This is a genomic window from Variovorax sp. Soil_C_26, from assembly GCF_057657075.1.
Genome location: NZ_JBDGJC010000001.1, coordinates 666620 through 719356, shown reverse-complemented (window position 1 = coordinate 719356; position 52737 = coordinate 666620). Strand labels below are relative to the sequence as shown.

General features: G+C 66.9%; 63 protein-coding genes (2 of these 63 only partly in view). 35 read left to right on the top strand and 28 right to left on the bottom strand.

Annotated features, from left to right (window positions below):
* The 20 genes from AC3A6G_RS03365 to AC3A6G_RS03270 form a co-directional block, all read left to right on the top strand.
* Positions 1-174, top strand: the 3' portion of a protein-coding gene (locus AC3A6G_RS03365) for a hypothetical protein (RefSeq protein WP_487873055.1). 48 nt of this gene lie to the left of the window's left edge; only the last 174 of its 222 coding nucleotides appear in the window; its start codon lies beyond the left edge, outside the window; the stop codon is at positions 172-174.
* Positions 171-647 carry a head-tail connector protein gene (locus tag AC3A6G_RS03360; protein ID WP_487873054.1) on the top strand — a complete coding sequence of 159 codons (477 nt, stop codon included), beginning with the start codon at positions 171-173 and terminating at the stop codon, positions 645-647. Before AC3A6G_RS03365 ends, AC3A6G_RS03360 begins: the two co-directional genes overlap by 4 nt.
* Positions 647-976, top strand: coding sequence for a phage head closure protein (locus AC3A6G_RS03355; protein WP_487873053.1), 330 nt, complete (start codon positions 647-649; stop codon positions 974-976). Before AC3A6G_RS03360 ends, AC3A6G_RS03355 begins: the two co-directional genes overlap by 1 nt.
* A gap of 8 nt (positions 977-984) precedes the next feature.
* Positions 985-1206, top strand: coding sequence for a hypothetical protein (locus AC3A6G_RS03350; protein WP_487873052.1), 222 nt, complete (start codon positions 985-987; stop codon positions 1204-1206).
* Positions 1199-1684 (top strand): HK97-gp10 family putative phage morphogenesis protein, encoded by a 486-nt coding sequence (locus tag AC3A6G_RS03345; RefSeq protein ID WP_487873051.1) that lies wholly within the window; start codon positions 1199-1201, stop codon positions 1682-1684. The genes AC3A6G_RS03350 and AC3A6G_RS03345 overlap by 8 nt, the downstream gene beginning before the upstream one ends.
* Entirely contained in the window at positions 1684-2046 is a 363-nt protein-coding gene (locus tag AC3A6G_RS03340; protein ID WP_487873050.1) for a DUF3168 domain-containing protein, read from the top strand. The genes AC3A6G_RS03345 and AC3A6G_RS03340 overlap by 1 nt, the downstream gene beginning before the upstream one ends.
* Before the next feature lie 69 nt (positions 2047-2115).
* Positions 2116-2586 carry a phage tail tube protein gene (locus AC3A6G_RS03335; protein ID WP_487873049.1) on the top strand — a complete coding sequence of 157 codons (471 nt, stop codon included), beginning with the start codon at positions 2116-2118 and terminating at the stop codon, positions 2584-2586.
* Positions 2583-2939 (top strand): hypothetical protein, encoded by a 357-nt coding sequence (locus AC3A6G_RS03330; RefSeq protein WP_487873048.1) that lies wholly within the window; start codon positions 2583-2585, stop codon positions 2937-2939. The genes AC3A6G_RS03335 and AC3A6G_RS03330 overlap by 4 nt, the downstream gene beginning before the upstream one ends.
* A gap of 23 nt (positions 2940-2962) precedes the next feature.
* Complete coding sequence (locus AC3A6G_RS03325) at positions 2963-3220, top strand: hypothetical protein (RefSeq protein WP_487873047.1); 258 nt, start codon at positions 2963-2965, stop codon at positions 3218-3220.
* Positions 3217-5613 carry a phage tail tape measure protein gene (locus AC3A6G_RS03320; protein WP_487873046.1) on the top strand — a complete coding sequence of 799 codons (2397 nt, stop codon included), beginning with the start codon at positions 3217-3219 and terminating at the stop codon, positions 5611-5613. The genes AC3A6G_RS03325 and AC3A6G_RS03320 overlap by 4 nt, the downstream gene beginning before the upstream one ends.
* 113 nt (positions 5614-5726) lie before the next feature.
* Positions 5727-6200, top strand: a complete 474-nt coding sequence (locus AC3A6G_RS03315; RefSeq protein WP_487873045.1) for a hypothetical protein — start codon at positions 5727-5729, stop codon at positions 6198-6200.
* Positions 6197-6781: a hypothetical protein gene (locus tag AC3A6G_RS03310; RefSeq protein WP_487873044.1), complete on the top strand. Its 585-nt coding sequence runs from the start codon at positions 6197-6199 to the stop codon at positions 6779-6781. Before AC3A6G_RS03315 ends, AC3A6G_RS03310 begins: the two co-directional genes overlap by 4 nt.
* On the top strand, positions 6778-7173 hold the full coding sequence (locus tag AC3A6G_RS03305) for a DUF6950 family protein (RefSeq protein WP_487873043.1): 396 nt from the start codon (positions 6778-6780) through the stop codon (positions 7171-7173). The genes AC3A6G_RS03310 and AC3A6G_RS03305 overlap by 4 nt, the downstream gene beginning before the upstream one ends.
* A 62-nt stretch (positions 7174-7235) precedes the next feature.
* The gene (locus tag AC3A6G_RS03300; RefSeq protein ID WP_487873042.1) at positions 7236-11012 is read left to right on the top strand and encodes a phage head spike fiber domain-containing protein; all 3777 of its coding nucleotides are present in this window, start codon (positions 7236-7238) and stop codon (positions 11010-11012) included.
* Between the two features lies 1 nt (position 11013).
* Positions 11014-11865 carry a hypothetical protein gene (locus AC3A6G_RS03295; protein ID WP_487873041.1) on the top strand — a complete coding sequence of 284 codons (852 nt, stop codon included), beginning with the start codon at positions 11014-11016 and terminating at the stop codon, positions 11863-11865.
* A 3-nt stretch (positions 11866-11868) separates the two neighbouring features.
* Positions 11869-12285: a hypothetical protein gene (locus AC3A6G_RS03290; RefSeq protein ID WP_487873040.1), complete on the top strand. Its 417-nt coding sequence runs from the start codon at positions 11869-11871 to the stop codon at positions 12283-12285.
* 59 nt (positions 12286-12344) lie between these two features.
* Positions 12345-12743 (top strand): hypothetical protein, encoded by a 399-nt coding sequence (locus AC3A6G_RS03285; protein WP_487873039.1) that lies wholly within the window; start codon positions 12345-12347, stop codon positions 12741-12743.
* The gene (locus AC3A6G_RS03280; protein WP_487873038.1) at positions 12740-13045 is read left to right on the top strand and encodes a hypothetical protein; all 306 of its coding nucleotides are present in this window, start codon (positions 12740-12742) and stop codon (positions 13043-13045) included. The genes AC3A6G_RS03285 and AC3A6G_RS03280 overlap by 4 nt, the downstream gene beginning before the upstream one ends.
* Positions 13046-13047: 2 nt before the next feature.
* On the top strand, positions 13048-13578 hold the full coding sequence (locus AC3A6G_RS03275) for a hypothetical protein (protein WP_487873037.1): 531 nt from the start codon (positions 13048-13050) through the stop codon (positions 13576-13578).
* Positions 13575-14057, top strand: a complete 483-nt coding sequence (locus AC3A6G_RS03270) for a DUF2514 family protein (protein WP_487873036.1) — start codon at positions 13575-13577, stop codon at positions 14055-14057. The genes AC3A6G_RS03275 and AC3A6G_RS03270 overlap by 4 nt, the downstream gene beginning before the upstream one ends.
* Position 14058: 1 nt before the next feature.
* Here AC3A6G_RS03270 and AC3A6G_RS03265 read toward each other — a convergent pair whose 3' ends face one another.
* The 7 genes from AC3A6G_RS03265 to AC3A6G_RS03235 all read right to left on the bottom strand — a co-directional run bounded on the left by AC3A6G_RS03265 (position 14059) and on the right by AC3A6G_RS03235 (position 18242).
* Positions 14059-15147 carry a hypothetical protein gene (locus tag AC3A6G_RS03265; RefSeq protein ID WP_487873035.1) on the bottom strand — a complete coding sequence of 363 codons (1089 nt, stop codon included), beginning with the start codon at positions 15145-15147 and terminating at the stop codon, positions 14059-14061.
* A 112-nt stretch (positions 15148-15259) separates the two neighbouring features.
* Positions 15260-15754, bottom strand: coding sequence for a thermonuclease family protein (locus AC3A6G_RS03260; protein ID WP_487873034.1), 495 nt, complete (start codon positions 15752-15754; stop codon positions 15260-15262).
* Positions 15755-15782: 28 nt separating this feature from the next.
* The gene (locus AC3A6G_RS03255; RefSeq protein ID WP_487873033.1) at positions 15783-16010 is read right to left on the bottom strand and encodes a hypothetical protein; all 228 of its coding nucleotides are present in this window, start codon (positions 16008-16010) and stop codon (positions 15783-15785) included.
* Positions 16011-16142: 132 nt separating this feature from the next.
* Positions 16143-16337, bottom strand: coding sequence for a hypothetical protein (locus AC3A6G_RS03250; protein ID WP_487873032.1), 195 nt, complete (start codon positions 16335-16337; stop codon positions 16143-16145).
* Between the two features lie 454 nt (positions 16338-16791).
* The gene (locus AC3A6G_RS03245; protein WP_487873031.1) at positions 16792-17331 is read right to left on the bottom strand and encodes a nucleoside 2-deoxyribosyltransferase; all 540 of its coding nucleotides are present in this window, start codon (positions 17329-17331) and stop codon (positions 16792-16794) included.
* Between the two features lie 400 nt (positions 17332-17731).
* Complete coding sequence (locus tag AC3A6G_RS03240) at positions 17732-17977, bottom strand: hypothetical protein (protein WP_487873030.1); 246 nt, start codon at positions 17975-17977, stop codon at positions 17732-17734.
* Positions 17955-18242, bottom strand: a complete 288-nt coding sequence (locus tag AC3A6G_RS03235) for a hypothetical protein (protein WP_487873029.1) — start codon at positions 18240-18242, stop codon at positions 17955-17957. Before AC3A6G_RS03235 ends, AC3A6G_RS03240 begins: the two co-directional genes overlap by 23 nt.
* A gap of 117 nt (positions 18243-18359) precedes the next feature.
* Here AC3A6G_RS03235 and AC3A6G_RS03230 point away from each other — a divergent pair, with 117 nt between their 5' ends.
* Positions 18360-19106 (top strand): SOS response-associated peptidase, encoded by a 747-nt coding sequence (locus AC3A6G_RS03230; RefSeq protein ID WP_487873028.1) that lies wholly within the window; start codon positions 18360-18362, stop codon positions 19104-19106.
* Positions 19107-19403: 297 nt separating this feature from the next.
* Here AC3A6G_RS03230 and ggt read toward each other — a convergent pair whose 3' ends face one another.
* Entirely contained in the window at positions 19404-21035 is a 1632-nt protein-coding gene (gene ggt / locus AC3A6G_RS03225) for a gamma-glutamyltransferase (RefSeq protein WP_487873027.1), read from the bottom strand.
* Positions 21036-21038: 3 nt separating this feature from the next.
* Complete coding sequence (locus AC3A6G_RS03220; RefSeq protein WP_487873026.1) at positions 21039-22025, bottom strand: Bug family tripartite tricarboxylate transporter substrate binding protein; 987 nt, start codon at positions 22023-22025, stop codon at positions 21039-21041.
* Between the two features lie 102 nt (positions 22026-22127).
* Between AC3A6G_RS03220 and AC3A6G_RS03215 the strand changes: the two genes are divergently transcribed.
* Positions 22128-23096 carry a LysR family transcriptional regulator gene (locus AC3A6G_RS03215; protein ID WP_487858255.1) on the top strand — a complete coding sequence of 323 codons (969 nt, stop codon included), beginning with the start codon at positions 22128-22130 and terminating at the stop codon, positions 23094-23096.
* Between the two features lie 29 nt (positions 23097-23125).
* Here the strand turns inward: AC3A6G_RS03215 and AC3A6G_RS03210 are convergent, their stop codons facing one another.
* The 4 genes from AC3A6G_RS03210 to AC3A6G_RS03195 all read right to left on the bottom strand — a co-directional run bounded on the left by AC3A6G_RS03210 (position 23126) and on the right by AC3A6G_RS03195 (position 26738).
* The gene (locus AC3A6G_RS03210) at positions 23126-23788 is read right to left on the bottom strand and encodes a hypothetical protein (RefSeq protein WP_487873025.1); all 663 of its coding nucleotides are present in this window, start codon (positions 23786-23788) and stop codon (positions 23126-23128) included.
* An 82-nt stretch (positions 23789-23870) separates the two neighbouring features.
* Positions 23871-25055: a phosphatase PAP2 family protein gene (locus AC3A6G_RS03205; protein ID WP_487873024.1), complete on the bottom strand. Its 1185-nt coding sequence runs from the start codon at positions 25053-25055 to the stop codon at positions 23871-23873.
* 155 nt (positions 25056-25210) lie between these two features.
* Positions 25211-25606: a RidA family protein gene (locus AC3A6G_RS03200; RefSeq protein WP_487858252.1), complete on the bottom strand. Its 396-nt coding sequence runs from the start codon at positions 25604-25606 to the stop codon at positions 25211-25213.
* Positions 25596-26738: a DSD1 family PLP-dependent enzyme gene (locus AC3A6G_RS03195; RefSeq protein WP_487873023.1), complete on the bottom strand. Its 1143-nt coding sequence runs from the start codon at positions 26736-26738 to the stop codon at positions 25596-25598. The genes AC3A6G_RS03200 and AC3A6G_RS03195 overlap by 11 nt, the downstream gene beginning before the upstream one ends.
* A 247-nt stretch (positions 26739-26985) precedes the next feature.
* On the opposite strand from AC3A6G_RS03195, the gene AC3A6G_RS03190 reads away from it, so the two are divergent.
* Complete coding sequence (locus AC3A6G_RS03190) at positions 26986-27570, top strand: BPSL1445 family SYLF domain-containing lipoprotein (protein WP_487858250.1); 585 nt, start codon at positions 26986-26988, stop codon at positions 27568-27570.
* A 3-nt stretch (positions 27571-27573) separates the two neighbouring features.
* On the opposite strand, the gene AC3A6G_RS03185 is transcribed toward AC3A6G_RS03190, so the two are convergent.
* On the bottom strand, positions 27574-28413 hold the full coding sequence (locus AC3A6G_RS03185) for a plasmid replication/partition related protein (RefSeq protein WP_487864058.1): 840 nt from the start codon (positions 28411-28413) through the stop codon (positions 27574-27576).
* Between the two features lie 377 nt (positions 28414-28790).
* Between AC3A6G_RS03185 and AC3A6G_RS03180 the strand changes: the two genes are divergently transcribed.
* The gene (locus AC3A6G_RS03180; protein ID WP_487864057.1) at positions 28791-29132 is read left to right on the top strand and encodes a 4'-phosphopantetheinyl transferase family protein; all 342 of its coding nucleotides are present in this window, start codon (positions 28791-28793) and stop codon (positions 29130-29132) included.
* A gap of 139 nt (positions 29133-29271) precedes the next feature.
* Here the strand turns inward: AC3A6G_RS03180 and AC3A6G_RS03175 are convergent, their stop codons facing one another.
* The 5 genes from AC3A6G_RS03175 to AC3A6G_RS03155 all read right to left on the bottom strand — a co-directional run bounded on the left by AC3A6G_RS03175 (position 29272) and on the right by AC3A6G_RS03155 (position 34160).
* A complete protein-coding gene (locus tag AC3A6G_RS03175; RefSeq protein WP_487864056.1) occupies positions 29272-29976 on the bottom strand; it encodes a glutathione S-transferase N-terminal domain-containing protein in 705 nt (234 codons plus the stop codon).
* 78 nt (positions 29977-30054) lie between these two features.
* Positions 30055-30897, bottom strand: a complete 843-nt coding sequence (locus tag AC3A6G_RS03170; protein WP_487873022.1) for a hypothetical protein — start codon at positions 30895-30897, stop codon at positions 30055-30057.
* A gap of 192 nt (positions 30898-31089) precedes the next feature.
* Entirely contained in the window at positions 31090-32043 is a 954-nt protein-coding gene (locus AC3A6G_RS03165; RefSeq protein ID WP_487858244.1) for a DMT family transporter, read from the bottom strand.
* Entirely contained in the window at positions 32040-32558 is a 519-nt protein-coding gene (locus AC3A6G_RS03160; RefSeq protein WP_487858243.1) for a methylated-DNA--[protein]-cysteine S-methyltransferase, read from the bottom strand. The genes AC3A6G_RS03165 and AC3A6G_RS03160 overlap by 4 nt, the downstream gene beginning before the upstream one ends.
* Positions 32559-32564: 6 nt before the next feature.
* Positions 32565-34160 carry a DNA-3-methyladenine glycosylase 2 family protein gene (locus tag AC3A6G_RS03155; protein WP_487873021.1) on the bottom strand — a complete coding sequence of 532 codons (1596 nt, stop codon included), beginning with the start codon at positions 34158-34160 and terminating at the stop codon, positions 32565-32567.
* Between the two features lie 110 nt (positions 34161-34270).
* Between AC3A6G_RS03155 and AC3A6G_RS03150 the strand changes: the two genes are divergently transcribed.
* A complete protein-coding gene (locus tag AC3A6G_RS03150) occupies positions 34271-35653 on the top strand; it encodes a phosphomannomutase/phosphoglucomutase (RefSeq protein ID WP_487873020.1) in 1383 nt (460 codons plus the stop codon).
* A 12-nt stretch (positions 35654-35665) separates the two neighbouring features.
* Positions 35666-37048: a 3-deoxy-D-manno-octulosonic acid transferase gene (locus AC3A6G_RS03145; RefSeq protein ID WP_487864053.1), complete on the top strand. Its 1383-nt coding sequence runs from the start codon at positions 35666-35668 to the stop codon at positions 37046-37048.
* Positions 37049-37066: 18 nt separating this feature from the next.
* Here AC3A6G_RS03145 and AC3A6G_RS03140 read toward each other — a convergent pair whose 3' ends face one another.
* Genes AC3A6G_RS03140 through AC3A6G_RS03125 form a run of 4 tightly spaced genes read right to left on the bottom strand, consistent with a single transcriptional unit; the run spans position 37067 to position 40397 of the window.
* The gene (locus tag AC3A6G_RS03140) at positions 37067-38611 is read right to left on the bottom strand and encodes a TolC family outer membrane protein (RefSeq protein ID WP_487858239.1); all 1545 of its coding nucleotides are present in this window, start codon (positions 38609-38611) and stop codon (positions 37067-37069) included.
* A gap of 25 nt (positions 38612-38636) precedes the next feature.
* Positions 38637-38978 (bottom strand): rhodanese-like domain-containing protein, encoded by a 342-nt coding sequence (locus AC3A6G_RS03135; protein ID WP_487873019.1) that lies wholly within the window; start codon positions 38976-38978, stop codon positions 38637-38639.
* A 16-nt stretch (positions 38979-38994) separates the two neighbouring features.
* Positions 38995-39672: a protein-L-isoaspartate O-methyltransferase family protein gene (locus tag AC3A6G_RS03130; RefSeq protein ID WP_487858237.1), complete on the bottom strand. Its 678-nt coding sequence runs from the start codon at positions 39670-39672 to the stop codon at positions 38995-38997.
* 41 nt (positions 39673-39713) lie between these two features.
* The gene (locus AC3A6G_RS03125) at positions 39714-40397 is read right to left on the bottom strand and encodes a TetR/AcrR family transcriptional regulator (protein WP_487858236.1); all 684 of its coding nucleotides are present in this window, start codon (positions 40395-40397) and stop codon (positions 39714-39716) included.
* Positions 40398-40547: 150 nt separating this feature from the next.
* On the opposite strand from AC3A6G_RS03125, the gene AC3A6G_RS03120 reads away from it, so the two are divergent.
* The 3 genes from AC3A6G_RS03120 (at position 40548) to AC3A6G_RS03110 (ending at position 44080) form a co-directional block, all read left to right on the top strand.
* Positions 40548-40922 (top strand): hypothetical protein, encoded by a 375-nt coding sequence (locus AC3A6G_RS03120; RefSeq protein WP_487858235.1) that lies wholly within the window; start codon positions 40548-40550, stop codon positions 40920-40922.
* Positions 40923-40998: 76 nt separating this feature from the next.
* Positions 40999-43095: a TonB-dependent receptor gene (locus AC3A6G_RS03115; protein ID WP_487873018.1), complete on the top strand. Its 2097-nt coding sequence runs from the start codon at positions 40999-41001 to the stop codon at positions 43093-43095.
* Positions 43096-43120: 25 nt separating this feature from the next.
* Entirely contained in the window at positions 43121-44080 is a 960-nt protein-coding gene (locus AC3A6G_RS03110) for an AEC family transporter (protein ID WP_487873017.1), read from the top strand.
* 115 nt (positions 44081-44195) lie between these two features.
* On the opposite strand, the gene AC3A6G_RS03105 is transcribed toward AC3A6G_RS03110, so the two are convergent.
* Entirely contained in the window at positions 44196-44525 is a 330-nt protein-coding gene (locus tag AC3A6G_RS03105) for a hypothetical protein (protein WP_487873016.1), read from the bottom strand.
* An 18-nt stretch (positions 44526-44543) separates the two neighbouring features.
* On the opposite strand from AC3A6G_RS03105, the gene AC3A6G_RS03100 reads away from it, so the two are divergent.
* Positions 44544-45758: an OmpA family protein gene (locus tag AC3A6G_RS03100; RefSeq protein ID WP_487858231.1), complete on the top strand. Its 1215-nt coding sequence runs from the start codon at positions 44544-44546 to the stop codon at positions 45756-45758.
* A 6-nt stretch (positions 45759-45764) separates the two neighbouring features.
* Here the strand turns inward: AC3A6G_RS03100 and pdxH are convergent, their stop codons facing one another.
* Entirely contained in the window at positions 45765-46418 is a 654-nt protein-coding gene (gene pdxH / locus AC3A6G_RS03095) for a pyridoxamine 5'-phosphate oxidase (RefSeq protein ID WP_487858230.1), read from the bottom strand.
* Between the two features lie 35 nt (positions 46419-46453).
* On the opposite strand from pdxH, the gene AC3A6G_RS03090 reads away from it, so the two are divergent.
* A complete protein-coding gene (locus AC3A6G_RS03090) occupies positions 46454-47017 on the top strand; it encodes a nucleotidyltransferase family protein (protein ID WP_487858229.1) in 564 nt (187 codons plus the stop codon).
* Between the two features lie 27 nt (positions 47018-47044).
* On the opposite strand, the gene AC3A6G_RS03085 is transcribed toward AC3A6G_RS03090, so the two are convergent.
* Both AC3A6G_RS03085 and AC3A6G_RS03080 read right to left on the bottom strand, forming a co-directional pair.
* Positions 47045-47587, bottom strand: coding sequence for a superoxide dismutase family protein (locus AC3A6G_RS03085; RefSeq protein WP_487858228.1), 543 nt, complete (start codon positions 47585-47587; stop codon positions 47045-47047).
* Complete coding sequence (locus AC3A6G_RS03080) at positions 47584-48333, bottom strand: gamma-glutamylcyclotransferase (protein WP_487873015.1); 750 nt, start codon at positions 48331-48333, stop codon at positions 47584-47586. Before AC3A6G_RS03080 ends, AC3A6G_RS03085 begins: the two co-directional genes overlap by 4 nt.
* Before the next feature lie 132 nt (positions 48334-48465).
* Here AC3A6G_RS03080 and AC3A6G_RS03075 point away from each other — a divergent pair, with 132 nt between their 5' ends.
* From AC3A6G_RS03075 to AC3A6G_RS03060, 4 genes are all read left to right on the top strand, one after another.
* Entirely contained in the window at positions 48466-49017 is a 552-nt protein-coding gene (locus AC3A6G_RS03075; protein WP_487873014.1) for an OmpA family protein, read from the top strand.
* 225 nt (positions 49018-49242) lie between these two features.
* Entirely contained in the window at positions 49243-51069 is a 1827-nt protein-coding gene (edd, locus tag AC3A6G_RS03070) for a phosphogluconate dehydratase (RefSeq protein ID WP_487873013.1), read from the top strand.
* On the top strand, positions 51066-51701 hold the full coding sequence (gene eda / locus AC3A6G_RS03065) for a bifunctional 4-hydroxy-2-oxoglutarate aldolase/2-dehydro-3-deoxy-phosphogluconate aldolase (RefSeq protein ID WP_487858626.1): 636 nt from the start codon (positions 51066-51068) through the stop codon (positions 51699-51701). The genes edd and eda overlap by 4 nt, the downstream gene beginning before the upstream one ends.
* A gap of 1 nt (position 51702) precedes the next feature.
* Positions 51703-52434 (top strand): haloacid dehalogenase type II, encoded by a 732-nt coding sequence (locus AC3A6G_RS03060; protein WP_487873012.1) that lies wholly within the window; start codon positions 51703-51705, stop codon positions 52432-52434.
* 27 nt (positions 52435-52461) lie between these two features.
* Here the strand turns inward: AC3A6G_RS03060 and gloA are convergent, their stop codons facing one another.
* On the bottom strand, positions 52462-52737 hold the 3' portion of the coding sequence (gene gloA, locus AC3A6G_RS03055) for a lactoylglutathione lyase (protein WP_487858223.1). The gene runs 138 nt beyond the window's last position; only the last 276 of its 414 coding nucleotides appear in the window; its start codon lies off the right edge, out of view; the stop codon is at positions 52462-52464.

Sequence of the window (52737 nt, the reverse complement as noted above, 5' to 3'; positions counted from 1 at the left end):
CAGATGGACAGCAGCCGCGGCCAGTTCTTCGTCGACAACGGTTCGGCAGTGAAGGTGAAGGACGACGACAGCGACGAGGCCCCGCCCGCGTCCACTCCGGCGCCCACGCCTGCGCCCGTCAGCGATCCGGTGACAGCCCCCGCCGCCAAGACCACGGCCAAGGCCAAGAAGTGACCATCGTTTCCCTGCCCACCGCCAAGGCGCACCTGCGCCTAGAGTCGGACTACCCCGACGAGCAGGTGCAGGGCAAGCTCGACGCGGCCGAGAGTTCGGCCGCCCAATTCCTGAACCGCGGCATCTATGCAGACGCCGCGGCGCTCGAGACCGCTGTCGCCGGTGTGCCCGCTGCGCTCGTCGCTGCCGGCGTGGCGTATCGGGAAGCGCTCACCGCGGCGGGCCTGATCGAAGACGCCGCCGCACGCTGCGCGGCCGAGGGCTACGCCCTGCGCGTCTACCGCGCCGCCCAGACGACGGCGAGCGAGACCTACGCCGGAATCGTCCTGAACCCGCAGATCGAGGCCGCGATCCTGCTGACTCTGGGGCACCTGTTCGAGAACCGCCAGGACGTGCAGCAGGGCGCAGTGCAGCAGCTTCCCATCGGCGCGGAGCAGCTCCTGTTCCCGTTTCGCGTGGGCCTGGGGGTCTGATGCGCATCGGCACGCTGAACCGTGAGGTCAAGCTGCAGCGCCTGGTGGAGACGCAAGACCCGGACACCGGCGCGACCGAGAAGACCTGGCAGGACGTGGCGACGGTCTGGGCGAACGTGCGCTACCTGAATGGCGTGGAGACGCTGAAGGCCGATACGACGATCAGCGCTGCGAAGGCGTCGATCCGTATCCGCTTCCGCGAAGACGTGGTGGCGAAGTGGCGCGTGGTCTACGCGCTGACCAATTTCAACATCCTGGCCGTGCTGCCCGACGCGCAGGGCCGGGAGTACGTCGATCTGGCGTGCGACACGGGAGCGAACGAAGGATGACCAACCGCATGAAGACCATGTCCGGGCAGGGCGCAGACCTCCGCGACCTCCTGATGACCGAGCTCAACATCCCTCGTTCCTCGAAGTGGTTCGAGGTGCGCTTCGGCGTGGGCGAATGCGTCACGGTGCGCTGCGAGTTCTTCGCCGAGGAGCGGCCGGATGCTGGGCCGGCCGACGGCGAGGACGGCCCCGAATTGCACGTCCCTGACCACGGCGGTCTGAATGGCTGACAGCCGCTCCCTGCGCGGCCTCGACGACGTGCTTGCCAAGCTGCGCGCGCTGCCGCCCGAGATCGCCAGCAAGCGCGGCGGCCCAGTGAAGGCTGCGCTGCGCAAGGGCGGCGTCGTGATCCAGAAGGAGGCGCAGGCGAACGTCCGTCGCGTCACGCAGAACACCGAAGAAGCCGGCTACGCGAGCACCAAGACCCTCGAAAAGGCCATCGTAGTTCGGCGTGACCCAAATCCGCAGCGCAGCGGGGCGAACGAGCGCTACCGGGTGCTGATCAGTCGCAAGAAGTACGAAGGCCGCGACACCAAGGCCGTCGCCACTGGCCGGTATCTGGAGATCGGTACCGAGCATCAGAAGGCTGAGCCCTGGATGACGCCGGCCTACATGAGCGCGCGCGAGAAGGCGCTGTCGACCGTCGAGGAAGAATTGATCAAGGGCGTGAACCGCGCCATCGCCAAGGTTTCGAAAGGGGTGCGCTGATGCTTCCCCTGGTTTTCCCTCTGCTGAAGAACGCTGCAGCCGTCACCGCCTTGATCGGCTCGAACCCCGTGCGGGCGTACCGCCATGGCCGAGCGCCGCAGGACGTGGTCGCCCCTTACGTCACATGGAGCGCGCCAGGCGGCACCGCAGAGAACAATTTCCAAGGCGCCGACGCTGACTTCTTCCGAGTGCAGGTCGATTGCTGGTCTGACGGCGACACCCAGATCGAGACGCTGGCGAACGCCGTTCGCGCCGCGCTCGAGCCGGCAGCCCACCTTGTTGCCTACCTTGCCGACGAGCAGGACGAGACCACCAAGCGTTACCGCATCAGCTTTGCCTTCGACTTCATTAAGCCGCGCTGAGCGGACCGTTTTCAACCACCAGGCCGCCGTTGAGCGGCCTTTTTTTTCGACCAAAGAAAGGCCATCACCATGGGCACCGTCATCAAAAGCCAAGGCACCGATCTCTACTGGGCATCCGGCCCGACCGCCGTCACTCGCGCGGTCTGCATCACCGGCATCTCCGGCCTCGGTGGGGCTCGTGACCAGATCGAATCGACCTGCCTCGACAACACCGTCGACAAGACCTTCGTGGCCGGCCTGGGCAATCCGGGGCAGGTGCAAGTGACCTTCAACATCCACAAGGACGAGCTCAGCCACGCTGCGCTCCTGGCGTTGAAGGACACCGGCGCCGAGGTGTCGTGGGGTATCTACAGCTCCGACGCAGCCACGGCCCCGACCGCAGTCGGCTCGGCTGTGCAGCCCGTCGCAGCCCGCGCCTCGGCCATCTTCAAGGGCTACGTGGCCGACATCAACATCGAAATCCAAGGCAACGACATCTGGAAGGGAACCATCACCATTCAGCGCAGCGGCGCCGTCGCCTTCAAGCTCACCACCGTATGAGCAAGTTCGACGCCTTTCTCGTATCTGCCGAGATCCAAGAGCGCGAGGTGGAGCTCTCGGACGGCAGCAAGCACCTGCTGCACTTCCGTGAGCTGCCGGTGGTCGAGTACCGCAAGTTCCAGATCGCCGAGCAGTCGGCCGATCCGGACGTTCGGTCCGGCAGCATGGCGAAGCTCATAGCGGCCAGCGTGTGCGAGCCGGACGGGTCGCCCGCGCTGACCTACGAGCAGGCCCTGCAGCTCAAGCCTGGCCCGTGCAATGCCCTGTTCTCCGCAATCCTGTCCTTGAACGGGGTCGGCGAAAAGGGAAAAGCATCGCCGCCAGGGGCGAAGAGTGGTTCTGGTACGAACTAGCTCTCGCCCTTGGCGGCAGATCGGTGGCCGAGTGGAAGGCCTGCATCACGCCTTCGGAGTTCGACGGCTGGTGCGCGAAGTACCGCAGTGAACCGTTCGACGACTACCACCGCTTTCACAGGCCCGCCGCGCTGATCTCCACGTCGCTGTCGGGCGGCGACCAAGACGCGATGCAAAGAAAGCTGGACTGGCTCCAGCCTCCTCCTGATACCGGGCGCACGAGCGCTGACCTAGACCTGTTCAAGGCCGCGGGCGTCACACCACCGAGAAAATCAGAATGACCATTGGCAGCATCGTTGTCGACTTGCTGGCGCGGACGGGTTCGTTTGAAACGGACATGAACCGATCCGCCAAGCTGGCCGAGAAGCGCGCGAAAGAGATCGACGCCGCTGTCACCGCTGCTGGCGCTGCGGTGGGCGTCGCACTTGCAGCCGTTGGTATCGCAACTGCCGCGCTTGTCAGTCGGACCGTGGAGACGCTGGCGAGCTTCAAGGACCTGTCCGACAAGGTAGGTGATACCGCCGAGCAGATCGCGACTCTTCAGACGGCCCTCACCCTGTCCGGGACTGGCGTCGACACCTTCGCCGCCGCTTCGATCAAGCTGACGGCAGCGCTCGCCAAGACGGACGACGAGTCCAAGGCCGTGGGAACGGCCTTGGCGGACATCGGCCTTGAGTTCGAGGCATTCAAGAAGCTGACCCCCGTGCAGCAGATCGATGCTGTTGCCACGGCGTTGGCTGGGTTCTCGGACGGTGCGGACAAGACGGCGACGGCCGTCGCGCTCTTCGGGAAGTCGGGCGCGGAGTTGATCCCGTTTCTGAATGACCTCGCTGAAGGCGGTGAGCGTCAGGTGCGAGTCACTCAGGAACAGATCGAAGCAGCCGACGAATTCACCAAGGGGTTCGCGCGGCTGCGCGCCGAGTTCGACGCATTCGTCCAGACCCAGACCGCGGGTCTCATCCCCGCGCTCACTCAGGTGCAGCAACTGCTCGCCGACCTGGCGAAGAACCAGGCGACCGTCGACACGATCACCGCCACTCTGAACGGAACGGTACAGGCCGCGACCGTGGTGTTCCAAACCCTTGCCGTCGTCGCCAGCGACGTGGGCTTCGTCTTCCTCGGGGTCGGTCGCGAGATCGGGGCCATCATCGCCCAATTGGATGCGCTGGTCCGAATGGACTTCAGCGGATTCACTGCCATCAGCGAGGCCGTGAAGGAAGACGGCAAGCGCGCCCGCGCTGAACTCGATGCGTTCCAGGCGCGGGTCATGGCGATCGGCCGGCCCGAGTACTCCGACGATGAAACGCAGCGGCTCGCCGCTCGTGCGCGTGCAAACGCCGAGGTGGCAAGGCCGCGGATCAGCGTGACTCCCGCGCCAGGAAAGGGCGCTGGCAAGAAGGACAACAGCGCTGCGCAGGAGGCAAAAGCTCAGCTGGCTCTGGACCTTGAAGACATCAAGAAGGCTACCGCCGCTCTGACGAGCGCCTTCGACAACCGCGAGAAGATCCTGTCCGCACAGCGTTCGGCCAGCCTTGTTGGTGAAGCCGAATACTTCGAGGAGCGCCGGAAACTCCAGGTCGAAGGCGACCAGATCGAGCAAGAGGGCTTGCAACGGAGCATCGACCGCCTGCAGAAAGAGCAGGGGGCGTTGTCTGGAAAGGAGGCGATCGAGAACCAGCGCAAGCTCAACGACGCCATCGCCGACTTGGTTAAGGCTCGCGCTGACGCGGCAACCAATCTGAGAGTGCTGGACATTCAGGCCGCCGACTCCGCGACCAAGATCGCCAGGGCCTTTGCCGACGCTCGAGACGCTGCACAGTCGTTCCTCGACGTTACCAACAAGGCCCGAGAGCTCGAAGTCATGGGCATGGGGCAGGGCGGGAAGTCCCGGGACCTCGCCGCGGCGCTCAACCAGATCGAGCAAACCTACGACCAAAAGCGGCAAGACCTCGAGAGGGACAACCGCAACGGCAAGTTCGCTGGGCGCCAGGCCGATTACGAACGCGAGCTCGCGCTGATACAGGAGTTTCAGAGGAAGTCGATCGACAGCTACAAGGAGTACTACGCACAGATCGAACTGCGCCAGCAGTCATTCACGCTCGGCGCCTCCGAGGCGGCGCGCAACTACTTCGACGAGTCGAAGAACGTCTTCAAGCAGACCGAAGAGGCGGTGTCGAGCGCGTTCGCTGGAATGGAAGAGGCCCTGGTCAACTTCGTGAAGACTGGCAAGCTGGACTTCAAGGGGCTGGTCGACTCGATCATCAGCGACATCGCGCGCATCGTCATCAAGCAGCAGATCACGGGGCCGCTCGCTGGCTTCTTGAGCAGTGCTCTTGGCGGCCTGGGAGGCACCGGTGGCGGCGGCTTCGGCACGGGCGCTGCGTTCGGCAATCAGGACTTCGGTGGCTTCTTCGCCGCCGGTGGATCTCCTCCTGTCGGCAAAGTGTCCATCGTGGGCGAGCGGGGCCCGGAGCTTTTTGTGCCCAACACAGCCGGCCGGATCGTGCCGAATCATGAACTTGCTGGCGGCGCTGGCGGTGGCACAACCAACAACTATTTCACGGTCGGCGACGTGGCGAGCATGGCCGAGGTCAAGAAGGTGGTGGCGGCTTCGCAAGCGCAGACCGCTGGCCGCCTGGGTCGAAGCCGCACGTATGGGGGCGCATTCTCGTGACTGTCATTGCCTTGCCCGCTGGCTTTTGCCCGAACTCATTCAGTCTGAGCCTGCTAACTACACAGCGCGAATTCGCGTCCCCGTTTGGTGGAAGCGAGCAAGTCGTCGACCTCATGCAAGACCGCTGGCTTCTGTCGCTGTCGCTCCCTAACCGTGCCCATGCGGGCGCGGCGGCGATCGAGGCATTCATTGCCGCGCTTCGCGGGAAGACGAACACCGTCAACATCTACCACTGGGTGCGCAAGCAGCCGCGCGGGACGATGAGGGGAACTCCGACCTCGCAGGCTGCGCCGATTGGCGGAGCGGCACTGTTTCTCAACACGACCGCCGGCGCGACCCTTCTCGCCGGGGACATGATCGGCGTGGGGGGCTTGCTCTTGCAGGTTCAGAATGACTGCGTGGCGAGCGGGGCAGGCGTGCTCGGTGTGCCGCTGGTGAATCGTCTTCGGAAGGCTATCGTCGCGGGCTCTTCCGTGACGTGGGACAAGCCCACGGCGACGTTTCGCCTCGCATCGCCATCTGCGGTGCAGTACATCCCCGGCTATGCGCCAGAAGTGGCATTGGACTTCGTGGAGGCGGTGCCATGAAGTCGCTGTTGCCCGCAGCCGTTGCCGCGCTGAGCGACCAAGTCCTGCGGATCGTTCAACTGGTTCACCTGCAGTTCCCCGGCGTGCCGGTGGCGCTGAACTCATCGGCCGGGGATCTCGTCTACGGAGGTGTGACGTACAGGGGGGCTGCTGGCCTCGGAAGCGTCGCTCCGATCGAGGATTCTCCCGGAGAGATCAAGGGGCTGCAGTTCGCAATGTCTGGTGTGCCGTCCGACTACCTGGCTCTGGCGATGGACGATTCATCCATCGTCCAAGGCTCGCCAGTGGTCATTCGGCTGGCAATCGTCGGCGAGTTTGGCGCGGTACTGGATGCTCCGATCGACTGGAGCGGAAAGCTCGACACGATGAGCATTGAAGAAGACGGCGACACCTGCACGATCGCCGTCACTGCGGAAAGCTCGGCGGTCGATCTGCTTCGCGGCACGCCGCTCACCTACAGCAACGTCGACCAGCAGTCTCTCTACCCCGGTGATCGCGCGTTTGAGTACGTCCTGTCGCAAGCGAACAAGCCCATCGTATGGGCCGGCAAGCAGTGGCTTCTGGCGCTGGGGGGACGATGAGGCTCAGAGACTGGCAAGAGCGCTTCGCTGCGTTCGTGAAGGCACGCGCGAGCAAGCCCTTTGTCTGGGGCTCGAACGACTGCTGCACGTTCGCTGCCGGCGCCGTGGAAGCGGTGACCGGGCGCAACCCCATGGCGTCGATCCCGGCATACGACGGCGAGCTCGGCGCGGCTCGATTGATCAAGGAGGGTGGGGGGCTGCACGCACTCGCGACAGATCTCCTTGGGGCCCCAGTGCCGCCGCTGATGGCCGGTGTGGGTGATGTGGTCCTGCTGATCAATGAAGGCCGGGAGATGCTCGGCGTCTGCAATGGCACCAGTGCACTGGCTCCCGGAGCGGATGGCTCCGCTGTGCTCCCGATGAACGCGGCAAGCGCCGCTTGGAAGATCTGATGCCACAAGCAATCCTTGCAGTGATCGGCGGCGTAGGAGGCGCGGCAGCCGTGAGTACCGCCGTGACCATCGCCGTGTATGCGGCAACGTTCGTTGTAACTCTGGCGATCAGTGCATCCCAGAAGCGCAAAGCCGAGCGGCAGGCTCGCGCGCAGTACGAGGCTTCGGTGGTCGACCGCCTCGTCAACGTGCAGAACCCTGTCGCATCACGCGAACTGGTGCTTGGCCGGCTCCGCAAGGGCGGGGCAGTCTTCTTTCAATCGAGCATAGCGCCGCACAATGCCGTGTACATAGCCACCGTGGCGCTCGCTGCCCACGAGATCGATGGCGTCGAACGGATCTTCTTCAACGAAACCGCGATCGATCTGAACGCCCAAGGAAACGTCACCACTGCGCCATGGGGCCGGTGGAACAAGATCTCGGTGCGAGACACCAGCGCGCAGCCCGTCCGGGTTCTTGCGAACACGCCCATCCCGGGCTCGGTGTTCGTTTCGTTGGCCATGGGCCTGCCGATCCGGCGGCCGAGTCAGGATTCGCTGCCGTACACGCTGGTGGGCAACACGCTGACGATCGAGGACTATGACCCGACGCAGTTCTACACCGTCACCTACCAGTGGGACCAGTTCGTCTCGACCGCTCGAGTTTTCACGCACCTCGGATCTCCTGACCAGGCATCCGACCCGCGCATGCAACTGCTGTTGCCCGGTGTCTGGACCGCGGAACATCGCGCTCGTGGCGTGGCCTACCTCGAATGCGAGTTCGTCTACGAGGAGACATCGTTCCCGACTGGCCTGCCGAATATCACCGCGCAGATCCGCGGAGCCAAGTGCTACGACCCACGGACCGGCTCGACCGCGTTCACCGAAAACCCGGCGATCATGTCCCGGCACGTTCTCCTGCACCCTCAGTTTGGCAAGCGCACCTCACTGACCGCAGACGAGGAAGCCAGCATCATTGCAGCGGCCAATGCGAGCGATCTCCCGACGAGCTACACCGGTTCGGACAACGTGCAGAAGTACCGGGCCGCCCTGGTTGTGCCATTCGGCGCTCCCGCACGGGATGTGCTCGACGACCTGACCCAGGCGATGGGTGGAGAGTGGGCGTTCGCGGGCGCCGAGTATGCGGTCCGGGCGGGCATCTATCAGGCCCCAGTGATGCACCTGACGGACGCCGATCTCGCAGTGATCCAACGGTCGAATGACGGATCGTCATCGCAGGTCCCAATTGGCATCAGCCCTCATCGGCCGCGCAATGAGAAGGTCAACACCATCGCCGCCCGCATCTGGGATCAGGCGGCCAACTACATCGAAACGCCACTGGCCCCCTATGGTGCCGAGGCGCTGATTGCTGACGACGGCGCGGTCTTGTCGCAAGAAGTCGTGATGCCCGCGGTCTTCTATGCCGGCCAGGCGAGCCACATTGCCGGGATCATGCTCCGGGATGGCCGCGATCCGCTCACGGTCACATTGCCATTCAAGATGCGCGCGTACCCGCTCGAGCTGTTCGACGGCGTGTACCTCACCTTGTCGCGCTACGGGTGGATCGGCAAAGAATTCCGCATCCTCAACCGGACCTTCCACTCCGAAGGCTTCGTGATGCTGACGCTGAAAGAAACGACAGCGGCCATCTACGCACAAGGCGCGCCGTTTGTCCCCGGCGGGATGACCTCGAACAGTGGACTGCCGAAGCCCTGGGAGATCAACCCGCCGACCATCACGGGGATCTTCAGCGGCGAGGGGGAACTGATCGTTCAGAACGATGGGACGATTGTCAATAGTGTTCGGGTGACCTGGGCGCCAGTGCAGGAGGCGTCGGTCGCATCGAGTGGCAGCATTGAGGTTCAGTTCCAAGTCTTGCCCGATGGCGACTGGCGCACTGTGTCTGTTCCCGGGGATGCGGTCGAAGCAAGGCTGACCGGCGTCGACGATCTCTCACTCGTCTTGATTCGTGCGCGAACCCGCAACTCCCTTGCTGCGAGCGCGTGGAGTCCGCAGCAAGTTCATTCGGTCATCGGCAAGACGGAGCCTCCGCCGAACATCGAGAACCTGTCGATCTCCGGGTCTGTGCTGTCGTGGAGCCTGCCTCGGCGCGTACCTGACCTGGCTGGCTATGTCTTCCGCTTCCACTACGGGAATAACGTCGACTGGAACAGCGCCGCACCGCTTCACACCGGCCTCGTCACCGAAAGCCCGTATGAGCTTGTGACACGCCCCGGCGGCGTGGTCACGATCATGGGGAAGGCGCAGGACACGAGCGGCAATCAGTCGCTGGCGACCGGCAACATCGTGATGAACCTCGGCGACCCGCCGATTGCCAACGTGCTCGAGCAGTGGGACTTTCGGGCCATGGGTTGGCCCACCGGCGAAGATGCCGGGCCGCTCGCGCCAGCTCGGTATCCGCAATACGGTCCAGAGAATATCTACTCGATCGAGCGGCCCACCACTGCAACATACGTCGGTCCCGGAGGCTTGATCGAGACTGCTGGCATCAACGTGCCCAGATTCGAAGCAGGCGAGTTGCTGGTGGAGGGTGCGGCTACGAACTTGCTTCCTGCCAGCAATACGAGCGCATGGTTCAGCAACACGCCGAACACGGCGATGCCCGGCGCCGTTCTGGGCCTCAACGGCACCAGGCTGATCATGGGATCGGTGGCGGGTGACTCGATGAACATGCGGTCCGCTTCGACCGTGCCTGCCAACAGCACTCTGTGCGCGTCCTTCTTCTTTGACGCATCCACGGCGATCGGCTCTGCCACCCCCGGGAACGTTCGAGTCCTACTCATTGACGCGGATGGCGTGCAATCGGTGCGTCAGAACTTTGACACGTTTACGGGCGCGCTGGTGGGGTCTGCGACATCACTGGGCGCAAACGCTACAGCGTTGGCAGGCGGCATCGAGCACGTCTCGGGAAGCATTTACCGTGTCTGGGTGAGCGGCACATTTGCGAAGGCCCCGACCGCGCCGTCGGGCTTGCGGCTGTACGCGAATGCCGGGACCTCCGCTGACTCCTTTGTGGTCGGCGGCGCGCAGCTTGAGCTTGGCGATCGGCCGTCAAGCTATGTCCCGACGACCACCGCTGAGGTCAGCCGCGCTGCGGACACCATCAGTGTTAGCGACGGCCAATCCGGGTATGAGCGAATCGGCGGGGATCTTGCTGCCCTCGCGCTGGATTCGTTCTACGGGACTGACGACCAGAGCTTCTACGCAGGAGACACCGAGCCGTTCTACGAGGCTGGAGCCTATGGGCAGATGGTCTACGTGACGAAGCCGATCTCGATCATTTCGGCGCTTGCGGGCTCGATCATGACCCTGGAGGCCCAGTCGCAAGGGGTGGATCTCACGATCGAGTATCGGCTTGCGGGACCGGGATCGTTCTATGGTCAGGATACCGACTCCTTCTATGACGCCGATACGGTTGGCATCGACCCGGAGACCGGGCTTGTAGTCGCAATGTCCGCGCCTTTCTATGGAGAGCCTGGTGGGTGGGTGCCCTGGCCCGGCCAATTGGTCGCGCAAAACGACTCCTACCAGTTCCGAGTCACCATCGGCGCAGGCACGCAGCGCGGCATCTTGGAATCGCTCGTTCTGACGATCGACGCCCCCGATCTTGAAGAGGTGCTCGCCAACGTCGTGATTGCGGCCGGCGGGACCGCAATCCCCTACACCAAGCCGTTCACGGTCATCAAGGCAATCACTGCGACGCTGCAGGCCAACGTGAGTGGCGCCGTCACCGTTGAAACGACCAAGACGCCGAACCTTGCGCCGGCGATCCGAGCGTTCAACAGCGCACACGTTTCCGTATCCGGCGCTACCGCCGACATCATTCTGAAAGGCTACTGATATGCCCGCGTTTCCCGCCAAGTCCAAGATTTCCGCCCCTTACCCCAACCCCTCCAACGCCGTGGCTCGAGAAGGGTTCGCGGAACTCCACGACGCCCTCACGGGGCTTCTTGGAACCACTGGAGATCCTTCCGAAGCCCGAACCAAACTTGGCATCGGCTCCGCGATCGGCAGTCGAAACCGCCTGATCAATGGAAACTTCATCATCAATCAGCGCGCAAAGTCCGGCACCGTGGTGCTCGCTGCGGGCGTCTATGGACATGACCGTTGGAAGGCGGCTCCGGGCGGATGTACCTATACATTCACCCAGTCCGGCGCAGATGTTTTGATCACGATCACCGCCGGGAAACTGCAGCAGGTGGTGGAGGGGGTAAACATGGAGGGCGGCTCGTACTGCCTGTCCTGGTTCGGTACTTCGCAAGGCCGCATTGGTGCCGGCGCGTCAGGAGCCAGTGGCGTCACGGCGACTGGGGTTGCTGCAAACACAAACTGCACGATCGAATTTGGAACCGGCACCCTGACGCGGGTTCAGTTTGAGCCCGGGACGGCTCCGACGCCTTTCGATCGGCGCCTTTTCTCTGATCAGATGAGTTCCTGCCAACGCTATTTTGAAGTCGGCACGGGGATGATCGGGGGGGCTGGGGCTGCCGGCATCGGCGAATTTCAGTGGATCCCGTTCAAGGTGTCCAAGCGGGCGGCGCCGACCGTCAACTACGGAGTCACCACCTCCACGAACGTTTCGGTCTTTGATGCTCGCGCGGCGAATTTCGAGGGGCTGCAGTGGTACTGCGTTGCTGCTGCCACCAGCGCCTTTGTTTGGATTGGTTTCTGGACCGCTGACAGCGAGCTGTAGGCCATGTACATCACACACGAAACCCACATCCTGCGTGCTGAGGACGATGCTCGTATTCCGGTCGACACCGGCAACGCTGACTACCTCGCCTATCTTGCCTGGCTGGAGGAGGGCAATGCCCAGATCCCGCCGGCCGCTCCGTCGGTTGAGGAACGCGCCGCCGCGTTGCTTCTGGCCGTCGACGTGCATCTCAATGCAGCAGCACGCGCGAAGGGCTACGACAGCATCACCAACGCCGCTCTGCGGGCTGCGCTTCCCGGCAGTCCGTTCCACGCCGAGGGGCTCGCGTTCGGCCACTGGATGGATGAGGTCTACGCGAAGTGCTACGAGGTTCTGGCGCTGGTGCAAGCCGGCGAGATTCCGGAGCCTGACCGCGACCAGTTGATCGACATGCTTCCTGTCCTTGAACTGCCGGCATGAACTTCCGCAACATCAAAGCAACCCGCCCCGGCGGGTTTTTTTGTGCCTGAAAGGACGGCATGCAGACACCCGACCTAACACCAGTCCACCTGGTGACGATCATCGCCGGCATCATCTTCGGCCCTTCCGTCGCAATGGTGGTCGGACCCTATGTCGTCATCGCCATCTGCTCGATGGGAGGAGCTGGCGTGATGATCATGCAGCGGGAGGGCGACAGCCTCACTCGTGCATGCGTCTACTTCGCCGCTGCGGTGATCTTCGCGCTATTCGGCACCGTGCCGCTGTCTATCGGCGTGGCCTCTCTCTGGGGGCCGCTGCAGGAGAACTGGCTTTATGGCCCTTTCGCCGCCGGCCTCGCGTTCTCCGCGGACAAGTGGACGACCCTAATCCTTCCCTGGGCGGCGAAGAAGCTCAATCGGCTTGTCGATGTCCTGATCGCAGCGAGGGGGAAGCAATGACCTACGACGGCTACCTGCCTGCGGGCATCAACGGCCTGATCTCTGCGGCCATCGTCTTCATCTGCATTTGCCGCGCTCGGAAGATTAATCGGGCCGTCCTCTTGCGAGTGCGGATCGGCTACGTCGGGTTGCTCATGGGCGCGGCAGCGAACGGCTTCTCGCCGTGGCTGTGGGAGCTACCCGGATGGCCGTCAGTCGTGTTCGCACTGGCGATCGCCTTGAAGCTCTGCATCGAAAGCCGCGACTGGCGGAACGGCCCGCCCTTCACGTCAACCGGCCCGGCACCGCTGGGGGAGGACTGACCATGACCCTAGAAGAAATCACCCGCACCGCCATCGAGCCGGCACTTGCTTGGCTGCCGCCGAAGATGAACAGCATCGAAGCCCGCGTGATGTTGCTTGCCATCGGCCTGCAGGAGTCGAAGTTCGTCCACCGATGGCAAGTCCTCAACGATCCGACGAAAAAGGGACCGGCGCGGTCCTTCTGGCAGGGCGAGCAGAACGGCGGGATGGTGGTCGGGACCATGACCCATCCTGCGAGCCGCGAACTCGCCCGAGCTGCCTGCATGGAGCACGGCGTGCCTTTCACCAGCCAGGCCATGTGGGAGGCGATCGAGACGAACGACGTGCTCGCTGCAATCTTGGCTCGCCTGCTGCTATGGACCGAGCCGGGAGCGCTGCCGCGCGTGACCGACACGGAGGGCGCATGGCTGCTCTACTTGCGCGCCTGGCGCCCCGGCGCTCACTCGCGGGGCTCGTCGAGCGATCGGGCTGCACTGCGCGCCAAGTGGAACGCCTACCACCGGCAGGCCCGGTCCTTTCTGGGGCTGCCATGACATGGTTGCTCACTAACTGGAAGCTGGTTGCGCTCGGCACCGTCCTAGCCCTCTCGCACGCCTTCACATGGCGGGCTGGCGGCGCCGGGGCCCGCGAGGAACTGGCCGACTACAAGCGCGGGCAGTCGGAGCAGCGCCTGCTCGCCGACCGCGCGCAGCGCACCGAAGAACAACGCCGCACCGCGGCCGTCGCAAAGGAAGTCCAAGATGCTCAACCGATCATTCAAGCCGAAGCTCGCGATGCTGCTGCTTTGCCTGACAGCCGGCTGCAGCAGCCTGCCATCCGCCACATCCAACGAGCCTGCCCGAATCCCCCCGCTGCCGCCTCAGGCCCGCCAGCCGTCGACCCCCTCATGGTGTTTGCCGACGTGTTCGGCCGCCTTGAGCAGAGATCGGAAGATCTGGCGCGGCTTGCTGGAGAGCGGGGCGCCGCCGGCACCACCTGCGAGCGCGTCTACGACTCCCTGACCGCCAAATGAGTCAGCGTCCGCGTCGAATGACAAGCCCTACAGATGTGCAGGCATAGCCTGCAATCCTGAGCTTCAGATGAAGGTCTTGGACATAGGGTGGCACGTCTACGTGGTAGTCGAGAGCGTGGGCCATGGGACCGATCTTGAAGTCTTCGACGTGATGTCCCCTTTCCCTCAGCCGCTGGACGAGAGCCTCCATGTCTCGGCGGCGGTAGACGACGGTGTCGCCCGACTCCACCGTCTTGTCATTGGACGACGCGTTGAATTCTGTTGTGTGAACGGCAACGCCGCCGACTTTCAGCGTTTTCTCCACGGCGTTGACAACAAATTGAAGACCAGCTTCTAGCGAGCCCAAGTGCTCGAAACAGCACGAAGACCAGTTGAAATCGAAGTCTCGAAGACCCGGATCGATGTTGTTCATGTCGCAGTAGCCGTGCGTGACGCGCTGTGCAAGCACCTCATCGGGTGTGATCGCCGGGTAGCTCAAGGTGGACAACTCCGCCCCGTACTGATTTGTGTTCGCCCACATAGAGGTCGAATCCAGCTCTCTAGGTGCGTCCGTGGCTACGATGTTGACGCCCATCGAAGCGAATACCGCGGGCAATGGCTCCCTCCCCACACCGAAGACTAAGCCTCTCGCATCCTTGGCAACCGCCCCCGACTCGATCAGCTTGTGCAACACGAAGGCGAATTCCCATTGCTTGCGATGAAATCGGGGTCGCTCATTGATGAGCCGACACATCTGCGCATATCGGGGGTGATAGAAGTCAGATGCTTGGCAATTCGAGAACTCAAACGCTGGTAGGCTCCCATCAACCGGGTTGTCCGCCGGGTCTGGGCAGAAGAACGAGTAGCGACTTTCTCTTACCTCCCAACGAAGATGGTTGAGCTCCTGCGTGAGGATGTCGTTCTGCTTGCTCCAACTCCGTTCCGTTTCGGCGGACCTCCGAACGGTTTCCTGTACCTCTTTCAAAGCGCGGTCTAGGTCGCGGATGAGCAGCGACTGTTCGGCGGCTCTGGAGTCGACATACTGGATCATGCGACTCTTGATCGGGATCCAAGCGGGGCGCAGCGCGGCCTTCACGACAGATTTCAGCATTGTTCCTGGCTTCCTGAGTGCAGTCGCTAGATGTAAGCGTCGGACTGTGAGGGCGATTGTGGCACCCTATTGTTTAGCGCGGCGTGCGCTTGAGCCTGCCGAGCGCACGTAGTCAAGGCTTGGGGCGACGATCCTTGCGCCATTCCCACGGGGCCAACGGCTCAGCGTCACGCCACAGTCCTCGACGCGCCTGCCGCGCTGCATCCTGGGCTCTGAATAGCGGCGCGTCTGCGACCTTGGCGTATCGCTCGTAGACCCATGCCATGCCATTGGCTACCTGGTGGGTTCCGACATCCTGTCCGCGACATTCAACATCCGCCACGGTGCGGCCGTAGCGATCTCGTTCGCGCTGGAAGACCGCGGCATTCTGGAGGTGGCAGAGCTTGGCAAGAGACTGCCTTGAGCGCTCGCCGAAGGGTTGGGCCTTTTCAGGTGCATCGATTGCGGCAATGCGAATCTTGATCTGCTCGTAGGCACCCCCCGTGCCGCAGCGTGCCGTGACGGTATCGCCATCGCTGATGCCGACGATGAGGCATGGGGTAGGCGGCTCGGCGCTGGCGAGCAGCGGAAGGTGAGCCGCGAGGACGAGGAGGGCGAGACGAAACATCTCTCGATGCTATCTGCCCCGGTGGCCGTCACTCGCCGTACCGTGCCCGGATGTGCTCTCCGGCGTTCCCCTCGTGCGCGTCGGTGTACCGGTCGCCGACCGAGGCGCAAAGCTCGGCCACCCTGAACCCGTACTGCAGCAGCGCCGGGTCCATCGGCTCGCCGGCCTGCACTAAGCCGATCTCTATGGCGATGCGCTCAAACTCGGCTTGTGCATCGCACTTCTCTTCGTCGCAATCGACGGCGTTCTCGCTCATGGGCTGGTCTCCTAGTGGAAGACAACTTGTCCACCAGCGCCGCCACCTCAGAAGTAGGCCGGCGCCTGAACTTTCTCGACCTGATGCGCCTTCAAAGCTAGGTCTTGGCGAGGTGGCTTTGCCTCACTCGCATTAACGGCGTTGTCCACTCAAGGGGTTTGGCCGGGCAAAGGCAGGCAACTCGAACTCATCCGTTCGTAGATCCGAGACGAATACTTGCCTCAGGACTTCGTTTGCTTGGACCTGCCAATAGAGTCCGATTTTCTCCAGCGCCGCCAGAACATCCGGTTCGAGTTTCAGCAGGGCGCGATCGCATTCGTTCTTCATGGGTTCCTTCTCCCGCGGGGGTCTGTCGCCGATTTCACAGAAGCCGAAGTCGCCGCGCTGAACATGGCGCGGGTGGTGAACACGTCGAGGCGGCGCCAGACTTTGAAAGCTCCGCCATCCCCTCCTCGGTTATCCGAAGCACTGTCGCGACGTAGACGGGGCTTGGCAGCCCGGCTTGCCGGATCGGCAAGAACTCGGCTTCCACCAAGCCGGTTGCGTGCAGAAGCGAGACGCATCTGAGCTCGCCAGGATCGGCAACACGGATCGGCAACTGCGCTTGGTGCAGCTTGCGCAAGAACAAGAGCGGCATTTGATCCCTCGTCTGCCGGTCCGCGTCGGTCCCAAAGCACCGGCTGTCTTTGGTGCGCGCAATGTAACCGCAGAGCGGCTTTCAAATCAATGGGTGCGCATGGTTCGGGCAAAAAGCAGCCCAAGGCGATGGCTCATCCGCCGGCTAATGGAGGTGGTGCTTTCCAGCTAGCCTAGCGAACAGCCCTGCTATGGCGGCCAATGCTTTCTCCGCCGTGTCTTCGATTTGGACAGAGCATGCGAGCATTAGGTTAAGCGGAAGGTCAAAGTCCTCGACCACGTAGTTCTTCGGGTCCCGCAGAACGCCACCGGCACGCACGACCCTCATGAGCTGCTGCACACGCGTCGCGTAGGTGCCACTGACCCCATAAGCCACCACGGGCAGCCCCATCGCGACAGCCGCGCCGACTTCAAACACAGTGCCGGAGTCGGGCTCAGTGCCTCGGAAAGGCTCGAGGTTCGCAATGACGCCATCACACAAGCTCAATCTGGCCATGTTCATGTTGAAGATGTACTGGGCTTCTTTGCCGATGGCTGCGATGGGCGGCATCCCGTCTGAAGGCGGCTGCGCCTGGAGTCCCAATTTTTCGCAGGCCAGCACCAGCCTCTGCGTGTGCTCCGCGGCATCGAGCCGGAAGACATCCGGGCCGGCGAGATAGATGCGCGGGCGAGCAGGGTGGGCCATGGAGGTGCAGTATGCGGCGGTGCGGAGGCGAAGCAACTATCAGCATTCACAGGGCGCATCGCTCATCTGGGTTGAGGATCGCGCTCGAGGACCTGCCGCATGAACTCGTGCGAAAGATCCTCCGGCAGGGAATGGGCTTGGCAGTACCAGACCTGATAGAACCACAGGTCGCCTACGTGCTCAGCCCCTGTGAAGCTCGTTGTGTCCATCGCGCAGGCAACGATTTCAGGTCGCCAAAGGATGCCGAGCGGGCGCACGTTGGGATCTGGGACAGCCGGCCAAAGCCCGAGCCGCGGCCGGCCCTCGCGGTCCTCCAAGGTGAGCATTCCACACGCCCAGGGTTGGTCTACGAACTCGCGTTTCGTCAGTTGCAGCCCTGCGCGATAGCGTCGCTGCATCCTCACTCGCATGCTTCGCCGTCCGCACTCTTCGGCAGCAGGCCAGGCATCTCATGCATGACCGCTCGGATGTGGTCGCCGGCATTCCGGTCCCAGTCGCCATAGAGATCGCCGATGCGCGCGCAGCGGCCGGCGACGTGGTCGGCGAAATCCCGCAGCGACGGCCGCATCGGCTCATCGGGGCCGAGCTCGCCGACCCTGCGCGCCATCTCGAGCAGCTCGTCGTCAATCGTTGCGCCAGCGTCCACCTTCGAACCTCCAGCCCGGCGGCACCTCGGCGCCGGGTTTCATCCAGGCAGGCGTGTTCGCGCCGAGGATGAGCGCCTCCCCCTGCTCGTCGCCGACATGCGCACCTCGCCGAGCGACCGCGATTGGGTTCTCGTGGCCGCTGCTTTCGTAGCGCAGCCACGCTTCCTCGAGCGCGTCGTCGAGCGCGAGTCGCGGCTCGAACTTGAGCAGCGCCGCGGCGTACTGCTCTTCCCATTCCTGGCGTGCCGCCTTCACCTTGCTCATGGCTCTCCCCGGTAGATGTCCAAGACCGTGCAGTCCCCTTGATACTGTATGAATGTACAGTATTATGACGTACATCGAACGTGGACAGTATTGGCCCGCCCGGGCAAAAATGAACCGATGTGCTCCCACTACCAGGCTGAAACTCGCCGCCGGAAGCTCGAGAAGTTGGGCATCAAGCTCCCGCCGGCGTGGCAGCCGCCGCCCGGCGGGTCGCACATCTACCCGACGCAGATGGCGCCCTTCATCCGCCGGCCGCCCGAGCGCGATTCAGGCGACGAGGCGGTGCCGGATCTGGAACTGGTCGACGGCCACTTCGGTCTGCTGCCGGGATTCGCCAAGGAAGTGAAGTACGGCCTGCGCACCTACAACGCCCGAGCCGAGACCGTCGACCAGCTAGCCAGCTTCAAGAACGCATGGGCGAAGCCGCGGCACTGCATCATTCCCTGCGAGGCGATCTACGAACCGGACTGGCGCACGGGTAAGGCGATTCCGACGAGGTTCACGGCGGCCAACGATGATGCGATCGGCGTTGCGGGCCTCTGGTCGCCCTGGAAGAACCCAGCAAGCGGGGAGTGGGAGCTCAGCTTCACCATGCTGACGATCAACGCAGACACACATCCGCTGTTCATGCACATGCATCGGCCGGATCTGAAGAGGCCAGTCGACAAACAGGACAAGCGCATGGTCGTCATCCTCCCGCCGGCGCAGTTCGAGCCCTGGCTCGACGCCTCGCCTCAGGAGGCGTTCGGATTCATGCGTGAGTACCCGGCCGAGCTCCTGACGATGACGCCAGAGCCGTTGCCACCAAAGATCCCCAAGGCGAAAGAGTCGCCGCAGCCGCCGGTTCAGCCTGGGCTGCTGTAGCCCCGGCGCCGATCGAGGCGTTTGATGCGGGTCCGGTGGCGGTCCAGATTTTTTGGAATGGACCTCGCGGAACCCGCATGAATGCTGGGGCGCTTGCGTTGATTTTGGAATATCAAACAGGGCTGAACCTGGCGTCGTTGTTGACTTTTGTGCCCGGCCTGTCACGCCGGGGGTCGCGGGTTCGAGTCCCGTCCACTCCGCCAGACACAAGCCCCTGTAGCAGTTCTGCTACAGGGGCTTTTTGTTGTCTCGATTCAACTCCCTCCAGCGGCCCGACAACGGTTCGGACCCAACCGATCAGCGCGCAGGATCCATGCGCAGTCGGTACGCCACGCCATCACGGCCGGGGTCGGCGCCGCCGTGCAGGCCATCGGCCTGTACCTGCACGCCGTGCACCCAGCCGATGGTGTAGTTGTACGGGTTGCGGCCAACGGCGTATCCCTGTGCTTCCAGTGTGCGCGTGATGGAACGCGGAATGCGGTTGCACACGTCGATGGCGTTGCTGGTGGACGAGAAGCGTGGCGCCGACACGGCAGCCTGCATTTCCATGCCGTGGTCGATCACGTTGAGCAGCACCTGCAGCACGCCCATCGCGATCTGCGTGCCACCGGGGGCGCCGAGCACCACGTCGAGTTCGCCGTCCTTGAAGGTCATGGTGGGGCATGACGAGGTGAAGCGGCTCTTGCCAGGCTGGATGCTGCCTGCGCGGCCCGGGCGCGGGTCGAACACGCCCATGCAGCCGTTGTACAGGAAGCCCATGCCCGGGGTGATGATGCCCGAGGGCATGGCCAGTGAGTGGGTCAGGGAGACGGCATTGCCGTCGGCGTCCACCACGCTCAGATGGGTGGTGTCGCGCGGCACGGGAGCGCCGGGGTTCACGCGTTCCACGTCGAAGCGATGACCCGCGCGGATCTGCTCGGCCACATCACGGGCCATGTCCTTGGACAGCAACTGATCGAGCGGCACGTCGAAGAACTTCGGGTCGCCGATGCAGCGGTCCTTGTCGATCGTGGCTTTCTTCATGGCCTCGCACAGCGTCTGCAAGTAGGCGACGCTGTTGTGCTCCAGGTTCGCCAGATCGAAGTGCTCGAGGATGTTGAGCATCTCCAGCAGCATGGCGCCGCCACCCGGGGGCTGGTTGGTCGTGATGGTGCGGTCGCGGTAGCGGCCCACCAGCGGCGCGTTGCGCTGCACCTGGTACCGGGCCAGGTCGTCGCGCGTGATCAGCGAGCCCAGCGACTGCAGGTGCGCCACCATCTTTTGCGCCAGGTCGCCCTGGTAGAACGGGCGCGCGCCTTCCTCGGCAATCTGGCGCAGCACGGCGGCCATGCCTTCGTTGCGCAGCGGCGCACCGATGGGCTTGGGGCGGCCGTCGGGGCGGCAGTACAACTGGCGGCTGTCCTCGCAGTACTGCAGGCGCTCTAGGTTGCCGACGCGGCCCATGCTGGGCTCGTCGATCCAGAAGGCGTGCATGCCGGGACGCACAAAGTAGCCGTCCGCCGCCCATCGGATGGCGGGCTCCACCACCTGCCGCCACGGCAAGCGACCGTGCGCCTGGTGCATGGCCTCCAGGCCCTTGAGCGTTGCCGGCGTTCCGATGGACTGGGGGCCGATGTCGTTGACGCGGCCCTTGAGGATGAAGCCGAAGCCATCCCTGGTCTCGCCCTCCAACAGGTGCTCCCACATGTCTTCCCTGGCCGCCAGCGGCGCGGGCGAGTGGAAGTCGAAATATTCATGCACCTGAGCACCGGGCAGGTACACGGCGGCAGTGCCGAAACCCGCGATGCCGCACATCAGCGGGTCCACCACCGTCTGGGCCAGCGCGGTGGCTACCGCAGCATCCACCGCGTTGCCGCCTGCGCGCAGGATGTCGATGCCGGATTCGGCGGCCTCCGGCTGCGGACAGACCACCATGGCTTCTTTTTTCATGGCTTATTTGGCGCTGAGATTCAGCGCCTCGAGCGTAGGCCCCCAGGCCTTGGTATCACGCGCCGCCGTTTCCATGACCAGCGCGGAAGGGCCGGACATGGGGATCACGCCCATGCTCTTGAGCTTGGCCTGCACGTCGGGACTCTTGTGGAAGGCTGCCGTCGCCTTGTTGAGCTTTTCCACAATGTCGGGCGGCGTGCCGGTGCGTGCCACCACCGCACTCCAACCCATGTTGTCAAAGCCCTTCACGCCCAGCTCGCCAAGGGTGGGCACATCGGGCAGTTCAGGGGTGCGCTGTGGCGACAACACGGCCAGCGGATTGAGCTTGTGGTTCTTGATGTGGGGCAGGGCAGTGCCATACACCGGTGCCATCACTTCGGTCTGCCCACCGATGGTGGACAGGATGCCGTCGGCCTCGCCCTTGTAAGGGATGTGGGTCATCGAAATGCCCAGAGCATTGGCCATCAGTTCGACGGCAAGATGAGTGGAGTTGCCCAGGCCGGCGGATGCGAAGTTCAGCTTGCCGGGCGCCGCCTTGGCTTTTTCCGTCAAATCTTTGAGCGTCTTGATGCCCGCGGCTGGATTGGCCGACAGCACGAACGGCACGGTGGTCAGCATGGTCACGCCAACAAAATCCTGCGCTGGGTTGTAGGGCAGCGGCTTGTAGGTGAATTGGTTGAGCACCATCAGCGACACGCTGCCCAGCAGCAGGGTGTAGCCATCGGCGGGCGCATTCAACGCGCTCTGTGCGGCAATGATGCCGCCCGCACCGGGCTTGTTCTCCACCACGATGGTGGCGCCAATGGCCTTGCCTGCGTGTTCGGCCCACATGCGTGCGATCGTGTCGCTGCTGCCGCCCGGGGCCTGCGATACGACCAGGCGCACGGGACGGCTGGGATAGGAGGTTTGCGCGTACACGGTGGTCGCCGCGGTAGCCGCGACCGCGGCACCCATCAGGATCTTGTGGACGTTCGTGATTGCTTTGGACACTGGGATTCCTCCGGGGCTTGTCATGAAAGATGAGGTAATTTTCATGACAAAGGCAGCCATCTACCTAGTGAAAATGCAAAATGGATATATGAAGGTTTACTCATGATTGAACGTTCAGAAGGCCTTTCCTGGGCGCGGGGCATCAAGGTCCGGCATCTGGAATCCTTTCTGGTTCTGGACGAGGCGGGCACGCTGACCGAGGCGGCGGCGCGGCTGCACATGACGCAATCTGCCATGTCGCACTGGCTGACAGAACTGGAACGCGTGGCGGGTACGCCGCTGATGGTGCGCGGGCGCAAGGTGCAGTTGACGCCTGCGGGGCATCTGCTCAAGCGGCTGGCCATCACCGTGCTGGGAGATATCGTGCGTACCGGCCGCGAGATGCATGCGGTGGCTGCGGGGCGCGTGCCGCGTCTGAACGTGGGCAGCGTCTGGGCAGGCATCGCCGGCGGCCTGCCCGAAGCCGTGACCGCGTTCCAGCAGCGCCATGTCGATGTGGCCGTGTCCATCCACGACGGGCTGTTCGACGACCTGCTCAAGGGCCTGGACACGCGTGCCATGGATGCCGTGATCGGCGTGCTGGATGCAAGGGCGCACAAGCCGCAGCTGGCGCATCACGTGCTTTTCGACGACCAGGTGAGCATCGTCATCGGCCAGGGCAGCAAGCACTGGGACAGCAAGCAGCCGCCGGGCTTTGCCGACGTGCTGCGCGAGCAATGGGTGATGCCGCCCCTTGGTACGCTCACTCGCATCCAGATGGACGCCTATCTCATCGAGCAACAGGCATCGTGGCTGGTGCCCAAGGCAGAAACCGCGTCGCTGGCCATGATGCAGGCACTGCTGCAAAAGGGCGACTATGTCGGCGTGTGTGCGGAATCCATGGCGGACTACATGGCCTCGCTGGGGCTGTTCAGGAAGATCGCCCTTGATTCGAACATCCGCTTCGGCCCGATCACCGTGGTGTGGAACCGCGAACACGTCTCAGCCACACTCATGGATTTCATCGCCTGCCTGAGGGCGCATGCGCGGAGCTTGCCTGCCGCGCCAGTGCTGGCGCCGCTCAGCGCGTAGCCGCCGCACCAGCCTGTGCCGGAGCTCGCCTACGGACGCTTTTGCCTAGGCGACAGCGCCGCCAACGTCCTCTTCGCGCTGTGCAGCAAGCCGCGTCGCGCGGTCGGCAACTGCGCCTTGGTGTCGCCCGGCGCAACGATCTCGAACGCCGAGGGCGCCGCGAGTTTTTCGGCCAGCACGTCGCGCGGCCTCGTCAGTCCTTCGAAGCGGGCGTTCGAGATGACGTGCACCTGCAGGTGGCGATGCAGCGACTTCGACAGCTTCTGGCAGGCCGCCGCCATGGCCGCGCGGTCGGGCATGACCGCGCCATGCACGACCAGAAGCTCGACGGTGCTGTCGTGCGCGTCCTCGCCCAGGATGAAGGCACGCACGACCGCGTCCTTGAACTTGGCGCGCAGCATGGCGCGGATCGGTTCGGCCGCGGCGAATGACTTCAACGCGATGCTGCGCAGCTCGCGGTGGAAGATGAACGAACGGTCGAGCGTGACCGTGGCCGGCGCGTCGGGTTCTCCTTTCTGCCGTGCGAGGATGCCGCTTTCGACGAGGTGTTCGATCGTGCGCTCGACCTCGTCAGGCGCGAGCTTCGTGTGCCGGGCCAGTTCGCTCGCCGCGTGCGGCTGGTCGGGGGCGGCGTAGACGACCTGCAGCAGCTTCTGCACCGCGGCGGACAAGAGAAAATCTGCAGCACTCACGGGGGCGGCTCGTTCATTCGTGGTTCGTTAGGTTTCAGGGGAGCCGCGATTATGAAGTTGACGCCGAGGCGTCCCGCACCCGTCAGGCCGCACTCGCCATTCGCCCGCGCCTGGAGTCCGTGCTGCCCAGCCTCGCCTGCAGTGCGGCCAGCAGTGCGAGCACCGGCAAGCACAGCTCCAGGACCTCCTCGAAGCTCAGCATCAGGTACGCGGACTGCGCAGATGCCGAAGAAGGAATCTGGTCGAGCACCAGCGCGGCACCGACCACCGCGCCGAAGGTGATCAGCGTCATCGCTTCGGGGCGCCAGCGGGACCAGGCGCGCAGTGGCCCGCGCTGCAACCATGCGCGCCGCGCGAGCCATGCGCCGGCGACGGCGACAGGCACGAACACCGCGAGCGTCGCGGGGCCGCGCAGCAGATGCGCCTGCGCATCCAGATGCGCCAGCAACCAATGCGCCTCGCGCGCCGCGAAGCCGAGCAGCACGACGCAGACCGCCGCGCGGTCCCACTGCGACATGGCTTCGACGCGCACCAGCAGAAAGCACAGCGCCGCGAGCAGGTACAGCTGGATCGTTCCGTTCTCGATCGGTCCGTTTTCCTCCAGCATCGACGGGCCGAACGCATGCGGCGTATGGATGCCGATCCAGGCAGCCGCCGCAATGAACATCAGCACCACGCAAGGTGCCGCGCCACCGCCCGCGAGCCGCCGCAGCGGATTCGCCAGCAGGCTGGCGCAGTCGCGCGGTGCGAGCCGCGCCGCCACCGCCCGCGCCGCGCACAGCGCGGCAGCGATGCCCGCGCCCAGCAGCGCGCCGGCGGCGATGTCGAAAGGAAAATGGACGCCGACGTGGATGCGCGCCCACCCGGTTGCCGCGGCCACTGCGAGCAGGAACAGCCCCACGTCGCGCAGCGGACGCCGCCACAGCAGCATGAAGGCCATGGTGAACATCACCGTGGCGTGCGTGCTCGGCAGCCCCGCGCGCACGCCGTGCGGCACGTGCGCCGGGCTGAGCCCGACCATGAAGGGCCGCGGCATGCCGATGGACGCCGCGATCTCGTGCGCGATCAGCGAAGCCGCGCCGCCGGCCGCGAGCACGGTGAGAAGTTGGCCGCGTTCTGATGCACGGCGCCAAGCCACCCAGGCGAGCACGGCCGCGCAGGCCCACGAGGACCACAGCGCGATCGCCGAGGCAAGCTGCAGCAGCGTGGAGGGCGGGGAAAAGCCGGCTGCGAGCGCCTCGAAGAGCGCGAGATTCAGCGAATGCATCCTTTGGTTTGCTTTCGTGGCACGTTTCGGAGCCGCCTTGGGAGGCGAATTTGTTAACGAATCGTACGACGATACAACCCCGCGATGCCGGGGTGCCGGCCACGCGAAACGCAACACCTTGTGTGGAAGCGCCCGCCAGCAGACCGGCGCCGCTGCTAGGCCAGCGCCACGGCCTCGATCTCCACCTTGAAGCCGAAGTGCAGCGGCCCCGTGGGCACGATGGCGCGCGAAGGCCGCGCCGCGCCAGCCCATTGCGCATACACCGCATTGAAGGCCGGCCAGTTGTCGACCGTGTCGAGGTACACGCGAACCTGCACCAGCCGGTCGATGCCGCTGCCGGCTGCCCGCAACGCGGCCTCGACGTTGTCGAGCACCTGGCGCGCCTGCTGCTCGAATGGGGCGTCGCCCAGGCGGGTGCCATCGGGTGCGATCGGCAACTGGCCCGAAACGAAGACGAAGCCGTTGGCCACGGTGGCGTGGCTGTAATGGCCGCCGGGCGTCGGCAGGCCCGGGGGCGCGACGTAGCGCGGGCGCACGGGTTCACCAGCCATGGACGCGGCTCCATGCGGCGAGCGTGCCGTCCTGCGACAGCGCGTGGTACGCGGGGAACTGGGCGCCCGTGGCACAGGCGTGGTTGGGCAGGATCCGCAACTGCGTGCCGATCGGCAGCCGCTGCGCAATGTCGGTGTCGGGCGCCCCTTCGCGCGACAGGATGCCGTGCTCCTGGTTGGCGCCGCTCAGCACGTAGCCTTCGAGCACCTGGCCGTCGAGGCTGCAGGCCAGCCCGTAGCCGAAGTCGTGCTTCTGCTTCTGCGTGCCGCGGTCGCGGCTCATCGCCATCCAGCCCGCATCGACGATGGCCCAGCCCTTGTCCACCTGATGACCGATCACGGTCGTGAGCACGCTGAGCGCGATCTCGTCGGTGGTGCAGACGCCGACGTTGTGCATCACCAGATCGAACAGCACGTAGACGCCTGCGCGCACTTCGGTGACGCCGTCGAGCCGCTCGGCGGAGAGTGCGGTCGGGGTCGAGCCCACGCTGACGATCGGGCAGGGCAGGCCGGCAGCGCGCAGGCGCTCGGCGGCACGCACGCAGCCCGCGCGCTCCTGCTCGGCCATGGCGGCCAGTGCCGCGGGTGTGTCGAGCTCATAGCTGGAGCCCGCATGCGTGAGCACGCCGCCCAGCCGCATGCCGCCCGCCGCGAGGGCGTCGCCCACCGCGAGCAGCGCGGCCTCCTCGGGCTTGATGCCGGAGCGGTGGCCGTCGGTGTCGATCTCGATCCACACCTCGAAGGCCTCGTCGTGCGCGCGGCCGAACTCTGCGATGACGCGGGCCGAGTCCACGCTGTCGGTGATGATCTTGAGGTCGCAGCCCTGCCGCCGCAGCGCCAGTGCCTGCGGCAGCCGGTGCTGCGCCATGCCGACCGCATAGAGGATGTCCGTCACGCCATCGGCGAAGAACTGCTCCGCCTCCTTGAGCGTCGACACGGTAATGCCCTGCGCGCCCGCGGCCAGCTGGGCCCGTACGACGGGCGTGCACTTGGTGGTCTTCACATGCGGGCGAAAACGCATGCCGAGCGCCTGCATGCGCGTCTGCATGCGCGCGATGTTGCGCTGCATGCGCGGCAGGTCGATGAGGGCGGCGGGCGTGCCGAGCGGGAGGGTGCCGGGTGGGGTCTGCATGGCCGTACTGTAGGCAATCCGGTGGAGGAGGTGGTTGAACTGAATTGATTCAATCGTTAACTCCGACTGAATGATGGCGGTCGGCGGGGCCAACGATTCCAGGCCGTCGCGACTTCGCGTAGGCGGTCTTCCCAAGCCGCTTTTGGCGCGGCTTGCCGGACGTAGCATGGAGAAGCCGAAGAGGCGGCCGGCCGCAAAAAGCGCCCGGCTTTTCCCATCATGTAGTCAAAGAAGAGGAGAGAACGCCATGCCATCCATTCATTTCCGCAGCCTTGCCATTGCATGCGCCGTCGCGGTCGGCGGCGTCGCCGTCGTGGGCTGCACCACCACGCGCCCCGACGACAAGTCCAGCGCCATGTCGTCGCGCGCTTCGATCGATGCGCAGGTCGACGCCGCACTGTCCAAGCTCTACAACTCCGCGAAGGGTTCACGCGAACTGGTCGCCTCGTCGAGCGGCGTGCTGGTGTTCCCGGCCGTGGTCGGTGCGAGCATGGGCGTGGGCGCCGAATACGGCCGCGGCGCGCTGCGCGTGAAGGGCAGCACGCAGTCCTACTACAGCACGACGGCGGGCTCGATCGGCTTCCAGGCCGGCGCCCAGTCGAAGGCGGTGATCTATGTGTTCACCAACCAGGCCGCGCTCGACAAGTTCCGCAACAGCAAGGGATGGACGGCCGGTGCCGACGCCACAGTGGCGGCCGCCAACATCGGCGCCAACGGCAGCATCGACACCAACACGATGCGCCAGCCGGTGGTGGGCTTCGTGCTCACCAACGTGGGCCTCGAGGCCGGGGTCTCGCTCTCGGGCGCGAAGATCACCGAGATCCGGCTGTAGTCCTTAGCTGGCGGTGGCCAACTGCGCCTGCAGTTCGGCCACCTGGCTGCGTAGCGCTTCGTTCTCGGCCGTGAGCTCGGCCACGCGCTGCGCCAGCCTTTCGAGCGGGTCGGCCTGCGGCGCAAGCTGATCGCCGGACGCGTCGCTGTCGCCGGCGGCTTCTTCGCGGGGCTTGCGCCTGGCTTCGCGCACGCGCTTCGCGGCCTGGCGGAGTTCGTCCTTCCCCGCACTCGCCGCGGACACCTGCTCCTCGGCCGGCAGCGTCGCCACGGCGGCCGCGGTGTTGATCGAGATCATCCCCGACTTCACCGCCGCCACGAGCTCGGGCGCGGCCTGCTTCTGAATCTTCTCGATCATCACCACCTGGTTGCTGCTGAGCCGGGCGGCACGCGCAATGGCTTCGCGGCTGTTGAGCGGCGCGGGCGGCGGCAGGGCCGTGGTGGGATCGGCCGAGGGCGGCGTGTCCCCGTCGAATGGTGCGTCGTCGGGCGACGCGGTCTCGGCGGCCGTGCGCGCGCGACGGTTGTCGACGATGTCCTTCTTGCGCAACGCCAGCACGCCGCGCAGGAAGTCGGAGATGCTGCGCCGGCCCAGGTGCTGGTCGATCATCCAGAGGTGCACGTCCTCGATGGTCTTGAAGCGCGTGTTCTGCACCGTCTGGAACGGCAGGCCGTGCTTCTGACAGATGCCGTAGCGGTTGTGGCCATCCACCAGCACATCGCCCCACAGCACCAGCGCATCGCGGCAGCCTTCGGCCAGGATGCTGCGTTCCAGGGCTTCGTATTCCTCCGGGGTCAGGGGATCGATATAGGCTTTGAGTTCTTCGTTGACGACGATGTTCATGCGGTGAGGAGCGGGCAAACCGGGAGGCAAAGGGGCGGAATTCTAGAGGCCCGGGCGCGGGGCACCGCCCGATGTGCAGAACGAAGTGAACAGATCCGGTGCCGGGACGTCTGGATGGATGGGGCGGCGAACGGCCCGCCTGATCTTGATCAACTTCCCGAGGATGCATCCATGTCCACGAAGTGCGCCGCGGCATCCCATGCGCCGGCTTGATTCGCCACTGCCCGCAGGCATCGAAGTCTATCGACTCGATCTCGACACGCGGGCCGAGGCCGTGGCGGCCGGCGATGGCTGACCAACGCCGAGCGCGCCCGGGCCGACCGCATTGCAAGGACCGCGGACCGCGTGCGCTTCACGGCCACCGCGATCCGCGCACCGTGCATGCCCTCGGAGTCGACATCGAGCAGTGCCGGGCGGGGCTCGACGCCGAGGTAATCCTTTCGATCGCCTTCACCCCGCGCGAAGCCCGGGAAGTGCGCGAAGCCACTGACCCGGTGCAGGCGCTCCACATGCGCTGGGCTGCCAAGGAGGCGCTGCTGAAGGCCGTGGGTGTCGGCATGGCCGAGCACCTGCAGTCGGTCGGCATCCACCCGAGCGATAGCGAGCGCTTCGCCCTCGAATGCGCGGTGCCCGCGTGGGGCTGTTTCGAAGCCATGGCGCTCGACGCGCCGGCCGGTTATACCGCCGCTCTCGCGTGGCATCGGGGATCGCCCGACTGAACACCGGCGCACTTCGTGCTGCATGACGCGCCTTCGCGCGAGCGCGCCGAGGCGCTGGTCCGCTGGCTCGGTGCGGCGCTGCTCAGGCCCTCGCTCGACGGGGCCCCGCGCGAGCACGGCCCGCTGCATTGATGTGCGCTCAGCCGCGCTTCGGAATGGCCAAACCCCGGGCCACAGCGGGCCGGGCCACGAACGCGTCGAGTGCACGCGCCACGTTCGGAAACTCGTCGAAGCCCACGAGCTCGCGCGCCTCGTAGAAGCCCACGAGATTGCGTACCCACGGGAAGATGGCGATGTCGGCGATGGTGTAGCGCTCGCCCATGACCCAGTCACGGTCCGCAAGGCGCCGGTCGAGCACGCCGAGCAGGCGCTTCGATTCGGCCACGTAGCGGTCGCGCGGGCGCTTGTCCTCGTAGTCCTTGCCGGCAAACTTGTTGAAGAAGCCGAGCTGGCCGAACATCGGTCCGATTCCGCCCATCTGGAACATCAGCCACTGCACGGTCTCGTAGCGCGCCGCCGCGTCTGTCGGGATGAACTGGCCGGTCTTGTCGGCCAGGTAGAGCAGGATGGCGCCCGACTCGAACAGCGCCAGCGGTTGGCCGCCCGGTCCGTCGGGATCGAGGATCGCGGGAATCTTGTTGTTCGGATTGAGCGAAAGGAACTCGGGCGACAGCTGGTCCTGCGTCTCGAAGTTCACCAGGTGCGGCTCGTACGGCAGCCCGGTTTCTTCGAGCAGGATCGACACCTTCACGCCGTTGGGCGTGGGCAGCGAATAGAGCTGCAGCCGGTCCGGGTGGCGCGCGGGCCACTTGCGGGTGATGGCAAAGCTGGAAAGGTCGGACATGGTGATTGGTGCAGGGGAGTGACGACGCCAGTGTAGATCGCACCAGCGCGTCGCTCTTGCCGGCCTATGGCCCGCGCCTCAGAACCGCGCCTTCAGGAAGGCCGAAGGCCCATGCATCTTGACCTTGAGGCGGGTCTCCGCCGTGCGGCTTTCGCGCGAGAGGTCGATGTTCGTCACGCCATAGGCAAACACGAGGCCGACGTTCTTCACCGGGAACCACTCGACCCCGGCCGAAGCGTTGTAGATGTTGCCGTGGAAGCGGCCGCCGCCCTTGCGCACGCCCGAGACGTCGGCGAAGAGCCGCAGGTCGGGGCTGATTGCGTGCCGTACGCCCAGTTCGAGCAGCGGCGCGATGGCGTCGTCGCTGCCGCCCTCGTTGATGGTGCCGACGCGGCCGTTGACCGCGACGATCGCATTCGCGTTGCTGTCGATGCGGTAGTAAGCGGCGCCCGCGCCGAGGCCGAACACGGTGTTGCCCGAGCCCATCCACCACTTGTACGAAAGCTTGGCGAACTCGAGCTTGACGTCGATGTTGGCATTGCCCAACGCATTGACCGTGCCGAAGCCGCCGATGGATTCGCTGCCGGCAGCCTGGCCGAAGTAATCGCGCTTGTAGCGGTAGTAGTCGAACGAGAAGCCGTGGTTGTCGCCCAGCAGCATGTCGGCCGTGATGCGCGGCATGGTCACGCGGCCGGGCTCGAGGTCGCGCGTGCGCAGCGTACCGCTGTAGACCGAAGTGACCGATGCATTGAACTTGGGTTCGGCGCTGAAGGCACCGACCGAGAAACTGAAGCGGTCGAGTGCAGGCGACGGCTCGGCCCACGCAAGGGCGGGTGCACAGAGAAAGCCGACACCGGCCAGTGCGCCCAGTGTCGTCAGCCGGGCAGGGTTGGCGAATGGGCGGGAGCGGAGCAACAGCATTGAATGAAATCCTTCGACAGGCAAAAAAAAGGCCTCGGGCCCGCGTGCTGCTTCATGCACGCGATGCTGCCGGGCAACGCTCCCCTTTGAATGCCCCCAGGCTACCGGCGCTTGCCGAGGTACCCCATGCGCAGTTTGCCGTTGTGTATGTAGGACGTTGTCGATCCACGCCCCAGGACGAGCAAGAAAGTATCAACGTGGCCGCGAAGGCGATGCTGCGGCACCGGGCCAGAGCTTCACGAGTCCCGTCGACAGCGCCACGCCGCAGACGATGACCGCCGCGCAGATCAGCATCCACTGCGTGATGTTCTCGCCGAGGAACACCGCGCCGTAGAACACCGCGAACACCGGCACCAGGAAGGTGACGGTCAGTGCCCGCGCCGGGCCGGCGTTGGCGATCAGGCGGAAGAACAGGATGTAGGCGAGGCCGGTGCACGCAATGCCGAGCGCCAGCAGCGCGAGCCAGGCGCGCAGGCTCGGCATCTGCGTGGGCCAGAACCACAGCGCCGGCAGCGCGAGGAACAGCGTCGCGCCGATCTGGCTGCCGGTGGCCGTGGCGAGCGCGGGCACGCCGCCGAGGAAGCGCCGCGTCGCGCTGGCGGCCACGCCATAGCTCGCGCAGGCGCCGAGGCAGGCCAGCACCGCCCACAGCGCCGCATGGTTGTCGGCACCGGCATGCAGGCCGGCGCTGCGGCTCGCGAGCATGGCCACGCCGGCGAAGCCGATGACGAGGCCCACGATGCGCGAGCCGTCGGGCCGGTCGCGAAACCAGGCCCAGGCCACGAGCGCGCCGAACATCGGCACCGTGGCATTGAGCACCGCGGCCAGGCCGCTGTTGATGGTCAGCAGCGCAAAACAGAACAGCGCGAACGGAATGCCCGAATTCAGCACGCCGATGGCCATCGACGCCTTCCAGTGCGTGGCGAGCGCGGGGCCATGGCCGCGAATGAACAGCAGCGGCAGCAGGAACAGCGTCGCCACACCGACGCGAACCGCCGCGGCGGGCAGCGCGCCGAATTCCGCCGCGCCGATGCGCATGAACAGGAACGAGGCGCCCCAGAGCGCGCCCAGCAGCACGAGGTCGACGAGCCATCCCTTGGGCCGGGTGGCGGGGTTGGGCGCGGTGTCGTTGTTCGTTGTGCTCATGGGGCGTCGAATATCGCACGGCTCGCCCGTTCGAGCTCGAGCAGCGCGGTCTTGCGTTCGAGGCCGCCCGCGTAGCCCGTGAGCGAGCCGTCGGCACCGAGCACCCGGTGGCAGGGCACGATCACACTGATCGGATTGCGCCCGACCGCCGCGCCGACCGCACGCACCGCGGCCGGGTTGCCGACATGTGCGCTCAGCGTGCCGTAGCTCAGCGTCTGGCCGGCGGGAATGTTGCGGAGCGCTCGCCACACGCTCTGCTGGAACGCGGTGCCATGCGACAGATCGAGCGTCACGTCGAAGCTGCTGCGCCGCCCCGCGAAGTAGTCGCGCAGCTGCGCGCCCGCCTCGACGAGCACCGGATGGTCGTCGCGTGTCTGCCAGCCCGTGGTGTCGGGCCAGTGGCGCTGCTGGTCGAACCAGACGCCCGCGAGGCCCTGGTCGGTGGCTGCCATCGTGATGCCGCCGAGCGGCGTGTCGATGTGCGAGGTGTAGATGGTCTTGCTCTTGAACTTCATGGCGTTTCAGGCTGCGGGGCCTGCCGTTGAGGGTTGGCTGTCGAAGGAAACTGCGGCGCCGGCCGAAGGCGGCGCGGCTGGCGTTGGCGCATGCCAGGCGCGCAGCACCGCATAGCTGCGCCAGGGCCGCCATGCCTGCGAAGCCTCGCTCGCGGCGCGCGCGGTACCCACGCCGAGCGCCTTCTGCAGCGCGATGTCGCCGGCCGGGAACGCGTCGGGCCAGCGCAGCGCGCGCATCGCGATGTACTGCGCAGTCCAGTCGCCGATGCCGGGAAGCGCCTGCAGCGCGGCGATGGTCGACGGCACGTCGGCGCCTGCATGCAGCGCGAGCCGGCCCGCGGCCACTTCGCGCGCGATGGCCTGCAGCGCCGCCTGGCGTTGCCGCACGATGCCGAGCTGGCCGAGCGCATCGCCGCTCGCGGCTGCCAGCGCGGCGGGCGTGGGGAACAGCCGGTCGAGGCCCTCGATCGGCGTTGCCAGCGGTTCGCCGAAGGCCTCGACCAGCCGCGAGCCGAGCGTGCGCGCCGCGGCCACCGTGACCTGCTGGCCGAGCACCGCGCGCACCGCGAGTTCGAAGCCGTCGAGCGCGCCGGGCACGCGCAAGCCGTCGCCGTGCGGAAAAGCGCCGTGCAGCGTGGCGTTGATCGCCATCGGCTCGGCATCGAGGTCGAACATCGCACGCGCGCGGCTGATGACGATCGGCAGCACCGCGGCGAGCGACTCGCTGACCGACAGCAGCATCTGCTCACGCTCGGTGTCGAAGCGCAGCTGCAGCCAGCCCGCGTGCGAGCGCGTGCCGTGCTGCACGCGCAGGGTGCGCGCGAGCCGCACGAACGCCGGCGTGTCGGCGCCCTTGGCGGGCGCCTTGCCGTCGACGGTCGTGGCGGCCTCGACGCCGCGCAGCGCACGCCGCGCGAAGAAGCCGAGCATCGCGTGTACGTCGTAGGGCGGGCGATAGCCCAGCCGCACCTCGATGGCCTGGCCCTCGCCGCTCTCGGCGCCGCCGGCTCGCCGCAGCGCGCTCGGGTTGAGCCCGTAGTGCGCGAGGAACGCGGCATTGAAGCGACGCACGCTCGCGAAGCCGCTCGCCAGCGCCACCTGCGTCATCGGCAGCCGGGTGTCGGCAATCAGCTGCTTGGCGGCCAGCAGGCGGCGCGTCTGGAGGTACTGCAGCGGCGAGACGCCGAACTGCACCTCGAAGATGCGGCGCAGGTGGCGGTCGCTCACGCCGAGCCGAGCGGCAATCTGCGCGGCGCCGGGGCCTTCTTCTGCCCAGGCGTCGGGCTCGTCGATAAGCCGCGCGGCCTGCAGCGCGAGGATGCGCGAGGCGTCCTCGGTCGACCAGCTCGCCGCGCGGGGCGCGAGTTCGGGCCGGCAGCGCAGGCAGGGGCGGAAGCCCTCGGCCTCGGCCTGGGCCGCGTGACGGAAGAAGCGGCAGTTCTCGCGCCGCGGCAGCTTCACGCGGCACACCGGCCGGCAGTAGATGCCGGTGGAGGTCACGGCGGTGAAGAAGCGGCCGTCGAAGCGCGCATCGTGCGTCTTCATCGCGAGGTAGCAGGCGTCGCTCTCGAGCGTGTCGGCGGATGCAGGAAGGTGGGGCATGAACGGATGATATGGTTTCGACTGGTTTCAACTGGCCGTTTTCGGACATCTGGGTGCGGAAGCGCTTGCCTACAATGGCCGGTCTTCCAAACCGACAGGACCGTCTCTTCATGCAACTCAGTGCGTCGATCTTCAAGGCCTACGACATCCGGGGCGTGGTGCCGGTCACGCTCGACGCCGAGGTCGCGGAAGCGCTCGGCCGGGCCTTCGGCAGCGCCGCCCGCGCCGCCGGCGAAACGGCCGTGGCCGTGGGTCGCGATGGCCGCCTTTCGGGGCCGGCGCTTTGCGAAGCACTGATCAAGGGGCTGGTGGCCACGGGCGTCGAAGTGATCGACGTCGGCGCAGTGACCACGCCCATGCTCTATTTCGCGGCCCACACGCTCTGCCGCAGCGGCATCCAGGTGACGGGCAGCCACAACCCCAAGGACTACAACGGCTTCAAGATGGTGCTCGCAGGGCGCGCCATCTACGGCGACGAGATCCAGGGCCTGCGCAAGGTCATCGAAGACGGCAGCGCGAAGCTCGCGCCCGGCGGCAGCGTGCGCAAGGTCGACGTGACCGAGGCCTACACCGCGCGCATCGTGGGCGATATCCGGCTCGCACGCCCGCTCAAGATCGTGGTCGACTCGGGCAACGGCATCGCCGGCGCGTCGGCGCCCGCGATCTTCCGCGCCATCGGCTGCGAAGTGACCGAACTCTTCAGCGAAGTCGACGGCGACTTCCCCAACCACCATCCCGATCCGAGCAAGCCCGAGAACCTCAAGGACCTGATGGCCGCACTGGCCACAGGCGACGCCGAGCTGGGCCTGGCCTTCGACGGCGATGGCGACCGCCTTGGCATCGTTACCAAGGACGGCCAGAACATCTTCCCCGACCGCCAGATGCAGCTCTTCGCGCAAGACGTGCTGTCGCGGGTGCCGGGCGGCACCATCGTCTACGACGTGAAGTGCTCGCAACGCCTCGGGCCGGCCATCGAGGCCGCCGGCGGCAAGCCGATGATCTACAAGACCGGCCACTCGCTGATCAAGGCCAAGATGAAGGAAATCGATTCGCCGCTCGGCGGCGAGATGAGCGGCCACATCTTCTTCAAGGAACGCTGGTTCGGCTTCGACGACGGTACCTATGCGGGCTGCCGGCTGCTCGAGATCCTCAGCAAGACGCCGAACGCGAGCGATGCGCTCAATGCACTGCCCACGAGCTTCTCGACGCCCGAACTCAACGTGAAGTGCGCCGAAGGCGAGCCGCATGCGGTGGTCGAGAAGCTGGTGGACATCGCCAGTTTCGCGGCGCCCGCGGTGGTCTCCACGATCGACGGCCTGCGCGTCGACTGGCCCGACGGCTTCGGCCTGATCCGCGCCTCCAACACCACGCCGGTGCTGGTGCTGCGCTTCGAGGGCCAGACCGACGCGGCGCTCGACCGCATCCGCGACGAGATGCTCGCGCTCCTCAGGACCGTGAAGGCCGACGCGACGCTCGCCGAAGCGTCGCATTAGGCCGGACAGACCGTGCGTTCGTTGGCGCTGCGCCTCTACGGCCTTTTCACCACTGCTGTGCAACCGCTGGTTCGCCGCAAGCTGCGGCGGCGTGCGGTGGCCGAGCCCGGCTATGCCGTCGCCGTGGAGGAGCGCTTCGGCTACTATGACGAGGCGGTCACCGGCGAGGCCCAGTGCTGGGTGCATGCCGTATCGTTGGGCGAAACGCGCGCGGCCGCGATCCTGATTGCGGAATTGCGGCGGCAGTATCCCGGCATTCCGATCCTGCTCACGCACGGCACCGCTACCGGCCGCGAAGAGGGCGCCAAGCTGCTCGAGCCCGGCGACACGCAGGTCTGGCAGCCGTGGGACACACCGGGTGCCGTTGCGCGCTTCCTCGACCGCTTTCAGCCGCGCATCGGCGTGCTGATGGAGACCGAGGTCTGGCCCGTGATGGCCGCCGCCTGCAAGGCGCGGCGCATCCCGCTGGTGCTGGCCAATGCGCGCCTCAACGAGAAATCGCTGGCCGCCGCCGAACGCCTCTCGTGGCTCGCGCGGCCTGCATACTCGGCGCTGGCGGCCGTGTGGGCACAGACCGAGGCCGATGCGCACCGGCTGGTTTCATTGGGCGCCAAGGTGGCCGGCATCTACGGCAACCTCAAGTTCGATGCCGCGCCCGATGCGCGCCAGCTCGCCACGGCCGTCAAGCTGCGCGAGCACCTGCCCAAGCCGATGGTGATGCTCGCGAGCTCGCGCGATGGCGAGGAACGCATATTGCTCGAGATGCTCAAGCGCTTCGGCGCCACCGAACCCGTGCCGCCCGAGCAGGGCGCCGTCCGTTCCATCGCGCGGCGCGTGCACGAGGTGCAATGGATGATCGTGCCGCGCCATCCGCAGCGCTTCGACGAAGTCGCCGCGCTGATCGAGGCGCAGGGCTTCGCGGTGGCACGCCGCAGTGCGGCGGGCGCGCCGGTCGATGGGGAGATCTGGCTCGGTGACTCGCTCGGCGAGATGGCGCTCTACTACGGCCTGGCCGATGTCGCTCTGCTCGGCGGCAGCTTCGAGCCGCTCGGCGGCCAGAACCTGATCGAGGCGGCGGCCTGCGGCTGCCCCGTGGTCATGGGGCCCTCGACTTTCAACTTTGCCGAGGCGGCCGAGCTGTCGCTTGCAGCTGGCGCCTCGCTGCGCGTCGAGGGAATGGAGCAGGCGGTGACCGCCGCGCTCAAGTTGGTCGAGAACCCTGAGCGCCGGGCCACCATGGCCGAAGCGGCGCTGGGTTTCTCGTCGGCCAACCGCGGCGCCGCCGAGCGCACGGCTGCGGCGGTGCTGGCCATCGCGCAGGCGGCCGACCCGGCGGCAGGCGCCGACGCACCGATCGACGGCGAGTCCGAGCGCGCGGAGCCGACGCTCGACTGATGCGCCGGTGCCGGCGTATCAGCGCACCGGCGGATTCAGGATCACCGGCGGCGGCGGTGCCGTCGGCATGGCGGGCGGCGGCGGATTGAAGGGCTGCACCGGCACCGGCGGCACCACCGGAACGCGCGGCGGCGCGACCGGCGACGAGGGCGCAGTGGTCGGTGGCCGTTCACCAAGTGAAGACGGCGCCGCGGACGTGCTGCCGTTCGTTGCCAGCGTGGCATTGATCGCGTCGAGGTCGCCGACCGTCAACGTGCCATTGGCCTGTCGCAGCTGCAGGTGCCCCAGCAGCACGTTGTAGCGCGCCTGGGCCAGGTCGCGTTTGGTCTGGAACAGCTGGCTCTGTGAATTGAGCACATCGATGTTGATGCGCACGCCCACCTGGTAGCCCAGCCGATTGGCATCGAGCGCGCTCTGGCTCGAGGCCTCGGCCGCCTCGAGCGCCTTCACCTGTCCGGCCCCCGACACGAGCCCGAGATAGGCCGCGCGCGTGGCCTGAGCCACGCTGCGGCGCGTGCCCTCGAGCACGCTGCGCGACTGGTCTTCGAGCGCGAGCGTTTCCTTGACGCGGTTCTCGGTGGCGAAGCCCGCGAACAGCGGCAGGTTGAACACCACGCCCACCGTGGCGGCATTGATGCGCGTGCCCACGGTGCTGGTGCTGGTACCGTCGGGGTTGCGCGTGATGTTGTAGCCGAGGTTCGCATCCAGCGTGGGCTTGTGGCCCGCCTTGGCCTTCTCGGTTTCCAGCCCCGCCACGTCCACGCCGAGCTGCGCCTGGCGGATGGCGGGATGCGCCGCTTCAGCCTGCGCCACCCAGGCCTCGATATTGGCCGGCGTGGCCGTCGGCAACGCCACGGGCTGCGCAAGCGGCACCGGCACGCTGCCCGGGCGGCCGACGAGCTGGTCGAGCACCACCTTCTTCACCTGCAGGTCGTTCTCGGCCGCGATCTCCTGCGCGATGACGAGGTCGTAGCGCGCCTGTGCCTCGCGCGTGTCGGTAATGGTCGAGGTACCGACCTCGAAGTTGCGCTTCGCCGATGCGAGCTGTTCGGCCACGGCGGTTTTCTGCGCCCGCACCAGCGCGAGGCTGTCCTGGCTCGCGAGCACGTCGAAGTAGGCCTGGCTCACGCGCACGATCAGGTCCTGCTCGGCCTGCGTGAACACCGCCTCTGCAATCTCGGCCTGGCGCTTGCCCTGCTCGTAGGTGGCCCAGGCGGCGGGGCGGTAGAGTGGCTGCGTCGCATTGATGCCGATGTTCTGCGTGCTGAAGTCACGCGGCGTGGTGTTGCCGCGGCCGGCACCGGTGAGCGTGTCGATGTCGATGTTGCTGCGGTTCACGCCGGCCGTGAGCCCGACGGCCGGAAGGATGCCGGCCCTGGCCTGCGCGGCGCGCGCGAGATTGGCTTCGTACTGTGCGCGGGCGCCCTGGTACGAGGCGTCGAAGCCGCGCGCGGATGCGTAGAGTTCGTTCAGTGTCTGGCCCTGGGCCGGCAGTGCGAGCAGCGTGGCAAAGAGCGTTGCGAGTGCTGCGGAAAGAGGCAGGAGCCTGGGCCTGGCGGGCATTGAACGTCCTTGAAGAAAATGTCGATCAGTAGCGTGGCACCGACGGGTCGTGCTGCGCCGACCAGGCGTCGATGCCGCCCGCCACGTTGGCGAGTGCTGCAAAGCCGTTCTGGCTCAGGAACGCGGCCACGCGCTGGCTGCGCGCGCCGTGGTGGCAGAGGCAGGCGATGCGCTGGCCGGGGTCGAGCTCGGAGACCCGTGCGGGGAGCTCGTTCATCGGAATGGCGACGAGCGTGAAGCCCTGCTGCGGCGCGACGCTCGCGGTCTGCAGTTCCCAGGGCTCACGCACGTCGAGCAGCACCGGCGGCGCGTCGGGGTTCTGCGCGAACCAGGCGGCCAGCTCGGCGGGGCGGACTTGATCGATCATCGGATGGCCTGCCGGTTCAGAACGAGAACCGCGAGGGCTCGGGGAAATTGAGCAGGCGCGGCGCCACGGTGTCCCAGGGCTGGACCGTGTCCCACTTGCTCTCGCTGGTGCGCGTGACGAAATGGGCACGCATCATCGGTTCTTCGCCCACGATCGCGCCGAGGCGGCCGCCGACCTTGAGCGAACCTAGCAGGTTCTGCGGAATGCGCGCGACCGAACCACTGAGCACGATCACGTCGAAGCTCGGGCCGCTCGGCAGCGGCACTGCGCCGTCGGCGTTGCGCACCTCGACGTTGGCAACGCCGTTCTGGCGCAGCGTCTCGGCGGCGCGGGCGGCCAGCACCGGGTCGATCTCGAGCGTGAGCACCTGCGCCGCGCGTTGCGCGAGCAGGGCGGCCATGAAGCCCGAGCCGGTGCCGATCTCGAGCACGGACTCGTGCTTCTGCACATGCAGATCCTGCAGCATGCGGGCCTCGACCTTGGGCGAGAGCATGACCTGGCCCGGCACGCTGCCGTCGCCGAGCGGGAGCTCCATGTCGAAGAAGGCCAGTCCGCGGTGCGCGGGCGGCACGTACTCTTCGCGCTGGATTGCGGCGAGCAGCTCGAGGATCTCCAGGTCCAGCACATCCCAGGGCCGGATCTGCTGTTCGATCATGTTGAAGCGCAGGCGCTCGAGGTCGGGGGTGGGGTTCATGGCAGGCTTTTCCTTGTGGGGCTCAGGACAAACCTTCAATTTTAGGTGGCCCGGCCAGGGTCCGCCCGGCGCACGAGTCCGTGGAGCACGGTCTCGGCCTGGGTTTCGATGAACTTTGCGGGGTCGAGTGCGACTTCGCCGTCGACGCAGACCATGGCGGAGTGCTTCCAGAGCATCAGGAACACCATCGGTGCCACCACCGCATAGATGGCGTGGTCGACGTCGACCGGTGCGAACTCGCCGCTGTCGATGCCGCGCTGAAGAATGCGCCGCAGCAGCTGGTGGCCCGGGCGGACCACCTCGTTGCGATAGAACTCGGCCAGCTCGGGAAAATTGGCGCCTTCGCTCATCATGAGCTTGGTCAGGCCCGACGCCTTGGTCATGCCGACCCGCTCCCACCACACGCGCATGCAATAACGCAGCATTTCGGCGGTCGTGCCCTCGAAGGCCTCGAACTCCAGGTTCCATTCGGAAAAACGGCCGCTGAGGTTCTCGACCACCACCGCCTTGAAGAGCTCTTCCTTGCTCGGGAAGTAGAGGAACAGGGTGCCCTTGGAGACCCCCGCGCGTGCCGCGACTTCCTCGGCGCGGGTGGCCGCGAAACCCTTCTCGACGAACAGGTCGAGCGCCGCCGCGAGCAGTTCGCCCGGACGCGCCTCCTTGCGGCGCTCGCGCTTGGCGCGGACCGGGCAGATCTTGTCGGCAAGGGAGCGGGGACTGGGCATGATTTTAATGACTCGCGGGTTAGTAATGTAGTGACCCGCGTCCGGTCCGTCAACCCGCGACAATATCGGGTTCCGATTTTTTCCACCTGCCGGTTCCCTCCCTTGTACTTCGCTCGCCCTGCACCTCGGCGTCCGGCCTTGCCGGCGCGCATGCTCGCCGTGCTGCTGGTGGTGGCGCTGTGGTTCGCGGGTTCGCTCGGGCTGGTGCACCGCTCGTTGCACATGCCGGGGCTGGCACAGGCCGCGGTGGCAACGGCCACTGCGCACGCGGAGTTCGACCATCACGGTCATCACCACCACGACCGCGCGCACGCATCCGATGGGCTTGCCAAGCTGTTCGGGGACCATTCGGACGCCGATTGCCGGCTCTACGACCAGTTGTCGGACGGCGCGGGTGTGCCCGGCGTGCCGATGCTGATGCTGCCCGTGCTGCTGCCCTCGGCCACATTCGCCTGGCTGCAGGGCGAGGCACTCGCGCGCTGGGTCGCGCTGTTCGACGCACGCGGCCCGCCTTCCGCTCGCTGAATCCCCTCCGTGTTCGACGGCTGCCCCCGCACTGCGGTCGGCGGCCGGTCGCCCCCTGGTTCAACGAGTGTTCATCATGATTCCCAATTTCCGTCGCAACGCCATCGGCGCTGCCGTCCTTTCGCTCGCGTCACTGGCCGCCGTGGCCCAGACCGCCGCCTCTTCGACCGCCGATGCCACCGCGGCCTCCAGCCTGCCCGAGATCGCCGTCACCGGCAATCCGCTCGGCGCCACCGACCTGATCGCGCCCACCGCCACGCTCTCGGGCGATCGGCTGCTGATGCGCTCCGAGTCGACGCTTGGCCAGACGCTCGACACGCTGCCCGGCGTGAGCAGCAGCTACTTCGGCCCGAACGCGAGTCGCCCGATCATCCGCGGGCTCGATGGAGACCGCATCCGCATCCTGCAGAACGGCGGCGGCGCGCTCGATGCCTCGGCGCTGAGCTACGACCATGCGGTGCCGGTCGACGCGCTGGTCACCGAGCGCATCGAGGTGCTGCGCGGGCCGTCGGCGCTGCAGTACGGCGGCAGCGCGGTCGGCGGCGTGGTCAACGTGATCGACAACCGCATCCCGTCCGAGCCGATCGCCGGGTTCGGCGGCCGCGCCGACCTGGGCTATTCGAGCGGCAACAAGGAGAAGAACGGCGGCGTGCTGCTCGAGGGCGGCAACGGCCGCTTCGCGCTGCACGTCGATGCATTCAACCGCGATTCGAAGGACGTCTCGGTGCCGATCGATCTCGAATGCGCCAAGCCCGGACGCCCGGGGCTCGCGCGCAAGATCTGCAATTCGGCCAACGAAGCGCACGGCGGCGCGCTGGGCGGCACGCTGTTCTTCGACCAGGGCTGGATCGGCGCCTCGGCCAGCACCTACCGCAGCAACTACGGCACCGTGGCCGAGGACGAGGTGACCATCGGCATGAAGTCCGACCGCTATGCGCTCGAAGGCGAATGGCGCCCGGGCGGCTTCATCAGCAGCGTGCGCGCCAAGTTCAGCCACACCGACTACCGCCACACCGAGTTCGAAGGCCGCGAGGCCGGCACCACGTTCTCGAATGTCGGCAACGACCTGCGCATCGAGGCGCGCCACCAGAAGATCGGCAACCTCGAGGGCCTGGTCGGGTTCAGCAGCGAACGCAGCCGCTTCGCCGCGGACGGCGCAGAAGCCTTTGCGCCGCACAGCCGCACGCGCTCGGATGCGCTGTTCCTGCACGAGGAACTCGGCACTTCGTGGGGGCGCCTGAGCTTCGGCGCGCGCAGCGAGCGGGTTCGCGTCGCGTCGTTCGGCTACCCCGACGATCCCTCCGTCACGCGCTTCGCGATCGGCGAGCGCAGCTTCAACCCGCACAGCGCCGCCATTGGTGCGCTGGTGAACCTGACTCCGCAATGGCAACTGACCTCGAACCTCGCCTACACCGAGCGGGCCCCGAAGGACTACGAGATGCTGGCCAACGGCCCCCACGTGGCCACGGTGGCTTGGGAGGTCGGCAACCCGGCGCTCGACAAGGAGCGCTCGACGGGTTTCGACGTCGGCGCGCAATGGAAGTCGGGCGCCAACACCGCGCGCGTCAATGCGTACGTCACGCGCTTTCGCAACTACATCGGCCTGACCGCCTCGGGCCGCACGCTCGACGAGGAAGGCGAGGTGGTGACCGATCCGGAGGCGACCGACACGCTGGCCGAATACCGCTACAGCGGCGTGCGCGCGCGCTTCACCGGCATCGAGGCGAGCGGCAACCTGCGCCTGCTGGGCACCGACGGTTTTGCGCGCATGGCCGATGCCGGCACGCTCGACCTCGAATGGCGCGGCGACATCGTGCGTGCGCGCAACCTCGACACCGGCGAGCCGCTGCCACGCATCGCGCCGTTGCGCCTGGGAGCCACGCTGGCCTACGGCAACGGCCCGTGGAGCGCGCGCTTCGGCTTCGACTACAACGCGGCGCAGCGCCGCGTGCCGGGCGTGGGTGCGCGCGAGACGGATGCCTTCACGCTGTGGAACGCATCGATCGCCTACCGCATGAAGGTGCAGCGCGTGAACCTCACCTGGTATGCGCGCATCGACAACATCGGCAACAAGCTGGCCTACAGCCCGACGTCGATTCTGACCACCACCGTCTACCCGAACGCGCCACTGCCGGGTCGTTCGCTCAAGGTCGGGTTGCGCGCGATGTTCTGACGGGGGGCTCGGCTATCCTCGGCCGGTGAATTCCTTCGTCATTTCTTCGCTGCTGCCGGTCGTGCTGCTGATCGGTGCCGGCTACCTTGCCGGCAAGCGCCGCTGGATCGGCGGCGCGGCCGTCAAGGACCTGTCCAACCTGATCTTCCTGCTGCTCGCGCCGGCACTGCTGTTCCGTGCGATGAGCACGGTGCGCGTGGAAGAACTGAGCCTCAAGCCGGTGGCCGCGTACTTCATCGCCTCGGGCCTGCTGTTCGCGGCCACGCTCGCGCTGCGCGGCTTCAACCGCTCGGCCGCGGTCGTCGCACTGGCCAATACCTACAGCAACACCGTGATGATCGGCATCCCGCTCGTCGGCCTGGCCTACGGCGGCCCGGGGATGGTGGTGCTGCTCACGCTGATCTCGCTGCATTCGCTGGTGCTCTTGACGAGCGCGACCGTGGTGCTCGAACTCGCCGTGGCACGCGAGCAGGCGGCGGGCGCGGGCGGCGGTGCGCAGCCGCAGCGTGCGATGGCCCGCACGGTGCTGCGCGCTTTGCGCAACGCCATCGTCCATCCGGTGCCGATCCCGATCATCGCGGGCCTGCTGTTCGCGCAGACCGGCCTGGTCATGCCCGAGGCCATCGACAAGCCGATCCAGTTGCTCGGCCAGGCCTTCGGTCCGGTGGCGCTCGTGATGGTCGGCATCACCGTGGCGCTCACGCCCATCGGCCGGCACTGGCGCGGTGCGATGGTGCAGGCGCTGGTGAAGAACCTGCTGCATCCGCTGCTGGTGGCCGGCATCGGCCTGTTGCTCGGCGTGCGCGGCATTCCGCTCACGGTGATGGTGGTGGCGGCGGCGCTGCCGATTGGCGCCAACGTGTTCCTTTTCTCGCAGCGCTATCGCACTTCCGAAGACCTCGTTACGGCGAGTGTGGCGATGTCGACCGTGCTGGCCCTGGCCACGCTCACGCTCGTGATGACGCTGGTGCACTGGCTGCCCTGAGGCATTTCTAGCCGCCGTTCTTGCGCACGTGATGGGTGCCTATGCCGTTCGGCAGGGTGGCCATTTGGCGAGATGGCGCAGCGCGCCGGCCGCTTTACAGTCGCTCGCAGATGATTCACCAGGCGCGGTCTTCGCGGTTTCTCGCCATGGCGCCGATCGCGATGGTGACGGCGCTGTGCGGTGCCGTGCCCTCGGCGGCGGCCCCGGCGGCCGATACCAAGCCGTGCCGGACGCCGTGCCTCGCCATCAAGGCGCCGCCTGTCAGTTCGGTCGAAGCGCCGCCCGCGCCCAGGCCGGCAGCTAGGCCGAGGCCGCAACCCGCGGCTGAGTCGAAGCAACAGCCGCCGGCTTCGCTGGAGGTCGCCAGGAAGGCGCCGCCCCCGAAGCGCTGTACCGACATCAACATGCGCGCGGCCGTGGGCGAGCCGCTGTCGGACGAGGACATGAAGATCTTGAGGAGCCAATGCTGATGATGAAGACCCAACCGACGATCGGCTCGGCGCTGCGCGCCTGGGCGCTCGCTGCCGCTGCCGTGCTGCTGGGCGCTGCCTGCGCGCACCGGCCGGCACCGACCGGCGCCATGCCGTTCGACCAGGCCGTGAACCAGGCGGTGGACGACCTGATCGTCCAGACGCAGAAGCTGCCGGCCTTCCTGGCCAAGGTCGAGTCGTCGGTCACGCAGCGCCGCATCGTGATCGACCCGCTGCTCGATGGTGCGAGCGGCCAGCAGACCGAGGTCACGCGCGTGGCCGAGCAGCGCATCGTGCAGCGCATGCAGTCGCAGTTCAAGCAGTTCACCGTCAGTCCGTTCAACAATGCCGAGATCGAGCGTGCGCAATACGTGCTGAACGGCACGCTGGTGCGCGACAAGGAGGCCGCGGACAGCCGCTACCGGCTCAACCTTGCGCTGACCGAGATCAAGAGCGGCGTAGTGATCGCGCAGTCGGTGGCGCGCATCAGCGATGCGAGCCTCGACACGCGGCCCACGGCCTTCTTCCGCGACAGCCCCGTGAACCCGAAGGACCGCGGCGTGGAGGGCTACATCCGCACCGCCGAGACGCAGCCTGGCCAGCCGGCCGATGCGCTCTACCTCGAGCGGCTGCCGACCTCGACGGTGTTGCAGGAAGCCACCGCCGCCTACGAGGCCGGCCGCATGAGCGAAGCCCTGAGCCGCTACGAGGCCGCATCGCGTCGTGCCGATGGGCAGCAGCTGCGCGTCTACAGCGGGCTCTATCTCACGCAGGCCCAGCTCGGCCGCACGGCCGATGCGGAGAAGACCTTCGGCACCCTGGCCCGGCTCGGGCTCGAGACCAACAACCTGAGCGTGAAGTTTCTGTTCAAGCCCGGCTCGACCGACTTCATGGCCGATCCGAAGATCAGTTCGGCCTATCCGATGTGGCTGCGGCAGATCGCGCGCCAGGCGGCGCAGATCGACACCTGCGTGGTGGTCGCCGGCCACACCAGCCGCACCGGCTCCGAGGCGGTGAACGAGCGGCTGTCGCTGCAGCGTGCGGTCTACGTGAGGAACCGGCTCGTGGGCGAGGCGCCGCCGCTCGCGAGAAAGCTGCGCGAGTCGGGCATGGGCTTCCGCGAGAACATCGTGGGCACCGGCGCCGACGATGCGAGCGATGCGCTCGACCGCCGCGTGGAGTTCAAGGTTGCCTCATGTGAGGCTTGACCCACCTTACGGGGCGAGTCGCTCGCGCAGCCAGGCACCGTCCTCCAGCCGGTAGCGCAGCCGGTCGTGCAGGCGGCTCTTGCGGCCTTGCCAGAATTCCCAGCGGTCGGGCACGAGCCGGTAGCCGCCCCAGTGCGGCGGACGCGGCGGCGACAGCAGGTGCCGTGCGGCGGCCGCGGCGGCGTTCTTCACGAGCACGTCGCGACCGCTGATGACCTCGCTCTGCGGGCTGGCCCATGCACCGATGCGCGAGTCGAGTGGCCGGCTCGCGAAGTAGGCGTCGCTTTCCTCGGCGCTTGCCTTCTCCACCCGGCCCTCGATGCGCACCACGCGCTCCAGCTCGACCCAGTGGAACTGCAGCGCCGCATACGGGTTGCCCGCGAGCTCGCGGCCCTTGCGGCTTTCGTAGTTGGTGTACCAGACGATGCCGCGCGCGTCGAAACCCTTGATGAGCACGATGCGGCTCGATGGCCGCAGGTCGCCGCCTACGGTGCACAGCGTCATGGCGTTGGGTTCCGGGAGCTGGGCATCGATGGCTTCGCCGAGCCAGCGTTCGAACTGCTTCGACGGATCGCCGTCGCTGTGGGTCTCGCCGAGTTCGGCGCGCTCGTAGCTCTTGCGCAGCGCGGCCAGGCTTTCGTTGGTGAGTGGGGCGGTCATGGCGGGATTGTTGCGCATGCGGAGATACTCGGCGCATGGCAACGGCGAATGCAGCATCCCCGACGGTGATCGTGCTGGCCTCGGGCCGCGGCGAGCGATTCATCGCGGCCGGCGGCACGGGCTCCAAGCTCCAGGCGCCGCTCGCGGGCAGGCCGATGCTCCAGCGCACGATCGATGCGGTGCGCGCGAGCGGACTGCCCTGGCACCTCGAGGATGCGGGGCACCCGGGCATGGGCGATTCGATCGCCGCCGCGGTGCGGGCCACGCCCGATGCGGCGGGCTGGCTCATCCTGCCGGGCGACCTGCCGCTGGTGCTGCCCGAGACGCTGCGCAAAGTGGCGGGCGCGCTCGCGGACCCGGTACGTGCGGTGCAGCCGCACTACCGCGGCGAGCGCGGCCATCCGGTGGGCTTCGGTGCCGGCTGTCGGGCGCAGCTCGCGGCGCTGCAGGGGCCGTCGGGTGCCGCATCGGTGCTCAAGGCCATGCGCGCCGTCGACGCGGTCGCCGAGCTCGAGGTGGACGATGCCGGCATCGTGACCGACATCGACACACCCGAAGCCCTGGCGCGCGCCGAGGCGCTCTGGCGCCAAAGGACATAACCCCGCCCGGAAGCGGTGCCGGGGCGCTCAGCGCCGCGTGATCACCGCGCAGGCGGTGCGGGGGCCCGAGTTGCCCGCCGGCTGGCTCGTGAAGTCGTCGCGATCGCGGTGCACCACGAGCGCACGGCCCACCACGTTGTTCGGTGCGCCCTCGGTCAGCGAGATCGCATGGTTGTCGACGCTGAAGCGCGCCACGCCCTTGGCATCGGCCACGAGGCTCGGCATTTCGCCGGCATGGCTGCCCGCCGCGGCGAACTTGCCGTGCGTGCCACCTGCGGGGTTGAAGTGGCCGCCCGAGGCGTTGCCGTTGTCGCCGCAGTCGCCCTTTTCGTGGATGTGGAAGCCATGCTCGCTGCCCGGCGCCAGGCCGCGCACTTCGCCGGCCACGCGCACGCCATGGTCGAGCGCGGTGAAGGTCACCGTGCCGCGCGTGGGGTTGGGCGAGATCGCCGCGGTGGGCATCAGTTCGGCGGCGGCGCTCGGCTTGCCGCCCATCATGGTGCCGCAGGCCGAAAGCAGGGCGCTGGCGACGAGTGCGGTACCGGTGGCGACGAAAAGACGATGGTTCATGGTTGTTCCTTGGACGGTCCGGAGGAGGGTGCAGAAGAAGGAGGAAATGAAGATTCGCCGGGCGAAGCTTCGTTCTTTTTGTCCGGAGACCCCGGAACATATACCGGAGGCGGCGTCGTCCCGCAATCGGCCGATGCCTCGGACTGCGCCTGGGCCTCCTGGGCCTCCTGGGCCTGCGCCAGCGCAACCAGCCGCGCCAGCGCCGCATCGTGGATCGAATGGCGTGTCAGCTCCATCAGCGTCTGGCGCGCATAGTCGAGCGAGCTGCCGTAGCGGCCCACCGCATGGGTGAAGATGTGGCGGTAGCGGTCTTCGCTGAGTTCGCCGGTGAAGTTGGGGCTTCGCCGCGAGAGCGTGAACGCCAGCGCCCGCACCGGGCCTTCGGGGGTGTTGCACCGCAGCCATCGCGGGTCGTACACGCCCGTGGGCATCTCGCGCAGCCAGAGCCTGCGCAGCGTGTCGAGGGCTTGCGACGAAGGCACGCGGAACACCATGCCGCGGCAGCTTCCGCCCGAGAGCAGCCCGAAGACCAGGCCCGGCACCTGCACGCTGCCACGGTTGACCCGGCTCCACATCTTGAGCGCGCGGTGCCAGCCGTGCACCCAGGCCGGGCGCCGCTCCACGAAGTCGAACTCGGGGCGCCAGATCAACGAGCCATAGCCGAAGAGCCACAGGTCGTCGCGGCCGCCCCACTCGGCGATGGCCTGCGCGAGCAGGGGCGCGGGATCGCGCAGCGGATGGGGCATTGGATCCGGTCCGGGCGGGCCCGGGTCCGACACGGGATTCGGGGGGGTGGCGCCTACAATTTCACGATCATGGTTCACGACACCATTATTCATCGGCCTCTTTCCCCCCTCTCACACGGAGATCGTCCCCCCATGAGCGACCAAGACTCGCAGCAGAATTTCGTACTCGGATTTCTGGTCGCCCTGATCGCGCTGGTGCTCCTGTTCGTGGTGGGCATCGCGTTCTGGCAGCAGGGCCAGCGCGCGGCGCCCGCAGGGCCCACGGTGGAGTTGGTGGGCGATGCTGAGCCGCCGGAGACCACCACGACCACGGTGAACGAGGTGACCGAGACCGTCACGGTGGTGGTCCCCGACGGCGCGAGCGTCCGCGTCGGCGAAGGCGTCGTGAACTTCTATTTCGCCACCGGCAGCGCCGACCTCGCACCCGGTGCGGCCGAGGCCCTGGCCACGGTGATCCATGGCGTGGAGAGCGGCCGCAAGGCGGTGGTCTCGGGCTTCCACGACACGACCGGCGATCCGGCGCTCAACGAGCGGCTGGCCAAGCAGCGCGCCGACATGGTGCGCGAGGTGCTCGTGGGGCTGGGCGTGCCGCCCGCCAAGATCGACCTGCAGCGGCCGGCGGTCACGGCCGGCTCGGGCAACGACGCGGAAGCGCGCCGGGTCGAAGTCAAGCTGGTGGACTAAGGACGCCCCCCGAAGCGCCTGCGGCGCCTCCCCCCACTGGGGGGCGCACCCGGCGGCCTGGCAAAGCCAGTTCCGCGGGTGCACTGGGCTGGAGCGCGACGATCGGCACCGCCGGGGTGACGGCTTTCGGTCTCGGCCGTGTCATCTTGGTACTATTGAATGCCAGTTCGCAGGTCGCCCACGCGACAGTGGCGGCATGCCGGCGGCGCGACCGAAAACATCCCCATGAGCACACATCCCACCGTCCTTGACGTCACCGATCGCATTCGCGAACGCAGCCGGGGGACGCGCAGCGCGTACCTCCAGCGCCTCGCCGAGATCCGCAACCGCGACCGCGGGGCCGACCGCATGGGCTGCGCCAACGTCGCGCATGCCGTGGCCGGCATTCCCGCCAACGACAAATTCCGCGTGGTGGCCGAGCGCGCACCCAACATCGGCGTCGTTACCGCCTACAACGACATGCTCTCGGCCCATGCGCCGTACCAGGGCTACCCCGACATCATCAAGCACGAGGCGCGCAGCCTCGGCGCCACCGCCCAGGTGGCCGGCGGCGTGCCGGCGATGTGCGACGGCGTCACGCAGGGCACGCCCGGCATGGAACTGAGCCTGTTCAGCCGCGACGTCATCGCCATGGGCACCGCGGTCGCGCTCACGCACGACATGTTCGACGGCGCGCTGATGCTCGGCGTGTGCGACAAGATCGTGCCCGGCCTCCTGATCGGCGCGCTGCACTTCGGCCACCTGCCCACCGTGTTCGTGCCCGCCGGGCCGATGCCCTCGGGCCTGTCGAACGGCGAGAAGTCGAAGGTGCGCGAGCAGGCGGCCCAGGGCCTCGTCGGACGGCAGGGCCTGCTCGACGCCGAGATGGCGGCCTATCACACCGTGGGCACCTGCACCTTCTACGGCACCGCCAACAGCAACCAGATGCTGCTCGAGGCCATGGGCCTGCACGTGCCCGGCACCGCGTTAATCCAGCCCGGCGACACGATGCGCGAAGCGCTCACGCGCGAGGCCGTGCGCACGGTGCTCGGCAAGGCGGGCGACAAGCCATGGCAGTGTCCGCCGATCGGCGAACTCGTCGACGAGCGCTGCATCGTCAACGCCATGGTGGCGCTGCTCGCCACGGGCGGTTCCACCAACCACCTGATCCACTGGGTGGCCGTGGCGCGTTCGGCCGGCATCGTGATCGACTGGGACGACTTCTCGCGGCTCTCCGACATCGTGCCGCTGCTCACGCGCGTCTATCCCAACGGCAGCGCCGACGTGAACGGCTTCCAGGCCGCGGGCGGTCCCGGCTTCGTCATCGGCGAACTGCTCGACGCGGGCCTCATGCATGCCGACGTGCTGACCGTGCGCGCCGGCGGCCTCCGCGAATTCGCGAGCATCCCAGCGCTGGCGGGCGACGGCCGGCTGGCCTGGCATGTGGCGGCGCCCTCGAAGGACGAAGCCATTGCACGGCCGGTGCGCGAGCCCTTCAGCGCCACCGGCGGCCTGAAGCTGCTCAACGGCAACCTCGGGCGCTGCGTGATCAAGGTGTCGTCGGTGCCCGACGACCGCCATGTGATCGAAGCCCCCGCGCGCGTCTTCGATTCGCAGGCCGCGCTGCAGCAGGCCTTCACCGCGGGCGAGCTCGACCGCGATGTCGTCTGCGTGGTGCGCTGGCAGGGGCCGCGCGCCAACGGCATGCCCGAACTGCACAAGCTCACGCCGCCGTTGTCGGTGCTGCAGGGCAAGGGCTTCCGCGTGGCGCTGGTCACAGACGGCCGCATGAGCGGCGCCTCGGGCAAGGTGCCCGCCGCGATCCATGTCTCGCCCGAGGCCGCCGCCGGCGGGCCGCTCGCCAAGGTGCGCGACGGCGACGTCATCCGGCTCGATGCGGTGGCGGGTACGCTCGCGGTGCTGGTGCCCGACGACGAATGGGCCGAGCGCGAGACCGCGACAATGCCCGAGGCCCAACGCATCGCCGATGGCCACGGCCTCGGCCGCGAACTGTTCGCCGGCATGCGGCGCAACGCACTCACCGCAGAAGAAGGAGCCTGCTCATGGCTATGAAGAACACACTCACCGCGCTCGACGTCATGCGCGATGCACCAGTCATCCCGGTCATCGTGCTGCACGACGTGAAGCATGCGATTCCGCTCGCGCGCGCCCTGGTGGCCGGCGGCATCCGCATGCTCGAGGTCACGCTGCGCACGCCGCAGGCGCTCGAATGCATCGAGGCCATCGCGAAGGAGGTGCCCGAGGCCGTGGCCGGCGCCGGCACCATCCGCAGCGCAGCCGACGCGCAGGCCTCGGCGCTCGCGGGTGCGAAGTTCGGCGTGAGCCCGGGCTACACGCGCGCCGTGGGCAAGGCCTGCCACGATCTCGGCCTGCCGCTGCTGCCGGGCGTCGCCACGGGCAGCGAGATCATGACCGCGCAGGAAGACGGCTACACCGCGCTCAAGTTCTTTCCGGCGCTTCAGGCCGGCGGGCTGCCGATGCTGAAGGCCTGGCAGGGACCGTTCGGCGAGGTGAGCTTCTGTCCGACGGGCGGCATCCATGCCGGCAACGCGGCCGAGTTCCTCGCGCTGTCGAACGTGGCGTGCGTGGGTGGTTCGTGGATCGTGCCGACCGATGCGATCCGCGACGGCGACTGGGCACGCATCGAGCAACTGGCACGCGCCGCGAGCCAGCTCGCGCGCTGATATGCAAGCCGACGATTTCGACGCGAGTGACCTTCGGGTCATCGCGTTCGACGTGTTTGGCACCGTGGTCGACTGGCACAGCGGCATTGCCGCCGAGGTCGAGCAGGCGTTGCCGGGCGTGGATGGCGCCAGCTTTGCGCTCGCCTGGCGCGCCGGCTACCAGCCGGCGATGAAGTCGGTGATGGAGCGCATCGCGGCGGGCGAGGGCGGCTTCACGCTGCTCGACGAACTGCACCTGAGCATGCTCGAGCAGGTGCTGCGCGACTTCGGCGCGACCGAGCGGCTCGATGCCGCCGCCAAGCGCCAACTGAGCCGCGCCTGGCACCGGTTGCCCGCCTGGCCCGATGCGGTCGAGGGGCTCACGCGGCTCAAGAAGAAGTTCACGATCTGCACGCTGTCCAACGGCAACCTCGGCCTGTTGACCGAGATGGCCAAGCGCGCCGGGCTGCCGTGGGACTGCGTGCTCTCGGCCGAGGTTTTCAAGGCCTACAAGCCCGACCCGCGCACCTACCTCGGCGTGGCGGGCGTGTTCGATGCCACGCCCGGGCAAGTGATGCTTGCGGCCGCGCACCACGACGACCTTGCCGCAGCGCGCGTCTGCGGCCTCAAGACCGCCTACATCGAGCGGCCTTTCGAATACGGCCGCGCGCAGCCCAAGGACGTGTCGCCGAATCCCGAGAACAGCCTGCACGCGCGGGACATCGTCGAACTGGCCGAGCTGCTGGGCTGCTGACGGCCAGGGCGTTGTTGCGCCTTCGGTTCAGCGCAGTCCGCCGCCCTCGGCGCTTTCCGCGCGCTGGATCAGCTCGATCTTGTAGCCGTCCGGGTCGGTCACGAAGGCGATCACCGTGGTGCCGCCCTTCACCGGACCGGCTTCGCGCGTCACGTTGCCGCCGGCCGTCTTGATCTTCTCGCAGGCCGCATACGCATCGGGCACGCCGAGCGCGATGTGGCCGTAGGCGGTGCCGAGCTCGTAGCGCTCGGTGCCCCAGTTGTAGGTGAGTTCGATCTCGGCCTGCTCGGGGTTGCCGTTGCC

What these genes read in the sequence shown, in the direction of transcription:
- AC3A6G_RS03330 (WP_487873048.1), top strand. Translation starts at nt 2,583, where the DNA reads ATGAGCAAGTTCGACGCCTTTCTCGTATCTGCCGAGATCCAAGAGCGC.
- AC3A6G_RS03200 (WP_487858252.1), bottom strand. Translation starts at nt 25,606, where the DNA reads ATGGCTGGTGAACCCGTGCGCCCGCGCTACGTCGCGCCCCCGGGCCTG.
- AC3A6G_RS03255 (WP_487873033.1), bottom strand. Translation starts at nt 16,010, where the DNA reads ATGAGCGAGAACGCCGTCGATTGCGACGAAGAGAAGTGCGATGCACAA.
- AC3A6G_RS03205 (WP_487873024.1), bottom strand. Translation starts at nt 25,055, where the DNA reads ATGCATTCGCTGAATCTCGCGCTCTTCGAGGCGCTCGCAGCCGGCTTT.
- AC3A6G_RS03165 (WP_487858244.1), bottom strand. Translation starts at nt 32,043, where the DNA reads ATGAGCACAACGAACAACGACACCGCGCCCAACCCCGCCACCCGGCCC.
- AC3A6G_RS03160 (WP_487858243.1), bottom strand. Translation starts at nt 32,558, where the DNA reads ATGAAGTTCAAGAGCAAGACCATCTACACCTCGCACATCGACACGCCG.
- AC3A6G_RS03305 (WP_487873043.1), top strand. Translation starts at nt 6,778, where the DNA reads ATGAGGCTCAGAGACTGGCAAGAGCGCTTCGCTGCGTTCGTGAAGGCA.
- AC3A6G_RS03115 (WP_487873018.1), top strand. Translation starts at nt 40,999, where the DNA reads ATGATTCCCAATTTCCGTCGCAACGCCATCGGCGCTGCCGTCCTTTCG.
- ggt (WP_487873027.1), bottom strand. Translation starts at nt 21,035, where the DNA reads ATGAAAAAAGAAGCCATGGTGGTCTGTCCGCAGCCGGAGGCCGCCGAA.
- AC3A6G_RS03125 (WP_487858236.1), bottom strand. Translation starts at nt 40,397, where the DNA reads ATGCCCAGTCCCCGCTCCCTTGCCGACAAGATCTGCCCGGTCCGCGCC.
- AC3A6G_RS03135 (WP_487873019.1), bottom strand. Translation starts at nt 38,978, where the DNA reads ATGATCGATCAAGTCCGCCCCGCCGAGCTGGCCGCCTGGTTCGCGCAG.
- AC3A6G_RS03215 (WP_487858255.1), top strand. Translation starts at nt 22,128, where the DNA reads ATGATTGAACGTTCAGAAGGCCTTTCCTGGGCGCGGGGCATCAAGGTC.
- AC3A6G_RS03195 (WP_487873023.1), bottom strand. Translation starts at nt 26,738, where the DNA reads ATGCAGACCCCACCCGGCACCCTCCCGCTCGGCACGCCCGCCGCCCTC.
- AC3A6G_RS03175 (WP_487864056.1), bottom strand. Translation starts at nt 29,976, where the DNA reads ATGTCCGACCTTTCCAGCTTTGCCATCACCCGCAAGTGGCCCGCGCGC.
- AC3A6G_RS03075 (WP_487873014.1), top strand. Translation starts at nt 48,466, where the DNA reads ATGAGCGACCAAGACTCGCAGCAGAATTTCGTACTCGGATTTCTGGTC.
- AC3A6G_RS03150 (WP_487873020.1), top strand. Translation starts at nt 34,271, where the DNA reads ATGCAACTCAGTGCGTCGATCTTCAAGGCCTACGACATCCGGGGCGTG.
- AC3A6G_RS03270 (WP_487873036.1), top strand. Translation starts at nt 13,575, where the DNA reads ATGACATGGTTGCTCACTAACTGGAAGCTGGTTGCGCTCGGCACCGTC.
- AC3A6G_RS03060 (WP_487873012.1), top strand. Translation starts at nt 51,703, where the DNA reads ATGCAAGCCGACGATTTCGACGCGAGTGACCTTCGGGTCATCGCGTTC.
- AC3A6G_RS03250 (WP_487873032.1), bottom strand. Translation starts at nt 16,337, where the DNA reads ATGAAGAACGAATGCGATCGCGCCCTGCTGAAACTCGAACCGGATGTT.
- AC3A6G_RS03320 (WP_487873046.1), top strand. Translation starts at nt 3,217, where the DNA reads ATGACCATTGGCAGCATCGTTGTCGACTTGCTGGCGCGGACGGGTTCG.
- AC3A6G_RS03340 (WP_487873050.1), top strand. Translation starts at nt 1,684, where the DNA reads ATGCTTCCCCTGGTTTTCCCTCTGCTGAAGAACGCTGCAGCCGTCACC.
- AC3A6G_RS03355 (WP_487873053.1), top strand. Translation starts at nt 647, where the DNA reads ATGCGCATCGGCACGCTGAACCGTGAGGTCAAGCTGCAGCGCCTGGTG.
- AC3A6G_RS03080 (WP_487873015.1), bottom strand. Translation starts at nt 48,333, where the DNA reads ATGCCCCATCCGCTGCGCGATCCCGCGCCCCTGCTCGCGCAGGCCATC.
- AC3A6G_RS03105 (WP_487873016.1), bottom strand. Translation starts at nt 44,525, where the DNA reads ATGTCCTCGTCCGACAGCGGCTCGCCCACGGCCGCGCGCATGTTGATG.
- AC3A6G_RS03350 (WP_487873052.1), top strand. Translation starts at nt 985, where the DNA reads ATGAAGACCATGTCCGGGCAGGGCGCAGACCTCCGCGACCTCCTGATG.
- AC3A6G_RS03315 (WP_487873045.1), top strand. Translation starts at nt 5,727, where the DNA reads ATGCAAGACCGCTGGCTTCTGTCGCTGTCGCTCCCTAACCGTGCCCAT.
- AC3A6G_RS03290 (WP_487873040.1), top strand. Translation starts at nt 11,869, where the DNA reads ATGTACATCACACACGAAACCCACATCCTGCGTGCTGAGGACGATGCT.
- AC3A6G_RS03140 (WP_487858239.1), bottom strand. Translation starts at nt 38,611, where the DNA reads ATGCCCGCCAGGCCCAGGCTCCTGCCTCTTTCCGCAGCACTCGCAACG.
- AC3A6G_RS03245 (WP_487873031.1), bottom strand. Translation starts at nt 17,331, where the DNA reads ATGGCCCACCCTGCTCGCCCGCGCATCTATCTCGCCGGCCCGGATGTC.
- edd (WP_487873013.1), top strand. Translation starts at nt 49,243, where the DNA reads ATGAGCACACATCCCACCGTCCTTGACGTCACCGATCGCATTCGCGAA.
- AC3A6G_RS03295 (WP_487873041.1), top strand. Translation starts at nt 11,014, where the DNA reads ATGCCCGCGTTTCCCGCCAAGTCCAAGATTTCCGCCCCTTACCCCAAC.
- AC3A6G_RS03345 (WP_487873051.1), top strand. Translation starts at nt 1,199, where the DNA reads ATGGCTGACAGCCGCTCCCTGCGCGGCCTCGACGACGTGCTTGCCAAG.
- AC3A6G_RS03230 (WP_487873028.1), top strand. Translation starts at nt 18,360, where the DNA reads ATGTGCTCCCACTACCAGGCTGAAACTCGCCGCCGGAAGCTCGAGAAG.
- AC3A6G_RS03085 (WP_487858228.1), bottom strand. Translation starts at nt 47,587, where the DNA reads ATGAACCATCGTCTTTTCGTCGCCACCGGTACCGCACTCGTCGCCAGC.
- AC3A6G_RS03185 (WP_487864058.1), bottom strand. Translation starts at nt 28,413, where the DNA reads ATGAACATCGTCGTCAACGAAGAACTCAAAGCCTATATCGATCCCCTG.
- AC3A6G_RS03120 (WP_487858235.1), top strand. Translation starts at nt 40,548, where the DNA reads ATGCTCGCCGTGCTGCTGGTGGTGGCGCTGTGGTTCGCGGGTTCGCTC.
- AC3A6G_RS03285 (WP_487873039.1), top strand. Translation starts at nt 12,345, where the DNA reads ATGCAGACACCCGACCTAACACCAGTCCACCTGGTGACGATCATCGCC.
- eda (WP_487858626.1), top strand. Translation starts at nt 51,066, where the DNA reads ATGAAGAACACACTCACCGCGCTCGACGTCATGCGCGATGCACCAGTC.
- AC3A6G_RS03275 (WP_487873037.1), top strand. Translation starts at nt 13,048, where the DNA reads ATGACCCTAGAAGAAATCACCCGCACCGCCATCGAGCCGGCACTTGCT.
- AC3A6G_RS03265 (WP_487873035.1), bottom strand. Translation starts at nt 15,147, where the DNA reads ATGCTGAAATCTGTCGTGAAGGCCGCGCTGCGCCCCGCTTGGATCCCG.
- AC3A6G_RS03260 (WP_487873034.1), bottom strand. Translation starts at nt 15,754, where the DNA reads ATGTTTCGTCTCGCCCTCCTCGTCCTCGCGGCTCACCTTCCGCTGCTC.
- AC3A6G_RS03130 (WP_487858237.1), bottom strand. Translation starts at nt 39,672, where the DNA reads ATGAACCCCACCCCCGACCTCGAGCGCCTGCGCTTCAACATGATCGAA.
- pdxH (WP_487858230.1), bottom strand. Translation starts at nt 46,418, where the DNA reads ATGACCGCCCCACTCACCAACGAAAGCCTGGCCGCGCTGCGCAAGAGC.
- AC3A6G_RS03190 (WP_487858250.1), top strand. Translation starts at nt 26,986, where the DNA reads ATGCCATCCATTCATTTCCGCAGCCTTGCCATTGCATGCGCCGTCGCG.
- AC3A6G_RS03235 (WP_487873029.1), bottom strand. Translation starts at nt 18,242, where the DNA reads ATGAGCAAGGTGAAGGCGGCACGCCAGGAATGGGAAGAGCAGTACGCC.
- AC3A6G_RS03100 (WP_487858231.1), top strand. Translation starts at nt 44,544, where the DNA reads ATGCTGATGATGAAGACCCAACCGACGATCGGCTCGGCGCTGCGCGCC.
- AC3A6G_RS03310 (WP_487873044.1), top strand. Translation starts at nt 6,197, where the DNA reads ATGAAGTCGCTGTTGCCCGCAGCCGTTGCCGCGCTGAGCGACCAAGTC.
- AC3A6G_RS03335 (WP_487873049.1), top strand. Translation starts at nt 2,116, where the DNA reads ATGGGCACCGTCATCAAAAGCCAAGGCACCGATCTCTACTGGGCATCC.
- AC3A6G_RS03155 (WP_487873021.1), bottom strand. Translation starts at nt 34,160, where the DNA reads ATGCCCCACCTTCCTGCATCCGCCGACACGCTCGAGAGCGACGCCTGC.
- AC3A6G_RS03170 (WP_487873022.1), bottom strand. Translation starts at nt 30,897, where the DNA reads ATGCTGTTGCTCCGCTCCCGCCCATTCGCCAACCCTGCCCGGCTGACG.
- AC3A6G_RS03090 (WP_487858229.1), top strand. Translation starts at nt 46,454, where the DNA reads ATGGCAACGGCGAATGCAGCATCCCCGACGGTGATCGTGCTGGCCTCG.
- AC3A6G_RS03280 (WP_487873038.1), top strand. Translation starts at nt 12,740, where the DNA reads ATGACCTACGACGGCTACCTGCCTGCGGGCATCAACGGCCTGATCTCT.